Origin of the sequence: Methylophaga thalassica (assembly GCF_030159795.1) — a bacterium.
Lineage (GTDB): Bacteria > Pseudomonadota > Gammaproteobacteria > Nitrosococcales > Methylophagaceae > Methylophaga > Methylophaga thalassica.
This window is the reverse complement of the sequence record NZ_BSND01000005.1, coordinates 1-57671: the sequence shown is the minus strand read 5'-3', so window position 1 is coordinate 57671 and position 57671 is coordinate 1. Positions and strand designations below refer to the sequence as shown.

Here is a 57671-nt window from a genome sequence, read left to right as displayed (position 1 = left end):
TTTAAGTTTGAATTTCTACACTTAAGCTCACTTAGACATCTAAATAATGTATACGATGAAACGCACTCTATTCACATGCTTATCCATTTCAGTGAGCGTTGTGCTTGCAGTATCGCCAGCACAAGCTGATGAAAGTGCCAGTGTGGCCAGACAATTGCTGAAAGAGGGCAAGATTATGCCTCTTCAGGAAATTCTGACGAAGGCAAAAGTAATAAAACCCGGTCAGGTCATTGAAACAGATTTGGAAAAAGACGATGGCCGTTACATATACGAACTCGAGATTCTGGATGAACAAGGTCAGGTCTGGGAGCTTGAGTTAGATGCTCAAACAGGTGAGTTTATTGAGCTGGAAAATGAGGATAATTAATGCGGCTGTTATTGGTTGAAGATGATCCCTTATTAGGACCTAACCTTCAGCAAGCATTGAATAAAGCCGGATTTGCCACAGATTTATCTGCTGATGGTATTGATGGCGAAGCAATGGGCGAAATCGAGCCTTATGATCTGATTGTATTGGATCTAGGGTTACCGGGGAAACCGGGACTAGAAGTCTTAGAAAATTGGCGACGCAATAAAAATGCCGTGCCCGTAATTATTCTGACTGCACGTGATGCCTGGGAAGATAAAGTACTGGGCTTTAAAGCCGGTGCAGATGATTATCTTGCTAAACCTTTTCAAACTGAAGAGCTCATCGTTCGGATTAATGCTGTTTTACGCCGTTGCTCTGGGCAGCATCCTGGAGAGTTGAGTTATGAAGGTTTAGCTCTGGATGAAGCAGAGCAGACCGTGATATTGAAGACGGGTGAGAAGCATAGCCTGACAGGCACAGAATTTAAGCTGTTAAGATACTTTATGTTGCACCCCCAGCAGTTACTTTCTAAAACCACACTTACTGAGCATGTCTATCAACTGGATAGTGACAAAGACAGCAATGTGATGGAAGTCTATGTGAATCGCTTACGTCAGAAAATTGGGGCTGATTGGATAGTAACAAGGCGCGGCCAAGGTTATATTTTTGGTCAGCAAGACTAATGCGATCGGTTCGTAGCCGTTTATCCATTGGCTTAGCAATTTTTTTAGCTGTCTTGTTGATTGGACAATGGCTGTGGCTAACCTTCACCATTGATCGTTTAATTGAAAAGCAAGTTATCACCCGCCTGCAAGAAGAAACACAAACCTTAGTTGCTCATATCCATATTAATGCTGAAGGAGAAATCCTGCTGGATGATCGTCGTTTGAGCAGCAGCTATCAGCGGGCCTTCTCAGGTCTGTACTTTTCTATTCAAACACCACAACAACAACTCTTCTCACGCTCTTTATGGGACTTTGATTTATCTACACCAGCCTTAAATGTCGGTGAAAAAGCCACGCTTTATCTGGAAGGACCAGGACAGCAACCGTTGATGGCTGTGTCGGCGGGGTATCTGAAGCAGGGACAGCAGGTCACGATTACCGTAGCAGAAGATATTGCCTGGATGTTGGAGGATAAAACCCATTTTCAGTGGACATTTACTACCTTATCACTGTTAGGCGTTTTAGCTTTGTTGGGGCTACAGTTTTGGATTGTCAGACGTGCATTGAGACCACTGAATAAAGCTAAGAATGAATTAAAACTATTGGGGCAAGGCGATATTGAAAAAATTGATGAACAGGCGCCTGATGAAATCCGGCCCTTACTGGTTGAACTCAATCGTTTAATGGCCAGTATGGTCACAAAAACACGCCGCTCCAGGCAATCGCTTGGTAATTTAGCGCATCGTCTTAAAACCCAATTGACCCTGTTAAACCAGATCGCCGACAGTGAGGAATTGAAAAATGATGCTGTGACTAAAGCAGCAATCTATCAGCAGACTCAGGAAATCAAGCAAATTATTGATCGTGAATTAAAACGTGCTCGTGTGTCGGGTTTAACATTGCCTGGAAGAGGTGTTGATATTCATGAATTAGTGGTAAGTCTGGCTGATACATTAAAACGTATCTATCAGGATAAACAACTGATTATTACCTGTCAGGTCGATAAACAACTGCGTTTTCATGGTGATCGAGAAGACTTGCTGGAACTGCTGGGAAATATCATGGATAACGCATGCAAATGGTGCCAAAGCCGGGTAGAACTAGAGATCAAGAATGAAAAGGGTATTGCTATTCGGGTGATGGATGATGGACCTGGATGTCATGATGATGACTTGTCAGCTTTGACTCAACGGGGTTTTCGGGCTGATGAATCAACGCCGGGAAGTGGTTTAGGTTTGGCAATTGTATTTGATATTGTTGAAAGTTATGACGGTACTATGCAGTTTGCTCAATCCCAGAAATGGGGAGGCCTGCAGGTGGATATCCACCTGCAGGCCTCAGTAGCTGATTAGAACCAGTCTTTAGTTGTTTTACGAACTTCACCGGTTTTGGCGTCAATTAGGACTTCCCATTCGCCACCATCAGCATCAACAATTTCAAACTCATAATCCCAGCCTTTATCAAAGGCACGGTCTTCCAGATCGGCATCTTCTACAATACCAGGTTTGGCTTCAAGCGCTTTAGCTTGTGCTTGTTCTAATGAAATTAAGCCAAAACCTTCAGAGATTTTTCTGATTTCACGCATGTCATCAGCATCTAAATCCGCATGAGCAACACCCATCTGCATCATCATTGTTGCCGCACCAATTAAGCCAATTGTTTTTACGTTTTTCATTTTGTGCTCCTTTTGTTGAGGTACGGGTCACATACTAGGTGGCGTAGCTTAAACGAAGCTGAATTTATTTAAGATAAAGGTTTACTAAAAATTAGGAAGCTAACTATAATGGGGTATGCTTCAACTTAAAGACTTGCCAGATAAGGCAATATTAGAAAAATTTGCTTCGCGCTACCCAGAAGTCGATATCAATGCAGTGATGCAGTTTCTCCATCTTCTCGGGGTAGCCTCAGAGCTTTCTGTCGGCTTAGATAACTTTTTACGACGCTATGATTTACTCCAGGGACGCTGGTGGGTATTAATTTTATTGATGCGTGAAGATAGCTTTATATCTTCACCCTCAAAGTTGGCAGAACAATCTGGGGTCAGCCGGGCGACAATGACAGGCCTGTTAGATGGTTTAGCGCGAGAGGGACTAATACAGCGTATTGTTGATGAGAAAGATAAACGGCAAACACAAATCAAACTTACCAAGAAGGGTCAGCAAAAATTAGACGAAGTCATGCCTGATTATTATCAGCGTTTGGGACAATTGATGTCCGTGATTGATAAAGAGCAAGGTCAGGTATTAATGGATGTGCTGGCAAAGTTAAAGCGAAATTTAACGATTTTTGATTGAACGTTAAATTAAGCCAAACAATAGATAACACTAAATTTAACCAGGAGTGAGTAATGAAAAAGTTTTTAGTTTTTATGTTCAGTATGTTTTCTGTGCAATTTTCTGTGATGGCTGAAGAGCTATCGGTAAAAAATCAGATAGATTTTGCTAATGCCCAATGGAACAAAGCGTTTAATGCTGGCGATGTCGATAGTTTGAAACAGTTATATAAAAATGATGCGACCTTATCACCGGGTAATGGCGCTATCTTAAAAGGTAAAGATGCTATCGCACAGTTATTTCAAAGTTTTGTTGATAACGGTGTGACCAATCATCAAATTGAAACAGATGCTATTTATTCAACTGACGATCAGATAACCCAAATTGGTTACTGGCACGCAGACGGAAAAAACAGCGACGGTGAGAAGATAAGTTTCGGCGGTGTTTTATCTTTGGTTCTGGTAAAAACTGAAGATGGTTCATGGTTAATTCAGTCACATATCTGGAATATGCAACCTTAAAAAAGCATAGCCACCGACAAAAAAAGCCCTTCACAGTGAAGGGCTTTTTTTTGCGCCGTATTTAAATGGTGCAAGGTTAATCATAATGGTGCATAAATAAGCATCTAAACTACTTATTAAAAAAACTTTTAATAAACTCTTTCTTTTAAATCAATAGTTTACTTTTTTGGCACAGTGTTTGCCAAAGTAAGCAGACAATGATTGACGGAGAGATCCATGAGAGAGAAGTTAGTTTTAATCGGTAATGGCATGGCAGGAGTGCGTACGCTGGAAGAGTTACTTAAACTCGCACCAGAGAAATATGACATTACTGTATTTGGTGAAGAACCCTACGGTAACTATAACCGGATTATGCTCTCACCTGTATTGGCTGGTGAGAAAACCATAGATGAGATCATGATTAATGATTTGCAGTGGTATCAAGATAACAACATCACCTTGTTATCAGGTAAAAAGGTGACCACCATAGATCGTCTAAACCGTGTAGTAATAGCAGACGATGGCACCACCGAAAAATATGACCGTCTTTTACTGGCCACTGGCTCGCGTCCATTCATGTTGCCAATAGCTGGTGCAGATCTCCCCGGTGTCATTAGTTTTCGTGATATCGCTGATGTTGACACCATGCTGGAAACGGCAAAGACACATAAAAAAGCCGTGGTGATTGGTGGTGGATTGTTAGGACTGGAAGCCGCAAATGGTCTGATGATTCAGGGGATGGATGTCAGTGTTGTTCACATCAGTGATGTGTTGATGAATCAACAGTTAGACAAACCCGCGTCCGATCTGATGCTGGACGAACTGCGGGGGAAAGGGCTGAAGTTTTTGATGGAACATCAAACGGAAGCCATTATCGGTCGTGACCGAGTTGAAAAACTTCGCTTTAAAGATGGCTCAGAAATAGAAGCGGATTTGGTAGTGATGGCTGTGGGTATCCGCCCCAATATCGAATTAGCCAGTTCAGCCGGTATCCATTGTGATCGTGGCATTGTGGTGGATGACACCATGCAAACCTTTGACCCACGTATTTATGCAGTCGGTGAGTGTGTGCAGCACCGGAGCCAAACCTTTGGCCTGGTCGCCCCATTATTTGAGCAAGCAAAAGTGTGTTCAAACCATCTGGCTCAAATGGGGATTGCCCGTTATATCAGTTCAGTCACATCAACCAAATTAAAGGTAACAGGCATCGATTTGTTTTCTGCCGGTGACTTTCTCGGTGATGACGATACTGAAGATCTGGTATTTAAGGATGCCGCAAGAAAAGTCTATAAAAAGCTGGTGATTAAAGAAAACCAATTGGTTGGCGCCGTTCTCTATGGGGACACCGTAGACGGTGCCTGGTACTTCCAATTGATGCGCGATGGTACCGATATCTCAGATATTCGTGAAAACATGTTGTTTGGACAGCATCACCTGGGGGATTCAGGACATGGTCCATCCAATTCTGTTGACGGTTTAGCCGATGATGCCGAGATTTGTGGCTGTAATGGTGTTTGTAAGGGCGATATTGTTCAGGCTATTTCGAAGCATGGCCTGTTTACTCTGGATGAAGTCAAAGCACATACCAAGGCATCAGCCTCTTGTGGCTCATGTACAGGCTTAGTTGAACAGATACTTGCTTCAACGCTAGGCAGCGATTTTAATGATACGCCGAGTAAAAAACCGCTTTGTGCCTGTACCGATTTATCGCATGCTGAAGTTAAGGCTGCCATTATTGATAAATCCCTGAAAACCATTCCTGATTTGATGTCAGCACTTGAGTGGAAAACAGCAGATGGCTGCCACTCCTGTCGTCCGGCTCTGAACTATTACATGTTAAGCAGTTGGCCAAATGAGTATCAGGATGATCCTCAGTCACGTTTCATTAACGAACGTGTCCATGCCAATATTCAGAAAGACGGCACTTATTCAGTTGTACCGAGAATTTGGGGCGGGGTCACCAATCCTAGAGAGTTGCGCGCCATTGCGGATATCTCCGAAAAATACAATGTGCCCACCGTTAAAATAACTGGTGGTCAGCGGATAGATTTACTAGGAATCAAAAAAGAAGACTTGCCTAAAATGTGGGCAGATCTGAGTGAGGCAGGCTTTGTCTCTGGTCATGCTTATGGCAAATCGTTAAGAACAGTCAAAACCTGCGTCGGTTCTGAATGGTGTCGGTTCGGCACTCAAGACTCTACTGGCTTAGGTATCAAAGCGGAAAAAATGACCTGGGGAAGCTGGACACCCCATAAATTCAAGATTGCTGTTTCTGGCTGTCCAAGGAACTGTGCTGAAGCGACTATCAAAGATTTTGGCATTGTGTGTGTGGATTCAGGCTACGAACTTCATGTCGGTGGTAATGGTGGTATCAAAGTCAGGGCAACTGACTTTCTCACCAAAGTCGCGACTGAGGAAGAGGCGCTGGAATATTGTGCCGCGTTTATGCAGCTGTATCGCGAAGAAGCTCATTATCTGGAACGTACTGCACCATGGATTGAACGCGTCGGTTTAAAACATGTGACCTCAGCTGTGGTCGACGATGAATTGAATCGTAAACGGTTGGCTGAGCGTTTCCATGATTCACAAAAAAATGCACAGGTAGATCCTTGGGCTGAACAAGCGGCCAAATATAAAGAAAACTATATTCCTATTAAACAAGTGGTGTAGAGGTAGATATGAGTTGGACTGAAGTTGGCCCTCTGGTCGATATTCCAAAAAAAGGATCACGTGTACTCGTGACAGCAGAAGGTGATGTTGCGGTGTTTCGCACCTCAAGTGATCAGGTCTTTGCCTTATTTGATCAATGTCCTCATAAAAAAGGACCGTTATCTCAAGGACTTGTTTACGATAATCGTGTGGCTTGTCCTTTGCATAACTGGGTTATTGATATGAACAGTGGCGAAGCCACTGGACCCGATGAAGGCTGTACCCGTACATTTGAGACAAAAATAGACAACGGTACCGTTTTTATTTCTCTATAACCTGATAAAGAGTCTCTAATTTTGGCTGAACAACATACGACGACTACAAAAACGACTTGTCCATACTGCGGTGTTGGCTGCGGCGTGTTAGCAACCCCACTTCAGAATGGCACTGTACAAATTGAAGGTGATGAAACGCATCCTGCCAATCTGGGACGCCTGTGCTCAAAAGGTTCGGCGCTGGGAGAAACCGTGGATTTGGGGAATCGTTTGCTCCATCCCAAAGTGCATGGAAAACGGGTGTCGTGGGATGAGGCAATCGTGTCAGTGGCTCGTGGATTTAGTGACATCATTGCTAAACATGGTCCTGAATCAGTGGCGTTTTATGTCTCAGGCCAAGTATTGACGGAAGATTACTACACCGCCAATAAATTAATGAAAGGCTTTATTGGCGGTGCCAATATCGATACCAACTCGCGTTTGTGTATGTCATCCGCTGTGGCGGCGTATAAACGGGCATTTGGTAGTGATACGGTGCCGTGTAGTTATGAAGATATTGAACTTGCCGATCTGGTGATCCTGGCAGGCTCGAATCTGGCCTGGTGCCATCCAGTCATTTTTCAGCGGCTGAGACAGGCTAAAGAAGATCGGCCTGAGATGAAAATTGTGGTGATTGATCCACGCAAAACCTCGACCTGTGATATCGCCGATTTACATTTGTCGGTGAAACCCGGCACGGATGCTACTTTATTTAACGGCCTATTACATTATCTGAAAAAAGAAGATTATCTGGATCTCGAATTTCTGGAAGCACACACTGAAGGCTTTGCTGCTGCAATGACTGCAGCCAAAACCTCTGCTGGGTCGATTCCTCAAGTAGCGGCTGTGACCGAGTTGCAAGAGCAGGACATAGTGAAGTTCTATCAGCTATTTGCTTCAACGGAAAAAGTCGTTACGGTTTATTCTCAGGGCATTAACCAATCTACTTCCGGAACAGATAAATGTAACAGCATTATTAACTGCCATCTCGCTACCGGCCGGATTGGTAAACCAGGCATGGGGCCTTTTTCGTTTACCGGCCAGCCTAATGCCATGGGCGGTCGGGAAGTGGGCGGTTTAAGTAACCAGCTCGCTGCGCATATGGAAATCACCAATCCAGAGCATCATGACCGGGTATCACGCTTCTGGAAGGCCGATAATTTAGCCAGAGAAAATGGAGCCAAAGCCATTGATATGTTTAATGAGGTCGCTAGTGGCAAAATCAAAGCCATCTGGATCATGGCGACCAATCCCGTGGTCAGCTTGCCTGATGCCGATAAGGTGAAAGTTGCACTGGAAAAATGTGAGTTGGTGGTGGTGTCTGAATGTGAACAATTTACCGATACCACCGAACTTGCTGATATTTTACTGCCGGCTGCAGCCTGGGGTGAAAAAGACGGTATGGTGACCAACTCTGAGCGTCGTATCAGTCATCAACGAGCATTTTTACCTTTGCCTGGAGAAGCCAGACCAGACTGGTGGATCATTACTCAGGTTGCCAGAAAAATGGGATTTGAGGCCGCATTTCCCTTTGAGAAACCAGCCGATGTCTTTAGAGAGCATGCCCAACTGTCCGCGTTTGAAAATGACGGTGAGCGCGACTTTAATATTGGTGGTCTGGCCGATATCAGTGATGAAGACTATGACAATCTGGTGCCAGTGCAATGGCCTGTCATGGAGAATACCGAGATGGGCACTGCACGTCTGTTTACCGACAAGCGATTTTTTACGCCGTCTGGTAAAGCCAGAATGATCAGTGTTGAACCCAAATTACCCTTTAACCCAACAACAGAGGCATATCCACTGGTATTAAATACTGGCCGTATTCGTGATCAGTGGCACACCATGACACGAACAGGCAGAGCCGTCAGATTGAATGCCCATATTCCTGAACCAATGGTTCAGATTCATCCATTGGATGCAGCGACTTTTGAGCTGGTAGATGGTGCCTTGGCTGAAGTTAGCAGTCAGTGGGGTGAGATGATTGTTCGTGTGGTGGTAACAGATGAACAACGACCAGGCAGTATTTTTGTGCCGATTCACTGGAGCAGCCAATATGCCTCAATGGCGCGAGTCGATGCCTTGGTGGCCTCTGTATATGATCCCGTTTCTGGTCAGCCAGAGTCTAAACATACGCCAGTGACGATTCGGGCATACCAACCTGTCTGGCATGGTTTTATTCTGTCGCGTCATCCCATTACGGTGAAAGATGCCAACTACTGGGTGAAGGTGCGTGGTGCCCAATTCTGGCGCTATGAAATTGCCGGGCAGCAATCATTAGATGACCCAGCCAAATGGGCTCAACAACACTTAGGTGAAGAGGGGGAATGGCTGGATTTCACTGATGCTAAAGCGGGTCGTTATCGCGCTGGTCAAATAAAACGTAATCGACTAGAGGGTGTTGTATTTATTGCCCCTAGTCATGATTTGCCAGCACGTTCCTGGTTATCACAATTATTTAGTTTAAACAGTCTTTCGGATGCTGAGCGATACAGCTTATTGGTCGGTCAGCCCAGTCAGGGGCAAAAAGATGCTGGTCAAATTGTCTGCTCTTGCTTCGGGGTGGGGCAAAACACGCTGAATGAGGCGATTCAATCCGGACATGTCAATTCTGTTGATGAGATTGGTCAGAAATTAAAAGCTGGGACCAATTGTGGTTCCTGTGTCCCCGAGTTGAAAAAATTACTTGCTCATTAAAGGTGAGCAGCGTCGTTACTACTAATAGAGGTCTATCTGCAACGAAGCAGTTTGATTTGAGTATTTGATGTTAAAGCCCATTATTCACGAAGAGCGGCTTATTTGCAGAGGAAAAAAAGAATGCCAAAATTAAAAAAGCTAACCCTTATGTCATTACTTAGCACAGGGCTTGGAAGTGTTTCCCTGTTACCTGGTACGGTAATGGCTGATGACAGCTTTTATGATGCGTTGACTGCTGGAAAGGTGAGTTTTTCTGCCAGACTGCGCTATGAGTCAGTAGAGCAGGATAATGCCCTAAAAGATGCCGATGCCGTAACTTTGCGGACAACCTTAGGCTATAAAACCGGTGACTTTCATGGTTTTGGTGCCTTTTTGGAACTGGAAGATGTGTCGGATTTGGGGGGCGATTATGAAGAGTACCCACAAACAGCAGTCAAGAAGTACTCCGTTATTGCTGATCCGAATGGCACCGAAGTGAATCAGGCTTACTTGAGTTATAACGGCTATGGCACTGAAGTCAAACTGGGCCGTCAGGAATTGACCTACCGTGAGGCACCGTTTCACCGGTTTATCGGTAATGTACTCTGGCGTCAAAATCATCAATCATTTGATGCTGTTAGTCTGAGTAATAGCTCAATTAAAGATCTTAAATTGAGCTATGCCTATATCAATAAAGTGAACACGATTTTTGGTAATGACCTCACCGCAGGCCTGATTGACGATGGCGTGATTGATATGGACAGTCACTTATTTAATGTTCAATACAGCGGCTGGTCTGTGGGAAAATTAGAAGCGTATAGCTATTTACTCGATTATGAGGATGCTGCTGATAACAACGCTAACTCAACAGCGACTTATGGTTTGAGATTATCTGGTGCGAAGCCGGTTAATGAAAATTTATCGGCAGTCTATACCGCCGAGTATGCGACACAAGATGAATATGCTGATGGCAAAATGGATCCACAGGATTATTACTTGCTGGAGTTGGGCGGTAAATATGAAGGTTGGTTGGCAAAGTTATCATATGAAGTACAAGAAGGTGACGGCACCTACAGTTTTAAAACACCGCTGGGCACCAACCATGCTTTCCAGGGCTGGGCTGATGTGTTTCTGACCACACCCAATCAAGGGTTGAAAGATACCTATTTCACAGTAGTTGGCAATGTGGCTGGCGCCAAGCTGATCGCGGTCTATCACGACTTTGAAACGGATAAAGACAGCCTTGATGCCGGAAATGAATTCGATGTGATGCTGCAAAAAACCTTTATGCAACATTACACGCTGGGTATTTCCTATGCTGACTACAATGCAGATAAAGAATTTGGCGGTGCTGATACCGATAAGTTCTGGTTATATGGACAGCTTAACTTCTAAATCATACTCCTCATCTAGCCGGGCACTGCCCGGCTTTTTTTTATCTGTTAAATCTGCACCACAATTGTTCAATAGCCATCCTCATAACACCATTTTGAAGCAGACGAAAAATATCTTAATAGTTTAAGTTTCTGTATTTAAACAAATATTTTTTTGGCATAGCTTATGCAAAATTGAGATTGTCATCCAGTACTGCAAGGAGCATGTCATGGGATATTTCGTTGACTTAATGATGGTAGTAAAAGAATTAGTGAAATTAATTTTTATGGTAATGATTTCGCCTCTAGGGATTATGGCTGGTTATTTAGCGACCTGGGAATGACTCAGTTCTGAGCTAATTTCACTGGAGAACAAAGATGTATCCATTGATCATTGGTGGTGTAGTTGCCACTTGCATGCTTTTGATTATTTACAATCTGATATCTGAGCGTCGTCAGCTCAATCTGAGAATAAAAAAAGGCATATTACTGACCAGCCATTTACGGTCGGTGGTTGACCATTGCCAAAAACATCGTGGCACAAGCAATGCAGTCGTAAGTGGGAATGAAAAGTTATTACCACAAATGATTCAGCTACAGAATGATATCGACAATCTGATTGACAGTGAGATGAGTCAAACACTATCAGATTTTCCTCAATGGCAATCCTTTATAGAGCACTGGCCTCGGCTAAAACAACATGCTCTGGCCAAAGATCTTTCTCCACAAAATATCGTCAGACAACATAGCTTGATGATAGATGGCCAACTAATGCTATTAGATGATGTGATGAGAGCATATGACTTACATCGCTTGATGCTTGATTCCTGCACACGCGTTTCAGAAATTTGTATTGATACGCTTCGTGTTGCAGAAACGCTCGGATATACACGAGCTATAGGTTCGGGCGTTTGTGCCAGAGGGTCGTGTTTGGCCGCTGATAGAATTTTGCTTGAGTTTTTACGTATCTCAGTAAAAACCACCTCAGAGAGATTACTGTCTGAAGTCAAATTAATTAATAACAACGATTTGAATTCTTCGTTGGAAACTTCCTCTAAAGCGGTTCGTCAGCAAATTGATGCCTTATTGAATATGGTTGATAAACGTGTGCTTCAACGGGGTCAGTTGAAGCTTGATAGCCATGAATATTTTAATCTTTCCACACGGGCTATTGATGAAGTGCTGAATATTTTCAGTATCGTTATTCAATATGCCTCCCAAAAACATACACGAATGATATGAGCAATGCTGCTATGAAAACAGTCACTAAAACGATTAACACGGTTGTTATCAGTGAATTTACGGAGTTTATGAATACGCTGCAAAAGGTGTTTGAAAATACCGACTATAACGTCATTTTCGAAGCCACTAATTTACAGCAATTACTTAATCTGAAATGGACCATTGAGCCCGACTTGATTATTGCCATTATGAATACCAGCGATAGTCAGCTGTTAAGTAAATTTAAGATAATTAATGAACGCTTTCCATTACCGATTGTGATTTTCACACATGATGACCGAGATGAGGCCATTGAAGAGGCTATTGAGGCTGGTGTCAGTGCCTATATTGTTGATGGTTTTCATGAGAACCGGATTCACGCGATTCTCCGTACTGCCATAGCCCGGTTTAAACAAGTACAGAGTATGCAAAAACAGCTGAAAGATTTAAAAACGTCTTTGGCTGACAGGAAAATTATTGATAGAGCTAAAGGACTTATTATGGAACAACGGAAGTGCACGGAAAATGAAGCATACAGCCTGATGCGAACATCGGCCATGAATCAGAATATGCGACTCGGCCAACTTGCTCAAAATATTCTGGCTGCAGCTAATTTACTTGAACCGCAAAAAAATATTTAATAATTAACAATATAAACAAAGCATGGAGCCACTTTTATAGAAGTGGCTTCTTATCTTCTATGGAAGATAGTGTCCTGAACATCATCCAGCTCAATCCCAATATTATTGGCTTAAATCCTGCTTGTACTATTTGCCCTGTAGTAGCTGAAGGTGTCTTTGAGATGTTTAATTTTAACTATTGTGGTAATTAATAAACGGACGCATTAAGATTTAAGGTAAATAATGTTAAAACAACATTGCCCACAGATATCAAAGGTACGAGTAGGGATGACTGAACTGTCACTGAATGAACATCATTATGAAACCACATATAAGTCGTTCTGCCTGACATCGGTTTTTCAACCCATTTTCAGTATCGCTCACCGAAAAGCGGTTGGGTATGAAGGTTTATTACGTGCTAATGATATTGATGGGAGAGCGGTATCGCCGGTTGAGATTATGTCCCAGCCAACCAGTCAGCGTGAGCATCTGGAGTTAGACCGGACCTGTCGTTTTCTGCATGCCTCTAACTTTTCTCATCAGCCTGATAATAATGCCTGGTTATTTCTCAACCTCAATTCTCAGTGTCTGGTGGCTGAGCGTCCTGATGCCGGGTTTATGCATGAATTGATGCAGCAAACCAAACTGCCTGCCAGACGTATTGTGATTGAAATTTTAGAGAGTGAAATTGATGACCGTGAGTACCTTTTGGAACTCATTCAACATTTTCGCCGTTTGGGATGTTTGATTGCGATTGATGATTTTGGGGCTGGCCATTCTAATTTTGATCGCATCTGGAATCTACAGCCTGATATTGTGAAGATTGATCGTAGCTTGGTTAAGAAAGCTGGCCAGTCGATGAAGGTGGAAAGAATCCTCACTGGTATCGTGTCACTCATACACGAGGCAGGTAGTTTAGTTGTTATTGAAGGTGTTGAATCCGAAAAAGAAGCGCTAGTCGCTATTTCCAGTAATGCCGATATGATCCAGGGGTTTTATTTTGCTACGCCTGAATCCGATCTGCAGCAGGACGTAGATTTTGGGGAAGCGATGGACCAGCTTTTACAGCAACATCAGAATGTCCGTAGTCAATATAATCGTAAGCTTCAACAACATTTCCGCGCTTTCCAGTTGGTTTTTGAGAAAGAGGTCAGTGCGTTTAAGCATGGGCGTGCTTTCGAAGCATGTGGGAGCGAACTGTTTGACGATGAGCGAGCTGTTCGTTGTTATTTACTTGACGAATCGGGCTATCAGATAGGTCGAAGCCTGTATTCAAACAAATACACGGCAAAACTGGATATCCGTTTTTCGCCATTACTTTCCGGAGATAATGCGAATTGGTCACATAGACACTATCACTTCAGGGCAATACAAAATCCGGATACAACACAAATTAGTCGCCCATATCTGTCTGTTGCCGGCTCTCATATGTGTATTACTGTGTCACAAGCTGTAGAAGTGAATGGAAAGATGTTTGTGTTCTGTTGTGACCTCGACTGGCCTGATGAAGATCTGGCCATAGACTGACTTTAGTGCACTAGTAGCGTGCAAGATGCACCATTTTAGCTTTAATATGTATTTAGTATGCTTATTTAAATATTAAAATAATATATAAATCAAATTGTTATGGATTGGCATGATTCCCGCTATTCGAACATAACCATTCTGGTATGTTTAAAAGAGAGCTGAATTAATGTCTAATAACAAACTCAATTTATTATCTTTTAAAGATAATATCCGTACCCTTCATTTAACCTGGATAGCCTTTTTTATCAGTTTTGTGGTGTGGTTTAATCACGCCCCTTTATTAATGGCTATTCGCGATACCTTAGGTCTCGACAACCAGCAAATAAAAACGTTACTGATACTGAATGTGGCGTTAACCATTCCTGCACGAATTGTTATCGGTATGCTGGTGGATAAATATGGTCCTAAGATCATGTATTCACTGCTGCTCGGTATTTCCAGCATTATCTGTTTTTTCTTCGCAGTGGCCGATAGTTTTGAGCAATTAGCACTTGCTCGCTTTATGTTGGGTTTTGTTGGTGCTGGCTTTGTTATCGGCATTCGTATGATTTCCGAGTGGTTTCCAGCAAAGCAAGTCGGTTTGGCTGAAGGTATTTATGGTGGCTGGGGTAATTTCGGTTCAGCAGCAGCAGCGATGTCATTACCTACGATTGCCTTGATGTTTGGGGGTGAGGATGGCTGGCGTTATGCCATTGGTCTGACTGGTGCTATTGCACTTGTGTATGCCTTCATTTACTACAATAGTGTTTCTGATACGCCACAAGGCTCTACTTACTTTAAACCAAAAAAATCAGGTGCAATGGAAGTGACCAGTAAGGGAGATTTCTTTCTTTATATCGTAATGAATATTCCTATGTATGCAGCACTAGCTTTATTAGCATGGAAGTTATCACCCAGTGGTGTCAGCTTGCTGTCAATGAATGTCAGCTATGCGATTTATGTCGGTCTGGTTGTTTTATTTTTCTATCAGGTTTACCACATTTATCAAGTAAACAAAGAAGTGTTTATAAAAGAAACCCCTGAAATTCACCGTTACAAATTTAAACAAGTCGCTGTGTTGGATTTGGCTTACTTAGCTACGTTTGGATCTGAATTAGCGGTGGTATCCATGTTGCCATTATTTTTCAGTGAAACGTTTGATATCAGTGCTGTACAAGCCGGGTTACTGGCATCAGGATTTGCTTTTATGAATCTGATCTCGAGACCTATTGGTGGTTTATTCAGCGATCGTTTAGGTAGAAAGAGAACACTGACGATTTGCATCAGTGGACTGGCGGTAGGGTATTTTGTGATGGGCATGATCACACCTGAATGGTTCATTGTGTTGGCCGTGTTGGCGACGATGGCTTGCTCATTCTTTGTGCAAGCAGGCGAGGGCGCGGTATTTGCAGTCGTACCACTGGTGCAACGTCGTTTAACTGGGCAGGTGGCAGGTATGGCCGGTGCCTATGGTAATGTCGGTGCTGTGACTTTCTTAACTATCTTATCTTTAGTTTCTGCACAAACCTTCTTTTTTGTTATCTGTGGGACGGCCATTGTTACCCTGATTGCGGTACAGTTTATGGATGAGCCGCGAGGACAAATGGCAGAAGTGCTGCCTGATGGCACAGTACAAATGATAGACGTTCATTAATTGAAGGATCGTTATGGTCGCGAGATTGAAAGTCTCGGTTGGGCAGTATTCCAGCCGAGGCATCAAAGCAGATAATCAGGATGCCGTGGGGTTTTATATCCCTGCCAATCTCGCTCTGTTAGAAACAAAAGGTATCGCGTGTGCCATTGCCGATGGCTTGAGTTCAAGTAACGAAGGCAAACAAGCCAGCCAGGCCTGTGTAACCGGGTTTATGAGTGATTATTTCAGTACGCCTGATTCCTGGTCTGTTAAACAGTCTGGCAGCAAGGTGCTGACAGCGATTAACACTTGGTTACACGGTCAAAGCCATCAGTTTAAGCAGGCTGACCGTGGTATGGCATCTACTTTTAGTGCGGTTGTTGTGAAATCAACGACCGCACATATTTTCCATGTGGGCGATTCGAGAATCTATTTGTTTCGTGATGGCGAACTTGAACCCATCACCACCGATCACCGTATACGTATCGATGTTAATAAAGAATATTTAGGGCGGGCTTTTGGCGTTGATTACTGTTTGGACATTGATTACAAGTCTTTCGCTGTTCAGGAAAACGATGTTTTTTTATTAACCACTGATGGCGTGCATGATGTTTTGCCAGACAAAGTACTGAAACAATTTTTGTTGGCAGGTGCTGGAGCTGAGCCAGAGCAATATGCACAACAAATTTGTGATGAAGCATTATCGGCGGGTAGTAAGGACAATATAAGCTGTCAGATTCTCACTATTGAGCAATTACCAACACAAGATCCTGATGAAGTCTTTGCTCAATTAACCGCTTTGCCATTTCCGCCGGACTTGTATGAAGGCGTGATTATTGATGGTTACCGAATTAGTCGTGAATTACATGCAAGTTCGACCAGCCAACTGTATTTAGCCGTTGATACTGAAAGCGGTGATAAGGTGGTGATCAAGACACCATCGGTAAATTTTGAAGATGATCCCGCCTATCTGGAAAGATTCTTATTAGAAGAGTGGGTGGGGCGAAGAATCAATAACGCTCATGTGGTAAGAACCATTGAACAAAAGCGGCCACGGCGGTTTCTCTATTACATCATGGAGTATGTGGATGGCAAAACGCTTGAACAGTGGCTGAATGATGTCGGTCGCCTGGATTTAAAAACAGTACGGGAAATTGTGTCTCAACTTGTTTCTGCGGTCAGAGCCTTTCATCGGCTGGATATGCTTCATCAGGACTTAAAGCCCGGCAATATTATGATTTCCAGAGATGGCGTAGTTAAACTTATCGATTTCGGTTCGACTAAGATTGCCGGTATCGCTGATATCTCAACACCGGTGGAGCGTAGCGAGTTATTGGGTACAAAACATTACACTGCACCAGAGTATTTATTAGGTCGTGCTGGACAGGCGGCGTCTGATCAGTTTTCTCTCGCTTGTATTGTTTATGAAATGTTAACGGGCCAACTTCCCTATGCGGAAAAACTGGCGAAGGTGCGTGCCAAACAAGATCTTCATCGTATTGAATATCAATCCATCAACACATTAATTCACGATATTCCTAGCTGGGTAGATAAAACTCTTCAGAAAGCATTACAGCTTTATCCTGAGCGACGATACCAGGCATTATCTGAATTTGAGACTGATTTGATCAAGCCGAATCCGGCGTATTTGCGTGATGAAAAATTACCGCTGATGTACCGTTATCCGGTTAAATTCTGGCAAATATGTTCTTTGATTTTACTTCTGCTCAACTGCCTGTGTTTATATTTCTTGCTGAAATAATCTGGCACAGCTGCTTTTCACTATGAGCCAGTCAATATAATAATTCGCTCATCCAAATCATGATCGTTCATATATTTACAGTATAGCCGTACAAAGAGTATGGTTGTTTATGATGATAGTGACTTTAAATCATGATTGAGACAAAAATGGAACTGAACTCGCAGTTAAAAGAAAAGAATCCAACGGATTTACTCAGTCTGGAGCAAATTGATTCTGCGTGGCCCCTGCTGGATGTTTTACCTTTCCCTGTTACCGTTATTGATATTAACTACATGGTGGTGCGTGCGAATCAAGAAGCTGTTCATGAGTACAGTCATATTGATCAGCCTTGCTACAAAATGAGCCATGGTTATGACAGTCCTTGCAATGAAAATGGTGAAACTTGTCCAAAACTTGATGCTCAGACCCTGAAAACAACGATCAGTCATTTACACATTCATCAAACGAACAGCGGACCACAGAAATTTAAAGTGATGGCTATGCCAATGGATAATGGCGGAGCAATGGAAATGCATATTCCGCTAGATGATGTAACCTCACTCGATGGGGTGACCGGGCTGACAAATCGGGCGGAAGGTGAGCAGGGGGCACGTCGTTTAGTCGCCTTGATGCAGCGTTTGGGAACTCCCTATAGCGTCATCATGCTGGATTTAGACTATTTCAAGAAGATTAATGACCAACATGGTCACCACGTCGGAGATATCGTTTTAAGACGTACTGCTGAAGTCATGGCCGAAAGTATTCGTGCTTCGGATATTCTTGTGCGCTGGGGCGGTGAAGAATTTCTTATGATTTTGTCAGGAGCCCAATCAGAGCACGCTGCCAAGTTCACAAAAACATTATTAGACGCGATTCGTCATATCCGTATTGAGTTACGTGACGAGACACTTTCTGTTTCGGCTAGTGCGGGTATTCGTGCCGTCTCATCTGAGGAGCTATCACACACGAATTTCGATTCTGCTTTAAAACATGCCGACCTGATGCTCTATGCCGCTAAAAATGCTGGAAGAGATCAGTTTATGAGCTATGAATCTATGTCCTAACTATCAGAAAATGCTAGTTTCACTCTCAGAATTTCAGGGAGGTGTTCAATTAAGATGGGGGGCAAAGCCGGATCAATGTGTTTGCCACTCTGTTCATTAATGAATTCTATGGCCTCCTCAACTGGCCAGGCTTCCTTATATGGTCTGGCGCTGGTTAGAGCATCAAAAATATCTGCTATGGCAACGATTCGACCTGCGAGGGGAATTTCGTCACCTTTTAATCCATTTGGATAACCCGTACCATCCCATTTCTCGTGATGGGTAAGGGCAACAGTATGAGCTAATTGAATCAATCGCGATTTTGAGTTTGCTAAGATCTCGGCCCCGATTAAAGTATGTGTTTTCATTTCTGAAAATTCTTCTGACGTTAACTTACCTGGTTTTAATAAGATTTTGTCAGCAATACCAATTTTTCCAATGTCATGCATGGGAGCAGCCATCATGAGTTCGTTTGCCGTGCTTTCATCAAACCCGTAACCCAGCGCAATAATTTTTGCATAGCGACTCATTCGCTGAACATGCAGGCCAGTCTCGTTATCTTTGTATTCTGCAGCTCTACCCAGACGTTCAATCAGATCGATATGGGTGGCACGAAGCTCATCTGCTTTGACGAGAGAAATATGTGTTTTCACTCTGGCTAAGACCGTGGAGGGCACGATGGGTTTGATGATGTAATCTACAGCACCAATGTCAAAGCCTCGCGCTTCATCGTCCGGATCTTGTAAAGCTGTTACAAAGATAATCGGTATGTGTGAGGTGTCTGGTCTAGCTTTTAATTGCTGGCAAACTTCTAAGCCTGTTATTTCTGGCATCATGATATCGAGCAAGATCAAATCTGGCATTTCCTTAGCAATCAATGCCAGTGCATCTTTCCCTGAGCGGGCGAACGATAGAGCATAGTCGTGTTGCAGAACCTGACGTAGTACTCTCAAGTTCGTTGGCTCATCATCGACAATAAGAATTCGAGGCTGATATTTCTTTATGGTAGTCATGCGTTCATCTTCGTTATATGTTGCTTGATAGCGGATAAGTGTTTTTGGGCGACCAAAAAGTCAAAGTCGAGCACAGACTTTTTAATGTCTAGAGCAAGTCGATGTAAGTCGGCTTCAACCCCATTTACCAGCTCATCTACTTTATCTTCGTTAAGCTCTCCATGCTCGCTAAGCTCGATAAGTTCGTCGACGAGAGCCAATACACTGTCATGACCAAGGAGGACTGGTGATGTTAATGTTGTATCACTGTCTGAGTCAGCCAGTGAGGCTTTTATCCGTTTTTCCTCTTTTGATAACGTGGAAAACGCCTTGTCGAGCTTAGCAATCTCCGCCGCTATTTCGACTTTATTTTCATTATTTGACTTATTTTCTATCAAAGAAGTTGATTGATGGATTTTCATAAGGCCCAGGTTTCCTGACACACCTTTGAGCTTATGTGCCAGCTTTTTCAGTTCACTGTAATTCGATGTTTCATTCAACTCTGCTAACTGTTTGCTGACATCGCTATATTCTTTTATAAAACGTGCTAATTCAGCTAAATAAACAGAGTAGCTGCCCCATAAGGTTAATGCTTTATCAGTACTAATCTGTGTGAACTTATTTTCATCGATATGATGTTTTTCAGGAGCTATTGAGATGAAGTCTGGCTCAATACCGAGAACTCGTGCCATTTCAGCAGTGAGCAGCTGAATATCAATAGGTTTATGGGAAAAGCCATTCATGCCGGCATTAGCCGCTTGAAGACGATCTTCAGATAATACACTTGCGGTTAAAGCCACTACAGGTATCGGTTGAAGTCGCTGAGCTGACTCATATTCGCGAATTTTTCTGGTAGCTGTAAATCCATCCATCACTGGCATTTGTAAATCCATCAGAATAATGTCAGGTTTATTTGTGATGTATTGATGAAATGCATCTTCACCATTTACAGCAGTAATAACAGTATGATTTTGTCGCTCAAGTAAAAGTGATAGTAAAGTCAAATTTTGAGAGATATCATCAGCAATTAAGACTGTTTTGGGTGGAATCGAGAGCGATTGATTCTCTAATGTCGTATCAATGATGTCATCAGTCTTTTGCAGCGGTAGATCAAAGAAAAATGTACTACCAATACCCGCCTCGCTGCTGGCATTTAATTCTCCTCCCATTAAATCTACTAACTGTTTGGAAATTGTCGTACCGAGTCCGGTTCCACCAAAGCGACGGCTCATTGAAGCATCGGCCTGAGCGAAGGGTTCGAAAATCGTATTCAGTATGGCTTCATCCATCCCAATACCAGTGTCTTCAACGGTAAAACGAAGAGTGGACTCAGCAATAGGGAATACCGAGACAGTGACACCACCATTTTCAGTAAACTTAACGGCATTACCGATAATGTTGTATAGCACTTGCCTAATTCTGTTTTCATCTCCCAAATACGTGGTATGAATATCGTCAGGTATGCTGCAGTTAAGGTATAGGTTCTTATTTTTTGCTTGAAGCCATAATGTTGAAATGACCGAATCAATCAGCCTGGTTAAATCGAATGTGGATTCTTCGAGTTCGAGTTTATTCTTTTCTAGTTTGGCACTGTCGAGAATATCATTTAACAGGTGAAGCAATGATCGGGCTGATTGGCTAATGGTTTGCAGATGTTTTTTATTATTGCCACTGATATCTTTGGCATCAAGAAGCAGATCTGAAAAACCGATGATGGCATTCATCGGTGTTCTTATTTCATGACTCATATTCGCCATGAATCTGGCTTTACTCTCTGCTGAAAGTTCAGCTCTCTCTTTCGCCTGACGAAGATCGTCTTCCATCTCTATGCGGTGTGTAATATCCAGAATCAACCCATCTATCCAAACGGGTTGGTCGTTCTCGTAAATAATAGAGCCTTTTTCAAATACCCAGATATAGTGGCCATCTCTGTGTTTCCAGCGAAACTCAACTGAGTAACTGGTTTTACTTTCAAGTGCTGATTGAACAGCATCATTGGTTAAATCCACATCATCGTGGTGAATCAGTTCTGAGAGATGAATTCGCTTCTTATAAAAGTCTTCAGCAGCCCAGCCTGTCATATCAAAAATGGCATCGCTGACAAAAATGACCGACCAGTGTTCATCCAGCAAACAACGAAAACTGGCGCCAGGAATATTTCTAATTAATGAGCTATATTGCTCTTCGCTCTTACGTAGCTTTTCTTCAATTTCCCATCGTTGAGAGATATCGGTAGCAAAACCAACAAACATAGAGCCAACATCTTTAACTTCAACACGACCAACGCCTAGTCGGATTGGAAATGTATGACCATCCTTATGTCTAGCAAAGACTTCTCTCGCTTGGCCAGTAAGTTGAGTTTTCCCCGTGTTATGAAAATTGAATAAATACTCCTGGTATTCATGTTTAGCATCATCAGGTACTAGAACAAAGAAAGGTCTGCCGATAATTTCTGTATTTTTCCAGCCAAAGATAGCTGACGCTGAAGGATTAAAGTCTTGGATGGTACCTTTTTCATCTATAGTGATGATGCCGTCAACTGCTGTTTCAAGTGTTGTTTTCAGGCGTAGCTCACTGATGGTTTTTTCTGTAAGTAACTGACGGTATCTGAGCTGAGAGGCAATAGTGATTGCTAAAGCGATAAGCAATAATGTGATAGAGGTAATCACATAAGACAGTTGAACATGATCTTCGGTGATACGATGCGGCATCAGAGTATCATCGCTCATAATAAATCGTGCTGCTGCCATGCCTGTGTAGTGCATTCCTGAAATGGCAAGGCCCATAACCAGGGCACTTATTATGTTGATAAGATGAACAGAGTGCTGTTTCCAAAATTTTGTAAGATAATGACGAGCAGATAGCGCGATAAAAGCTAAGACAACAGCAACAATAATTGATGCAAAGAACCAACTTGGCACATAACGTAGATCAGCATCCATTTCCATTGCTTCCATTCCGACGTAATGCATCATTCCGATACCTGCACCTACTGACAAACTACTGATAATCAGTTGCCACAAGGTCATTGCAGGATTGACTAGCATTCTCAGAGTGATATATGAGGCAATCAAACTTGGTAGAATTGAGATAAGTGTCAGAGGAATATTGTATGTCGCTTGTTCAGACATCTCATAAGCTAACATACCAACAAAGTGCATACTCCAGACGCCCCCAGCGAAAATGCTGGCACCAGCGATAATGGCAATATGACGGTGGTGATTGTTTTGTATCACTTTTGTCATTGAAGCAAAATGTAAGGCTACGAAAGACGCTGTTGTTGCCAAAATGATTGAAAGTATGACGAGAAATAAGTCATATGAACCAACAATGAGTGATTGCTGTGGCGCTGATGTAACAAAGAAATTATCAAGGCTGTACATTAAGAACCTATTCAAGTCTGTTTTTTATAAATATTTAAGTTAGCTGCATCCAGATAACACATTTATTTAGCGGTACTTGAAATGGTTAATTTAGAAAAACTTTGAGATCGAGTTCACCATATGAAAAATAGTGGGGGATATCGGGGGGCTTAAAATACGACGGGAGCGCTTTATAGTTATTCTAGGCAAAAAAAAGCCTCGCTAAGATAGCGAGGCTTTTTTTTATTCTGGAGCCGGAGATAGGACTTGAACCTACGACCCGCTGATTACAAATCAGCTGCTCTACCAACTGAGCTACACCGGCAATGAAAAAGCGCATTATACGGAGGCATTTCCGAGCTTGCAAGCCAAAATCGAGATTAATTTTGAGTTTTCATGCAAGTCATTGTTTCAAAATGATGAAAATTTTTTAATAAAAAGTTGGATGCTGTGAGAAGCGCGACATAGATAAACGTTACGTTATTTATCGGCTATTTATTTGGAGTTTGGGGGGAAGGTGGGGTGAGTGATGGGGCTCGAACCCACGACAACCGGAATCACAATCCGGGACTCTACCAACTGAGCTACACTCACCATTATTCTTGTTTGAGGTGTGGATGACTTAGGATGCCGACCTCAAGAAAGACGATAATTCTACTGTGATTATTTTTCTGGTCAAGGAAAATCTCTGTTTAGATGCAAAATAACACGATGTCTTACTCGTCTGATATCGAAACAAATGGCTGTTATTGTTTCTCATAACAGCCATTTATATTATTTCGTCTCAACTAATTCCAAATCAATTTTTTTCTCATCAAGATCGACGCGAACCACTTTAACTTTTAATGTATCTCCTAATCGATACACTTTGCGCGTTCGCTCACCGGTAAGGCGGTGACCGGTCGGGTCAAACTGGTAATAATCATTTTTCAGCGAGGTGACATGGACCAAACCTTCTATATAAATATCACTCAGCTCGACAAATAAGCCAAAGCCGGTGACGCCACTTATAACGCCGTCATGAACTTCACCAACACGATCACGCATGTATTCGCATTTAAGCCAGTCACTGACATCTCTGGTGGCTTCATCAGCACGACGACTGGTCATTGAGCAATGTTCACCGAGTTGAGCCATTTCCTCATAGGAATAACGCCATTTTTTATCTTTTCTCTGGCTGAGAACGTGGCGAATTGCCCGATGCACTAAGAGATCAGGGTAACGACGAATAGGTGAAGTGAAGTGGGCGTAAGCCTCAAGCGCTAAGCCAAAGTGTCCCACATTATCCGGGCTATAAACGGCTTGCTTCATGCTTCGCAGCATCACGGTCTGTAACAAGTGACCGTCAGGGCGTTTACTCGCGGTAGCTAATAAGGAGGCATAGTGACGCGGTTCGGGTTCTTCACCACCCCCTAAAAATAAACCGAGTTCACCTAAAAAGTCTCTCAGACCAGAGAGTTTTTCTTCTGAAGGTGTTTCGTGAATGCGATACAAAACAGGCAGTTTACTTTCCAGCAGGAATAATGCCGCACTGACATTGGCTGCAATCATAAACTCTTCAATAAGACGGTGAGCATCATTACGCTCGCGTGGTTCTATTGACTTGATCTTTCTGTTTTCATCAAAAATGAATTGGGTTTCTGTCATCTCAAAGTCAATAGCACCACGTTCGTGACGGGCTTCTAGCATGACTTTATATAAGTCATACATCGTTTCGATGGCAGGTAATACATGTTGGTATTGTTCGCGTAATGCTGTGTCATTATCAACCAGCATCGCCGCCACTTTGTCATACGTTAACCGGGCTTTGGAGTGCATCACGGCTTCATGGAAATGGTAAGAGACAGTTTTCCCTGCCTGATCAATTTCCATTTCACAGACCATACAAAGTCTATCGACTTCTGGATTCAGTGAGCACAAACCATTAGATAGTGCTTCAGGCAGCATGGGGATAACTTGACTTGGGAAATAGACGGAAGTGCCTCTTTCCTGTGCGTCCTGATCCAGCGGGCTGTTCGGCAGAACGTAATGTGAGACATCGGCGATAGCCACCCATAAACGCCAGTTGCCTGACTCGAGTTTTTCAGCGTACACAGCATCGTCAAAATCTCTGGCATCCGCGCCATCAATAGTGACAAGTGGCATATCACGAAGGTCAAGTCTGCCATCGATGGCAGCTTCAGGAATTGTTTCGCCTAGATTGTCCGCTTGTTCCTCAGCCTGAGGTGACCATTCATGTGGTAATTCAAAGGCACGGAGGGCAATATCAATTTCCATGCCCGGTGCCATATGGTCACCCAGTACATTAACTATCTTTCCTAATGGAGAACGGTGCTTGTTGGGCTGTTCAGTAATTTCAGCCTCAACAATTTGATTGACTTGTGCATTCATTAAATCGCTGGGTGGAATCAGAATGTCTTGGCTGATTCTGCGATTATTGGGGATAAGATAAAAAATGCCGGCATCCTGCACCAGGCGGCCGACAATGCGCTCGTTACTGCGTTTTACTACCTCAACAATAGCGCCTTCTTTACGGCCTTTTCTATCGGTTCCGGTGATACGGGCCAAAGCTCGGTCACCATGAAGCACCATTCGCATTTCACGTTCGGTCAGGAAGAGGTCATCGCCGCCTTCATCAGGAATAAGAAAGCCATAGCCTTCAGGATGGCCCATAACGCGACCACTGATAAGGTTCATCTTGGACACGACGCCATAGGCGCCTTTTCTGTTGCGAAGAAGTTGGCCGTCACGTTCCATTGCGCGCAGACGACGACGCAGGGCTTCGTTTGCATCTTCACCTTTAACATCAATCAGTTTAGCGATGTTTTTGCGCGATAATGGGGTGTTGTTTTGTTTGAGAATGTCTAAGATAAATTCACGACTGGGGATGGGGTTGTCGTATTTTTCGGCTTCTCTATCGAAAAAGGGATCGTTTTCGTTATTATTGGTCATTGACAGTTTTTGTTTCACTCTGTATCTTTGCGCGTCTGTTGCCCAGGTGGCGGAATTGGTAGACGCGCTAGCTTCAGGTGCTAGTGTACTTATGTACGTGGGAGTTCGAGTCTCCCCCTGGGCACCATTCCGACAGCATTCTTTTGCTGTATATATCTCGATTTTCAATTGTATTCTATTTCTAAAGTCATTATTGAACAATCTTTAAACGACTTTAGTGTCCTACTCTAACAATCATCTAATTTTACTGCCAGTCAATTCTGTTCGTGCATCCTATATCTGCAGCTCCGTGTATTGCTTCCAGCAAAAACGTCTTCTTGATAGATGAATAATTTTTCTCTGGTAGCTAACATAACTTCATGATTTAATTGCTGCTTGTTAGCACACCCGATAAATTTTCAGATAATGTGGCTAACTCTGCTCAAGCTTTCGTGCTAATGTCCGCTATTATTTTTAGACATATTCACGTTAATTTATCTGAAGTTTTGCGAGAATTCATATGGCCACATTTATTGACTCCATCGACGAGCGCACCAAACTAGCTGGTACAAATCACCTTGAGGTTTTGTTGTTCAGTTTAGGTACAAGTGATGAAACAGGAAGAAATGAACTGTTTGGAATCAATGTTTTTAAAGTCAGGGAAGTATTGAATATTCCTGAGATAACAACAGCGCCGGAAATGCCCGATGGAGTTGAGGGCTTTGTCAGTCTTCGTGGTGATATGGTACCTATCATCAACCTGCAAAAGTTTTGCAAACTAAGATCTAAAGATAAGCCACGAATTTTAATGATCACTGAATATAACACGCATGTTCAGGGATTCTTGGTCAGCTCTGTAGATACGATTCAACGCCTTAATTGGGAACAAGTTAAAGAACCACCACAACTTATTTCTCAACGCATGGGTGGTTTAGTCACAGCTGTTGCAGAATTGAACGATAAGCGACTGGTCATGATTATGGACGTCGAAAAAGTGCTGGCTGATGCCGGTGACTTCTACGACGAAACGGTGTTTGATGGTATTCGACAAGTCGACAAAAAAGGTCATTATCGATTGCTTTTTGCTGATGATTCAAACATTGCACGCAAGCAGATTACTAAAACTCTAGATGTTATGGGTGTAGAACATATTGGTACAGTAAATGGTGCTGAAGCATGGAAAATGCTGAATAAGATTGCTGCACAATGTGAACAGGAAGGGCGGGATATTACATCTGAAATCCAAATGGTCCTGACAGATGTTGAAATGCCTGAAATGGATGGTTATGTGCTAACACAAAAAATAAAATCAGACCCTAGAATGTCAAATTTACCTGTAATAATGCACTCTTCCCTGACGGCAAAAGCAAACAAAGCAATGGGGGTTGGTGCTGGTGCTGATGACTATGTCTCGAAATTCCAGCCACGTGACTTAGCGGATACACTCTTTAGGTATCTAGAGAGATAAACCAAGGCCCAAGTCGCCAAAATCAAGCTCTAAGCATTGATTTAAATACGGAAAAAGTATATTTTGTCCGATTGAGTATGGATATTTCATACTGGACATTAAGTGAGCGTGCTCAACGTTACCTTAATCTGTGAGCATACAAGGCATGTGGCAATGAATCATAACAGTATAAGGATCATAGATAATCTTGCAGAAATTACCAGCTATCATGACCGGCATGTACTTGAAAAAAGCCTCCTAAAAACGCTCAATGAACTTTTCCCATCTCAGGACCTGAGATTATTTCGTGTTAGAGAAAACAGTGGTGCTCATGAGTTAAGCTTGTTAGCTTTCTGTGTGAATGGTGTTATTGTTTCAAGCGATGAAAACCCGAGATTAATGACTGAGCAATCTGACCTCAGTGAGACTATTTTCAAAGCCATCAAAAATGCGGATGTGGAACTGACCTCCACAGAAAATGGTAAGTGGAATGTGGTCTATCCTGCTTTCGATGCAAATGGTGTTATTTTCGCTGTGCTACTCATCTCAACTGATCTCGTTCCTTCAAATGGTGATCAGAGATTAATTTACGGAATACTCAGAGTCTATTCTAATTATCTAGCATTGATTGAAAAAACACAGAAAGACAAACTTACTGGTTTGTTCAACCGTGAAACTCTTGATAATGAAATTACCAAAATACTGGTACGACAAGGCTCACACTTCAGTGAGCAGCTGACATCTCCAAACGATTCACGTCGTCGAACTTTTTCTGTGAAGTATTGGCTGGGTGTTATTGATATCGATAATTTTAAAACCATCAATGATAATTTCGGTCATCTATATGGTGATGAAGTCATTATTCTGGTAGCGCGGTTGATGAAATCTGGTGTTATCAGAGACGATGACCTTGTGTATCGCTATGGTGGTGAAGAGTTTGTAGTCGTTCTAAAAGCGCCAGATGAAGAAGATGCTATGCGAACATTTGAGCGTATCAGGGAAATGGTAGCAGCCCATGACTTTCCTCAAATAAATCAAGTGACCATTAGTATTGGTTTTGTTGAGGTTTTTGCTCAACCTTCACCGTCAGACGTCATTGGTGAAGCTGATGAAGCTCTCTACTATGCTAAAGGCAATGGCAGAAACCAGGTTCACAGCTACAGCCGCTTACTGAGAGAAGGTAAAGTCAAACCAGTATCACAAGTCGTGCACGGTGATATCGAGCTATTTTAATATCAGGTAGAGTTATGTTGAATTTGAGACAGTTGAGTATTGTTGACCGTGTCATTATCGAAGTAGATAAAGCTATCACAACAGTATTCGGTCAACCAGAGACTACTCAGCGTGATGTGCCCGGCAGCCATCTCAATGAAACTACCTCGCTGAGGTCTTCAGAAAAAAAACATTCAGCGGGATTGATGAGAGTAAATCATTCTGGTGAAGTATCTGCACAAGCTCTATATCAAGGCCAAGCTTTAACAGCTAAATTACCTGAAATACGTCAGGCAATGGAACAGGCTGCATTAGAAGAGAATGACCATCTGGTTTGGTGTGAACAACGCTTAATCACTCTTTCTTCACATCGTAGTGTTCTAAACCCGATATGGTACGCAGGCTCTTTCGCTATTGGAGCTGTTGCAGGAAAGATTGGCGATAAATGGAGCTTGGGTTTTGTTGCTGAAACTGAAAAACAAGTGGTTAAGCATCTTGATGAACATCTACAACAACTCAGCCCAAGTGATATTAAAAGTCGCGCTGTTTTGGAACAAATGCGAGAGGATGAAGGCCATCACAGAAGCATGGCATTGGATGCCGGCGGTGCCGAATTGCCGATTCCAGTGAAAATTCTCATGTCAATTACCTCAAAAGTGATGACCAAAACAAGCTATTGGATATGAGTTTACTGACTCTGTTCTATTGAAATTGATATCAAATATTGCTCTGCGGCCTCAATATCTGCTTCTACTCTCAACACACGCCCCTGAATAATGAATGGTGAAAATCGGTCATTACCTGTATCCATTACAACCTCTATTTTATCATTTTGAGTAGGTGCAAACTCTGACTGGATAAGTAAACCGCTCGCACTAAGATTTTTACTGATGGCTTGATGTGTTACTTGTGCTTGGCCATTAAGGGAAAATGTAATTGGCGTATCCACTTTCATTCGATGATATGCACGTTTTTCATCATAATCATTTGGTGACATGTGATTCTCCCTTCCTATATTGTCTGTATTATTCTGTCGACCTAAGCTTAAAGTAACTTATTCAAATTGAGAAAACTATGCCTGAGAGCACAAAATTACAAGTCAGTGATTTATATCATCATTGTACGCCAGAGCAATGGACTTTTTCTTCAACTGCAGACCTCAAGGCGACAAATGAAGTCATTGGTCAGCAGCGCGCATTAAACGCTATTGAGTTTGGCAGTCACATTGATGCTGATGGTTATAATTTGTTTGTTATGGGTCCGGCAGGAGTAGGGAAATATACGTTAACTCGGCGCTATCTGGAACAGCATGTTGAACATCTTCCAACCGCGAAAGATTGGGCTTATCTTAATAATTTTAGTGATTCACAAAGACCTTATGCAGTGAGTTTACCAGCAGGACAAGGCAAACAATTACGTCAGGATATTGAAGATGTGATTGATGATTTGAAAGATGAGCTGCCGCAAGCGTTTGATGATGAATATTACCGGGGGCGATTAAGAAGCCTTGATGAGGCAACTCGAAAGCACCGAGTTAGATTGTTTGGTGTGCTACAAAAAGAGGCTGATCGTAAAGGTGTTGTTTTACTGAGGTTACAAGATGGTCATTATGTCTTTGCCGCTCAACATAATGGCGAGGCCATGACCTCAGAAGAGTTTGAGCAGTTACCTGCAGCTCAACAGGAAGAGACAGAGAATGCGATTGCAGACTTGCACGAAGAATTGCAACACACTCTATTAGAGCTGAGAGAGTGGGAAAGAAACAATGCTAAACAGCTTCAGGCGCTGAATGATGAGGTCGCTCTTGAAGTTATCAGTAAGCAAGTCAATAAACTGAAGCACGCTTACCCCAATTCAAGCAAATTACAGCATTATTTTGATGACATGCTAAAAGACATCTGCAGTAATCTGGATGCGTTTTTGAAAGATGAACAATCAGCAGAAGAAGGCACCACAGACATCAATATCCATAAACGCTACCAAATCAACTTAGTCGTTGATAATAGCCAGAATCATGGTGCCCCTATTGTTTATGAAAATTTGCCTAACCATCAAAGTTTGCTTGGATGTATTGAAAACATGGCAATGATGGGAGCACTGGTAACCGACTTTACTCTGATTAAGGCTGGCGCCCTTCACAAAGCCAATGGTGGTTTTTTGATCATAGATGCAGAACAACTCCTTATGCAGCCTTATGGCTGGGAAGGGCTGAAACGAGCATTAAAATCGCGTGAGGTCAGATTTGATGCCTTAGAGCAAATTTATAGTCTTGTGGCGACAGTGTCATTGGATCCAGAGCCTATCCCTTTAGAACTGAAAGTCGTTTTACTGGGGGATAGAGAACTGTATTACCTCTTATACGATATGGACCCGGAATTTGCTGGTTTGTTTAAAGTCGTGGCCGATTTTGAAGATGAAATGCCACGAAGTATTGAGAATGACATCTTATTTGCCCAAATGATGGCAAGCACAATTGAAAAGTACAAATTAATTGATTTTGATAAACATGCTGTTGCCAGGGTGATAGAGCATAGTGCCAGAACTATTGAGGATAGCCAGAAAATATCTTTACATATGGGGAGTATGGCTGATTTATTACGGGAAGCTTCATTTATGGCGAAGCAGGAAAAGAGCCAACTCGTTAGCAGAGATAATGTCCAAAGTGCCATCAAGTTAAGAGAGCAAAGGCTGGATCGCTTACGGAGCCAGATTTATCAGCAAATAGAACGAAATATTATCGATATCTCAACATCCGGAGCAGTGATTGGGCAGATAAACGCATTATCTGTGTTGGGGATCGGTGGGTTCAGCTTTGGCCAACCTTCTCGAGTGACTGTTTCAGCACGTTATGGTGATGACAATATCATTGATATTGAACGAGAAGTCGATTTAGGCGGAGATATTCACTCTAAAGGTGTATTGATTCTTAGTGGTTACCTCGGACGGACCTATGCTTCTGATAATCCATTGTCCATGTCAGCGAGTATTGTGTTTGAACAAAATTATGGTGAAGTAGATGGTGACAGTGCTACTGTGGCAGAGCTCTGTGCTTTGTTATCCTCTATAGCCAATATTCCTATGAAGCAGTCTATTGCTATCACCGGCTCCATGAATCAAATGGGACAAGTGCAAGCCATTGGTGGTGTGAACGAAAAAATTGAAGGTTTCTATGATATTTGTCGTCTGACTGAATTAACAGGAGAACAGGGCGTTATTATTCCGGCTACAAATGTGCAGCATTTAATGCTGCGTGATGATGTTATCCAAGCAGTTGAGGATGGCAAGTTTCATATTTACGGTATAAGCCATGTCAATCAAGCATTAGCCTTATTATCGGGAATAGACGCAGGGGAATATGATGAAGAATCTGGATTTCCTGAAAAAACATTCAATGCTCAGGTGATGGCTCAAATCCAGAAGTGGGGGGATCATAACCGTAATGAAAAAGACGCATCTGCAGAATAAATTGTTATTGAAGACTTTGTCATCGATGACGATAACCCGAACATGAACTAGATTTTTACGGAGTAGGTACATGCAAAGGTTGAGTATTTTTTTATGTCTTGTCTTAATATTTTCATCGAAAACTAATGCCTTGACACTACCTCCTGTACCCTCAGAACCGATTTATTTCAAGCCGCCAGTTGTGACGGCTGATCAGAAAATGCAGGACATGAGTTGTTATCAGGTAGATAAAGCCATCAATCAGTTGCATCCATACCGATATACGTACAAACCGACTTTTTATAAGGATGATGCCAATAAAGCGGCGACCGCTTTGGTTATGATTGATACCATACCGATTGTACAAGGCTGGTTGGGATTGGGGTATTTAGGGTATTCTGCGCTTGTAGAAGAGAAAGAAGATAGACGACAGTTACAAGTAGAGCAACAGATTTCAGCTTTGCAACGCATAAAAGCTGAAAAACATTGTTATGAATAAAACTGATCTTAATCAAATATCATACTGATTTTGTTGTGAACTTGAGTAAAAGTCATGTACTATCAAATTACTTAAATGCCCAGCAGAGGTAAGAAATATGACTAGCACGTTTGAAATCAAAGCAAAGTGGTACGAAGCTAATCTTAAGACAGCGAGAGAGTCCAGAAGCAAATGGTATGAGGCTAACCTGAAACCTTCTATCAATATTGCAAAACCTTGGTATAACGCCAATAAACGTCCAGCAAAGGATGTTGAGATTCCTTGGTATAAAGCGAATCTGGTTGAGCATATTGAAACAAAAAATAAATGGTATGCCGCTAATCTCCAACAGGCGGTTCAATCTGTACGTGCCACACGTAAATGGTACGAAGCAAACAAAAGCCAATCTGAGGTTGAAAAACGTTGGCAACATTTCAGTGAAGAAATGTACAGTGATGTAAAAAAAGCTTGGATGCGCGTAAACTTGGATCAGGCTCGTCAAAAACGTATCAAGTGGTACGAAGCCAATCTCGATAACACACCAACTGAAAAACATTGGTATGAGTTTAGTGATGAAAAATATTCAGACACTAAAAAGAAATGGTATGAAGCCAATCTACAAACAGCTCGTGTTAATCATAGTAAGTGGTATGAGGCGAATATTCATCCTGATCCACATGCTGAAATTAAACAACGCTGGTATGAGTCAAATCTGAGTTTAATTCGTACTCGTCAAATTAAATCAAAATGGTTTGCAGACAATGCAGCTATCGCAAGAGAAAACCAGAAGTGGTATGAAGCAAATCAGCGACCAGCAAAAGTAACTGATACTCCCTGGTATGAAGCGAATATCGCCGCCCACATTCATACTAAAAATAAATGGTATGAAGCTAATCTGAAATCAGCAGTGGCTGCTGTCCGTGCTGAGCGCAGTAAATGGTATGAAGCTAATGATAATCAACCCACACAGGCTCATTGGTATGACTTTAAAGAAGCCAACGATACTGAGTGGAAGTTAGCATTCCGTGAAGCAAACCTAAAACAAGCTCGCGAGAAACGTATCAAATGGTACGAAGCAAATCTTGATAACACACCAACTGAAAAACATTGGTATGAAATTAGTGATGACTTAACGACTGAAACACACAAGAAATGGTATGAGGCTAATCTGGAGAAAGCGCGGATCAGCCATAACAAGTGGTATGAAGCGAATATGTATCCGGATCCACATGCGGATATTAAGAAAAAATGGTACGAGGCTAACCTCGACTTGGCGAGAACTCAGAAAGTGAAAAGTGATTGGTTCAAGCAGAATATGATTACTGCTCGTGAATCAAGCAAAAAGTGGGACAAATAATACGTAGAGACAACTCTAACGTAAGGCGTCAACGGTGATGGATTTTAGATGTTAAAAATCGAATGTATCACCGTTGGCGCCTTTTTTGTGAATACCTATTTGATCATTGATGAAGCAACAAATGAAGCTGCGATCATTGATACCGGTGAGACAAATGAGCTTGCCGAGTATCTTGAGGAAAAGCGTGGGCAGTTTAAGCTAACAAAAATTTTACTCACTCATGGGCATCTCGACCACGCCGGTTCTTTAGTCCAAATTCAGAATCGTTTTGATGCTGAAACATATCTCCCCAGACTAGAAAAAATCCTGTTTGATACCTTACCGCAACAAGGTGACTGGTTTGGCGCCCCTCATATGAATCGTCCATGCGGTAGAATAGACCATTTAGTTGATGATGGTGATGTTATAAACTTAGGTGAAACACAGTTAAGATTTATATCTACTCCAGGGCATACACCAGGACAAGGTTGTTACTATACGAGCAGTGATATTTTTGTGGGTGATACCTTGTTTGCTGGGAGTGTTGGGAGAACAGATCTACCAATGGGCAATGCAGCATTGATGCAACAGAGCTTGAGAAAACTGCTTGCTTTACCAGATGACTTAGTTGTGCATTCAGGCCACGGACCAACCACCACCTTAGCTGATGAAAAACGCCACAACCCATTTTTACAATTTTGAGATAACAAAAATAAGATGCCTACTACGTATAAATTATTAGAGGGTTTTTCTCGATTCAAGAAAACGTATTTTGGTGATGATAAAGCGCTCTATGACAGCATGAAAACAGGGCAGCCAACTAAAATACTTATGATTGCATGTTGTGATTCACGTGTAGATCCGGCTATTTTGACTGACTGTGATCCCGGCGATATTTTTACAGTGAGAAACGTTGCAAACTTAGTACCACCATGTGAAACAGACAATAATCATCATGGTACCAGTTCGGCTTTGGAGTTTGCCGTTAATGCGCTGAAAGTCGAAAGCATTGTGGTGATGGGGCATGGGAATTGTGGCGGGATCCGCGCTTTGTGGCAAAGTGAAGGTGTGGAAGATTCAAAATTTATTCACCGTTGGGTATCGATTGCACAAAATGCGAAAGATTGGGTAAAAGTGAATCATAAACAAGAACATGAGAGTGTTCAGCTAAAATTGTGTGAACAGCGAGCTGTACTTGTTTCTTTGCAAAACCTGATGACATTTGAGTGCATCAAAGAACGGGTTGAAGCAGGTACGCTCAGATTACACGGGTGGTATTTCGATCTCGATAAAGGTGAGCTAATGTGCTACAACCCCACGACTGATGAGTTTGAAAAACCAGTATAAACAAAGGCGCCAAAGGCGCCTTTTTTTATTGAATATCTGTATCGGGAACCTGTTGTTGATCAATTTCTGGCTTCGCAGGATTTGTACCTTCGATAACTTCTACATCTTCATCATCGTCGCCCAGACCTACCAAGCTTTTCATTTTAGAGAAAAGTCCTGATTTTTTCTCAGTGAGAGGAACAATAACATTTTTATCCTGACGTTCTACTTGAGGTAAATCGGCTTTCGCCACAGTCCGAGTATCACCATCAATACGTATCAGCTTATCTGCCTCATCAAAGTGAAGTGTAATTCTGCGCTGCTCACGATCTTCACCGCCAGGTTGGTAGCTGTAGAGGTAGTCCCAACGATTAGGATGAAAAGTGTCAATTAGTAGTGGTGTTCCCATGACATAAGCAACTTGATTTTTGGTCATACCAGGTTCAAGTTGATTGAGCATTTCTTGAGTAACATCATTACCTTGCTGAATGTCGATGCGGTAAACACCGGGGATTTTATCAGTGCTACAAGCTGACAACGATAAAAGAACTGCCAAGGAAAGGCTGTAAACAACGGAGCTTTTCATTTAGTATTAATTTCTGTAGTTAATTACCAATCTGCGATGATACTCTATTCGCAGCATTTCTACGAGGCAACAATAATAATGGAAAGACAAGATTTACGAAAAGCTGGATTAAAAGTGACGCTGCCAAGACTAAAAGTTTTGGAGATTCTGGAAACCTCTGAATTACGTCACATGAGTGCGGAAGATGTCTATAAGGCATTACTGGATATGGGAGAAGAAATTGGTTTAGCAACGGTTTATCGTGTGCTGACACAATTTGAAGGTGCAGGCTTAGTTTCAAGACTGAGCATTGAAGGCGGACATGCTGTATTTGAATTACAAGATGGCAGTCATCATGACCATCTTTTATGCGTTCGCTGTAATCGCATTGAAGAATTTGTTGATGAAGTGATTGAGCAACGTCAACGTGCTATTGCTAAAGAAAAAGGGTTTGAGATGACTGACCATAGCTTGTATATCTATGGCATTTGTCGTCTGTGTCAAAAAGAACAATAGCTTTGGGTTATTTTTATTGTTGAGCCTGATCCAACATTTCTTCTGCGTGAGAGCGTGTTTTTTGGGTCAGGTTCACGCCACCTAACATTCTGGCAATTTCTTCAATTCGTTGTTGTCTGTCGAGCTTATCAACAACAATGTGCGTGCTGTCATCTAAATGTTTCTTGTTCACTTGTAGCTGATGATGCGCTTGCGCAGCGACTTGAGGTAAATGAGTAATACAGATGACTTGCTGCGTAGTTGCCAGTTTTCTTAGGTGTTGCCCAACGACTTCCGCAACGCTTCCACCTATGCCTACATCAACTTCATCAAAAATTAAGGTTGGAACAGTGCGTTTTCCTGCTGTGACAACTTGAATTGCCAGACTAATCCGTGCCAGCTCACCACCGGAAGCTACTTTTGCTAGCTCACCTGATGGTTGTCCTGGGTTCGTTCTAACTAGGATACGAACGCTGTCCATACCATGTTCTGAGAATTTTTCATCACTATTAGCAACGACTTCGATGTCTATTTCGCCTGAAGGAATGGCCAGCTGTTTGATTGATGCTGAAATCTGTTTAGCTAGTGGTTTGGCCGTTTTGACTCTTTTTTCGTGTATTTCACGGCTTAATGCAAGGCAATTTGCCTCTTTGTTTGATAAGGCTTTCTGCAGTTCGGCAAGGTGGACTTCACTATTCGAAAGCCTTTCCAGCTCTGTACTTAATTCTTCATATAGTGCGGGGAGTTGTTCAACCTCGACATGATGCTTACGCGCAATATCGTGAAGTTGTGACAATTCATCTTCGATCGCGTTCAAACGAGCCGGATCAAGATCGATATGATCCAGATAATGCCGCAAGTCATTTGCTGTTTCATCGAGGTTAATAATGGCGGCGTTAAGCGTTTCAACGGCGCTGGCAAAGCGTGGTTCAAGATCTTGTAGTTTCTCGAGCTCACTTAATGTGTGATTGATAATATCGTAGGCCGCTGCTTGTTCTTCATCAAAAATGCGATGTAAACCGGCTTCGGCCACACTAATGAGCTGGGAGGCATTGGCAAGTTGACTCTGTTGCTGAAGAAGGTCTTGAATATGCGTTTCTGTTAACTGAAAGCTTTCCAGCTCTGATACCTGATACTGCAGTAATTCTTGTTTTGCCTTCTGCTCTTCAGCCTGGCTTTGCAGTAGCTCAAGTTCTTGCTGAGAGGCTGACCAGTCGCGATAGGCTGTTTTTAAGTTATTCAGTAAGGCTTTATTGTCTGCGACAATGTCTAAAATTTCTCGTTGTGTTTGTGGCCGAATTAGTGATTGATGTGCATGTTGACCATGAATATCAATACTGCGTTCACTGACTTCTTTCAACAAGGCTAGCGGGACCGCACGACCGTTAATATACCCCTTAGAGCGGCCGTCACGGCTTATCGTACGGCGTAAATGACATTGTTCATCTTCGTCTAACTCATTTTCTTGTAACCATTTAGCCAAGGTCGTGTTGTTGTCTAAATTAAAATCAGCTTCAATTTCAGCACGTTCGGCACCATGGCGAATCATGTTTGAATCTGCGCGGTCACCAAGTACCAGACTAAGTGCATCAACCAGCATTGATTTACCCGCACCAGTCTCACCGGTTAGCGATGTCATACCAGGTTCAAATGTCAGAGCGAGATCTTCTACAACGGCTAAATTCCTAACAGTCAGACTGATTAGCATGTTAACTTTCTTCCCCATTCCAGTTTGGCGCGGAGAATAGAATAATGGTCGTGATCTTCAAGATGCAATAGTCTGATTCGACTTTCGTGTTTTTCTATGCGAACAGTCTGGCCTGGTTGTAAAACCAGCCCAGGACGTCCGTCACACGTCACCATGGCTGTAGTGATGTTGTTTTCACTTAATGTAATTTCAATCACATTATTGGCAGAAATGACTAAAGGACGGTTACTTAATGTGTGGGGACAGACTGAAGCTAAAACGACAACATCCAGATCAACATCAAGAATAGGCCCACCTGCTGACATGGCGTAGGCTGTTGAGCCTGTTGGGGTAGAGACAACAATCCCATCGGCACGCTGACTATTCAGAAAACGGCCGTTGATATGAGTTTCAAACTCAATCATATGTAAATTCTGATGAGAATGAATGACGACATCATTCATGGCAATGCTGGGTGTTTTTGTCGAATTTTTTATGGTTGCGTTGAGTAAAAAACGTCTATCATCACGGTAGTGGCCACAAAGAATAGCATCAAGTTGGTGTGCTAAATTCGTTAATGTGACATCAGCCAGAAAACCGAGTCTACCCACATTGATACCTACCACTGGCATATTTGTGCCAGCCAGTGCCCGTGATGCAGAAAGCAGGGTACCATCACCACCAATCGCAATTGTCAGGTCACAATGGGTTTTGAATTCTTTAATTGAAATAACATCCAGTGACGGTAAAAATGACAGTGGCTCATTACACACCACGGTTAAATCCCGTGTTGCCAGAAATTCGTTTACCTGCTCAACCGCATTTTCCATAACAGGGTCGTCTTTACGAATAAAAAGTCCGATGCGCTTAAATGCAGATTGGGTAGTCAAAATGGCTTCCTATGGTTACTAAATAGTCATCTGATAGTAATGCTTTTGCCATAAAATCCAAAGTAAAAACAGATTTAACGTGATTTGTTTCACAACATTGATATTAGATGGCTGAGAAATGCTAGAATATCAGGATTTTCTTGACTCAAATTAAATATAGAGGAATAACATGGCGATTGAACGCACTCTTTCTATCATCAAACCTGATGCTGTTGCAAAAAATGTCATTGGTGAAATTTACACGCGCTTTGAAAAAGCAGGCTTAAAAATTGTGGCTGCAAAAATGATGCACCTGTCACAAGAAAAAGCGGAAGGCTTTTACGCGGAACACAAAGAACGTCCTTTCTTTAAAGACCTTGTCAGCTTTATGACTTCTGGACCCGTTATCGTTCAAGTACTGGAAGGTGAAAATGCGGTTTTAACTCACCGTGATCTGATGGGTGCAACAAACCCAGCTGAAGCCGCTGCAGGTACAATTCGTGCTGATTTCGCTCAAAGCATTGATGAAAATGCGGTACATGGTTCTGACTCAGTTGAAAGTGCTGCACGTGAAGTGTCTTACTTCTTCGCTGATGATGAAGTTTGCGCCCGTACACGCTAAGAGTAATTTATGACTGAACGCACGAATCTTCTGGGATTAGACCTGCATGGTCTGGAAGCGTTTTTCGTCGAATTAGACGAAAAACCTTTCCGTGCTCGTCAGCTTTTACAGTGGATCCATAAATATCGGATCACTGACTTTGCTGAGATGAGTAATCTGAGCAAAGCACTAAGAGAAAAATTGCAGGCGGTTGCTGAAATTAAATTGCCTGAAGTGATGCACGAACATATCTCTCAGGATGGCACACGTAAATGGATTATTAAACTCTCCTGTGGCAATGCTATCGAGACGGTTTTTATTCCCGAAAGTGGGAGAGGAACCTTATGTGTATCTTCTCAAGTCGGCTGTGCGTTGACCTGTACATTTTGCTCAACAGCCCAACAAGGTTTTAATCGCAATCTGGATGCTGCAGAAATTATTGCGCAGTTATGGATTGCCAATGAAGCTTTAGGTAAAGATCCCAAAGGTAACCGAGTTGTCACCAATGTGGTGATGATGGGAATGGGGGAGCCGTTGGCTAACTATAGTAATGTTGTCACCGCTATGAACTTGATGCGTGATGATTTTGGTTATGGTATTTCATGGCGGCGATTGACATTGAGTACCTCTGGAATAGTACCGATGATTGATAAACTTCGCGAAGATTGTCATGTGAGTCTGGCCATTTCATTACACGCGGCTAATGATGAGTTAAGAAATCAAATTGTTCCGATTAACCAGAAGTACCCGATTGCAGAGTTATTGGCGGCTTGCAAGCGTTATGTTGTCGGTCAGCAGCGACGTCATATTACCGTCGAATATGTGATGTTGGATGGTATTAATGATTCCATCCAGGATGCAAAAGACTTGGTTCGACTTTTAAAAGGTTTACCAAACAAAATTAATTTGATCCCTTTTAATCCGTTTCCTGGAACACATTACAAATGTTCTTCGCGTAATCAGATTGTCAGGTTTCAGCAATATTTGATCGATCAAGGTCTCGTTGCTACGGTTAGAAAAACTCGAGGTGATGATATTGTCGCTGCCTGTGGTCAGCTTGCTGGCGAAGTACAGGATAAGTCACGTCGAAGTGAACGTATGCGAGCTCAGGAGGTTGTGTTTCATCGATGAGTAATCGCGTCAGTTTTGCTTTAATTTTGATAGCGTTTTTTGTTCTCACTGCGTGTAATAGTACCGGTGGTACGAGAAGCGAATATGTTGCAAAGGATGCAAAAGCTGCTGACATTAACATGCGTCTTGGCTTGAATTACATGCAGCGTGGTGATTACAAAATTGCCTTGGAAAAATTAGAAAAAGCGTTAAAGCAAAATCCTAATTTATCCAGTGCGCATAACACGATTGCACTTCTCTATCAGTACTTAGGTGAGAACGATAAAGCAGAAGAACATTTCGAAAGGGCTGTTCAACTAGAACCCGATTATTCAGAAGCACAAAATAACTACGGTGTTTTTTTATGTCAGCAGTCTAGATATGATGAAGCTGAGAAACGCTTTCTTAAGGCATTAGAAAATCCACTGTACTCCAGTGCTGCTCTGGCTTATGAAAATGCCGGGCTTTGTACGGAAAAAGCAGGGGCTACAGATCGAGCGGAAGGTTATTTCCGTAAAGCATTACAGATGGCGCCAAGATTACCTAAGTCCTTATTAAAAATGGCTTCTATCAGTTATCAACAACAAAATTATTTACAGGCCAGAGGCTATATTCAACGCTTTCAGCAAGCGGCTAGTTGGACGTCACAAGCCCTTTTGTTGGGGATCAAAATTGAAACTAAATTAGCTGATAAAAACGCTGTATCCAGCTATAAACTTATTTTGCGTTCTCGTTTTCCTGATTCGGATGAGATGCGTATTGTTAACCAAGGGCTTGTTGAGTGATGAGTGATTTGAATGACGATTTTGTAGTGACTTCGAATACCCCGAGTCTTGGAGCACGTCTTCAGCAGGCACGTGAAAATAAAAAATTATCCGTAGCAGAAGTGGCAACACAGCTCCGTTTAACCAGAGATATTATTATTTATCTCGAAAATCAGCAGTGGGATAAACTGCATGGACGGACATATGCTCGTGGCTATTTTGCCAGCTATGTGAAATTTTTGGGTTTACCTCAGGAAGAAATGCTAGCTGTCTTTAATGACGAGTATTTACTGGTTGATGATGAGCCAAGACTGGTTAAGACTCTCGGCGCTGTAGAACAAAAACCATTCCCCTGGTTGATGATTATTTTTCTACTTGTCGGCACCTTTATTATTTGGTCAGCTTACCAACAGTGGCAAACCAATCAAACGTCAACCTCTAGCGAAGCGGATGAGGTTGGTTCAGTAGTTCCGGATAAAACTGAACTTGATAAACCGGCTGATCAAGAGACTGTTACTAGTCATGAACCGGTAGCGGATTCGCCTGACTTAATGCCAGAAGATGACACTGCTGGTGCAGTCGAACCCGATAACAGTGCGGTTGATTCAGCTGAGGATACGGATATTGCTGATGTGGCCAATACGGCGTCAGAATCAGCATCAGAACCTCAACAAAATATCCTCAAAATGTCTTTTAGTGGCGACTGCTGGGTTGAAGTAACTGATACGGCGATGAATGTCTTATTAAGCCAAGTCATGAAAGCCAAACAATCTGTTGAGTTAAAAAGTGAACTGCCAGTAAAAATTTTATTAGGTAAAGCAGATTTTGCTGATGTTACTTACAACAGTAAACCTGTTGATCTGGCGCCATACACACAGGGCAATGTCGCAAAACTGACGTTAGGAGCTCAGTCATGATGGAAAATACGACAGTCAATATTCAGCGGAGAAAATCCAGACAGATAATGGTCGGTAATGTTGCTGTTGGTGGTGATGCACCTGTTGCAGTTCAAAGTATGACAAATACTGAGACGACTGATGTCGCCGCCACTGTAGCTCAAATTAAGGCATTACAAAATGTAGGCGCTGATATTGTGCGTGTTTCTGTGCCTACCATGGATGCTGCAGAAGCCTTCGGTAAAATTAAACAACAAGTCTCTATTCCGCTGGTAGCTGATATCCATTTTGATTACAAAATTGCGCTACGTGTTGCGGAACTTGGTGTCGATTGTCTGCGAATTAACCCGGGTAATATCGGACGGGAAGAACGTGTCCGTGCTGTTGTCGATAGTGCACGTGATCACGGCATTCCTATTCGTATTGGTGTGAATGCGGGGTCTTTAGAAAAAGAATTACAGAAAAAATATGGTGAGCCTACTCCAGATGCTTTAGTTGAATCGGCGTTGAGACATATTGATATTCTGGATAGGTTGAACTATCCCGATTTTAAAGTCAGTCTAAAAGCATCTGATGTGTTTATGACAGTGCATGCATACAGAAAACTTGCTCAGCAGATTGAACAACCACTGCATTTAGGGATCACGGAAGCCGGTGGTTTGCGTTCTGGTTCAGTCAAGTCAGCGATAGGCCTGGGAATGCTACTATCTGAAGGCATTGGCGATACCATTCGTGTTTCACTTGCTGCAGATCCTGTAGAAGAAATCAAAGTCGGCTTTGATATTTTAAAAAGCTTGCGAATTCGTAGTAAAGGTATCAACTTAATTGCCTGTCCTTCATGCTCTCGTCAGCAATTCGATGTCATTTCTACAGTTAATGCTCTTGAAGCCAGACTTGAAGATATTACAGAGCCGATGGATGTGGCTGTTATTGGCTGTGTTGTAAATGGTCCAGGTGAAGCGAAAGAAGCGGCCATTGGTTTGACAGGCGGTACACCCAATTTGCTCTATGTCGATGGAAAGCCAAACCATAAAGTAGAAAATGAGGCTTTGGTGGACGAGCTGGAGCAGCAAATACGCAAGCGTATTGAAATACAAAAACAACAACAAAGTAATATTAAAACAATACCGATAAAGGATATTAGTTAGACGTGGCAGAGATTATCCGCTCTATCAGGGGGATGAACGATATTCTCCCTGAAGCAACCCCATACTGGCAAGTGATAGAAACTATCTTAAAAGATGTTCTTGCTGGTTATGGATATCAAGAAATTCGTTTCCCAATTGTTGAAAAAACAGAGCTTTTTAAACGTTCCATCGGTGAAGTCACTGATATCGTCGAAAAAGAAATGTATACCTTTGAGGATCGCAATGGCGACAGTTTGACGCTACGTCCGGAAGGTACGGCTGGCTGTGTTCGTGCAGCCATGCAAAACGGTTTACTCAACCAAACACAGCGTCTCTGGTATATGGGGCCCATGTTCCGTCATGAACGTCCGCAAAAAGGCCGTTATCGCCAGTTCCATCAAATAGGTGTTGAAGCCTATGGTTTTAATGGCCCTGATATCGATGCTGAGATGATTATGCTGACGGCGAGGCTATGGAAAGCATTAGGCTTGAAAGGTGTAACGTTACAGATAAACTCGTTAGGCAGCACAGAAGCTCGCTTAGCCTACCGTGAAGTATTAATTGCCTACTTTGAACAACATCAGTCAGAACTTGATGAGGATAGTCAGCGCCGTTTACATTCGAATCCTCTGCGGATTCTGGATAGTAAAAATCCAGAGATGCAAGCGCTCAATGACGCTGCACCCAAATTAATCGATTATCTGGATGAAGAATCTAAGCAACATTTTGAACAGTTATGTCAGATACTCGACAGTGTCGATATTGCCTATGAAATTAATCCAAGACTGGTCAGAGGTTTGGATTATTACGGTAAAACTGTATTCGAATGGGTTACGGATCAGCTTGGCTCACAAGGTACAGTCTGTGCAGGCGGTCGTTATGATGGCTTAGTAGCTCAGCTGGGAGGCAAAGAGGCTACAGCAATTGGCTTTGCTATTGGTTTAGAGCGCCTTGTGGCTCTGCTTGAAGCAACTGACGCTCTACCTGAAATAAAGCAAACTGATGCGTATTTAGTCGCCGTGGGTGAACAAGCCATGGCACAGGCCGCGTTATTAACCGAACGCTTACGCGATGAGCTTCCTGGTATAAGGTTGATAAGCCATTGCGGTGGTGGTAGTTTTAAAAGCCAATTCAAACGCGCTGATCGAAGTGGAGCTCGTTGGACACTTATTCTGGGGGATGAAGAAGTGTCTAACCAAACAATCGGTATTAAAACCATGGCGACAGGGGAGCAGCAGACCATAAAATGGGCTGAACTGCCTTCATTCCTCAGTCAATAATTATAACTAATACAAGAAATCTAAGAACTATGACACCTTTGAATATACCTGAATGGCAGTCTTTGGTCAGACACTATTCTGACCTGAAATTCGTATCCATGCGTGAGCAGTTTGCGCTTGACTCAAACCGGTTTGAACGATTTTCTATCAAAAGTGGTGATTTGTTACTGGACTACTCCAAAAACCGTATTACTCAAGAAACAGTAGATAAGTTAATCCAGTTAGCTGAAGCCGTTGAAATTCAGGACTGGATTGAGCGTATGTTCAAAGGTGAAGCCATTAACCATACGGAAGGTCGGGCTGTATTACACACCGCGCTTCGAAATCGAAGTAATACACCGGTGATGGTGGACGGCAAAGATGTCATACCAATGGTCAACGCTGTGCTTGATAAAATGCGTAATTTTTGTGAGCAGGTACATAGTGGCACGTGGTTAGGGTTCTCAGGTAAAAAGATTACAGACATTGTTAATATCGGCATCGGCGGCTCCGATTTAGGGCCTGCCATGATTTGTGATGCACTTGAGCCTTATGGTATTGATGGGATGGGTGTGCATTTTGTGTCTAATGTTGATGGCACAGATTTAAGCACAACCTTAGAAAAATTAAACCCTGAAACGACCTTATTTGTTGTTGCCTCAAAAACCTTCACCACTCAGGAAACGATTACAAATGCTCACTCAGCACGTAATTGGTTTTTGAAACAAGGTAAACAAGAAGATGTAGCAAAACATTTTGTTGCTGTCTCAACCAATGCTGATGAAGTCGCTAAATTTGGTATTGATACTGCCAATATGTTTGAAATCTGGGACTGGGTCGGTGGCCGCTATTCCTTGTGGAGTGCCATTGGTCTGCCGATAGCTCTCTATACCGGTATGGATAATTTTGAGCGTTTGCTTGATGGTGGTCATCAGATGGATAACCATTTCCGTCAGCAACCATTGAAAGAAAATATCCCAGTGATCATGGGTATGTTGGGTATTTGGTATGTGAATTTCTTTAATTCACAAACCCAGGCGATTGTACCTTATGATCACTCACTCGCTCGTTTCCCTAGCCATATGCAACAGCTGGACATGGAAAGTAACGGTAAATTTATTAACCGTTCTGGCGCACGTATCAACTATAAAACCGGTCCTGTTATTTGGGGTACACCGGGTACTAATGGCCAACATGCCTATTTTCAGTTGATTCATCAAGGTACACAGTTAATCCCAGTCGATTTTGTCTTGCCGGTGAATAGTCATTATCCAGAATGTGATCATCAGTCTATTCTATTAGCAAATGGCCTGGCGCAAGCCGAAGCGCTAATGAAAGGTAAAACAGCTGAAGAAGTGCGTGCTGAGCTGGTTAAAGAAGGTTATGAAGGCAAAGAGCTTGAAGCGCTGCTACCTCATAAAGTTTTCCCTGGAAACCGACCAAGTAACGTCTTGTTATTTCCTAAACTTACCCCAGAAATGTTGGGGCAATTAGTGGCATTGTATGAACATAAAGTGTTTGTACAAGGTGTGGTCTGGAATATTAATTCTTTTGACCAATGGGGTGTTGAACTTGGTAAACAGTTAGCTAAAGCGATTGTTCCTGAACTGAAAGATGATGCAGAGATTTCAGCTCACGACAGCTCAACAACACATCTGATTAAACTCATTCGCGAGTTAAGACAGTAAGTAAATCTCAATAGCTTATTCCCCCTGATAGAGCAGGAGGAATAAGCCTATCTTTTCGTTCAATGTTTCTTTTGCAAAATCAGCCCGGATAATGGCGGTAGATTGAGTTGTATTGAATATGGTCTGTCTGACCACGCTGTTTGTTCAGCACTGATAACAGGCAGATTATGGTAATTGCTACCCGCGTAATACTCAGAGTCTGAATTGATAATGATTTCGTAATCCCCCAGTTCAGGCACGCCGAGACGGTAGTTATCTCGTGGAACGGGTGTAAAGTTGAATACAGCAATAATAAATTCTTCATTATTTTTGCGTAAATAACTCAGAATGGAATGTTCCCTGTCATTACAATCAATCCATTCAAAGCCTTGTGATTCAAATTCGTGTTTATACAATGCTGGCAGACTTTTATAAGTATTGTTGAGATCCGCCACCAGTTTTTTCAGTCCCTGATGTACTGGATAATCAAGTACATACCAATCCAAATCTTTTTCACAGTTCCATTCGCTGCCCTGACCAAATTCACATCCCATAAACAGCAGTTTTTTGCCTGGATAGCTGAACATGAAGGTATAGAGCATGCGTAAGTTAGCAAAGCGTTGCCATTCATCACCAGGCATTTTGTAGATCATCGGACGTTTGCCATGCACAACTTCATCATGAGAGAAAGGTAAAACAAAGTTTTCTGTGAATGCGTAGAGCAGGCCAAAGGTCAGATCATCGTGATGATAGCGACGATGAATGGGATCTTGTTGCATATATTCTAAAATATCGTGCATCCAGCCCATATTCCATTTCATAGAAAAACCGAGACCACCGATATCTGTTGGCCGAGAAATCATTGGGTAGGAGGTAGACTCTTCAGCCGTGATAATACAACCAGGGTGCTCACTGTGTAATACGCTGTTAACGTGTTTGAAAAACTCGATAACTTCGAGGTTTTCACGGCCACCATATTGGTTTGGAAGCCACTCTCCTTCTTTTCTTGAATAATCCAGATACAACATAGAGGCTACTGCATCGACACGAAGCCCATCGATATGGAATTCTTCCAACCAGTAAAAAGCACTCGATAATAAGAAGTTAAATACTTCTTTTCTGCCATAGTTAAAGATAAGTGTGCCCCAATCCTGGTGTTCGCCGCGTCGGGGATCTGCATGTTCATACAATGCTGTCCCATCAAATTTAGCAAGTCCATGCGAGTCTTTAGGAAAGTGGCCCGGAACCCAGTCTAAGATCACGCCAATATCGTGTTGGTGACATTGATCGACAAAATAGCGGAAGTCATCGGGGCTGCCGAAGCGACTGGTTGGCGCAAAGTAGCCGGTAGTTTGATAACCCCATGAGATATCCAAAGGATGTTCGGTAATCGGTAACAATTCAATATGAGTAAACCCCATCTCGTTGACATACGGCACAAGCTCGTCGGCTAACTCACGATAGTTGTAAAAACCTCCATCCTGATGGCGTTTCCATGAACCGAGATGGACTTCGTAGATGGAATGGGGGGTGTGGAGCCAGTTACTTCGTTCTCGGGTTGTAAGCCATTCCTCATCACTCCATTGGTGTTTGCTTGGGTGGGTAATGATGGAGGCGGTGCCGGGTCTTAATTCACATTGTTGTCCATAAGGATCCATTTTCAGGTGCAGTGAGCCACCTTGGCGACTCCTAATTTCAAACTTATAGAGTTCACCCGGCATGAGTTCAGGAATAAAAATTTCCCATACACCGGTTGCTCCTCTTACTCTCATAGGATGGCGTCGACCATCCCATTGGTTGAAATTACCGACAACACTTACACGTTCCGCACCTGGGGCCCATGTGGCGAATAAGGTGCCTTTAATCCCTTCAACTTCGTAGTAGTGCGCACCCAGAATTTTATAGGCATGCCAATGCTTACCTTCAGAAAAAAGGTGAAGGTCATAGTCTGATATTTGCGGCATGATACTGTAGGGATCATGGTAAGCCACTTGCTCACCGTTATGGCAGTGACGATGTATTTTATAAGGCCAAGTAATTTTTTCCTGAGGACCTTTCCAAACAAAAAAATCACTACCTTCAACGCGTTGCATTGGGAGTTTGCCGTCAATAGTAGCGGTTTCTGTATCTGGTAAAAAAGCGCGGATTTCAGCTTGACCGGCATTCTGATGAAGGCCCAGCACGCTAAATGGGTCATGATGACGAGCTTCTATAATTTTAATGATGTCTTCATTCAAATTGTTGTCAAAAATCATCGTCATACTGTCCTGTAAATTTTAATTGCTGTTCAATGCTTGCTTATGGCAGGCTAACAATATTACAGCACAAATAATAGGTTTTTTGCCGGAGAATTCATCTATGAGTGAAAACAATAGTACCCGTTTTGTCAGTCGTCTTACCCGTGATACCTTGGCTTTAATTTTAGCCGGCGGTCGTGGTTCTCGGCTTAAACAACTGACGGATTGGCGTGCTAAACCCGCCGTACCATTTGGTGGTAAGTTCAGAATTATTGATTTTCCTCTGTCTAATTGTGTTAACTCAGGTATTCGGCGTGTGGGAATTCTCACTCAGTACAAGGCTCACTCTTTAATCAGGCATGTTCAGCAGGGGTGGGGCTTTATGCGAGGCGCACTGGGTGAATTTGTCGAATTACTACCAGCATCACAGCGTAATGAGAGAGGCTGGTATGCCGGCACGGCTGATGCGGTCTATCAAAATATCGATATCCTGAGAAACCATGGTCCGGAATATGTTCTGATACTGGCCGGTGATCATATTTATAAAATGGATTATGGTGATATGCTGGCTGAGCATGTTGCTCAAAACGCGGATATGACAATTGGCTGCATTGAAGTACCGATTGAAGAAGCCAAGTCACTGGGAGTGATGTCGGTAGATGCAAACAGACGCATCGTGGCGTTTAATGAAAAACCTGATGAACCAACCCCTATTTTGGGCCGCGAAGATGTGGCGCTGGCTTCGATGGGCATTTATGTTTTTAATGCCGCATTTTTATATGAACAGTTAATCAAGGATGCCGATACCCGCACTTCGACTCATGATTTCGGGCACGATATTATCCCCAATCTGATTAAAAACTATAAAGTCGTTGCTTTTCCTTATAAAGATGTGCAGGGCAATGACCCGGGCTATTGGCGTGATGTAGGGACTATTGATGCTTTTTGGTCTGCCAACCTGGAACTGATTGGTGTGACACCTGAGTTGAACCTGTATGACGATGATTGGCCTATCTGGACACATCAGGCGCAACAGCCACCGGCTAAATTTGTGTTTGATGACGATGACCGAAGAGGGATGGCTGTCGATTCAATGGTATCTGGAGGTTGTATCATTTCTGGCTCGACTGTGCGCCACTCTGTTTTATTTTCGAATGTTGAGGTACACAGTTACTCATTGGTTGAAGACAGCGTCGTTTTACCAGATGTGACAATTGGTCGTCACTCAGTACTTAAACGTGTGGTTATTGATAAAGGCTGCGTTATTCCAGAAGGTACGGTGATTGGTGAAGATCCGGAACAAGATGCAAAACGTTATTACGTCTCTCCAAACGGCGTGGTTTTAGTCACACCTGAAATGTTAGGACAAAATTATCGTTATGTCAGATAAAATAAAAGTGGTACTTTGCTGGCATATGCACCAGCCTCAATACAGTGAGCCTATGGGTGGACTGTATCAGTTGCCATGGACATATCTTCATGCCATTAAGGATTACGTCGATATGGCGTGGCACTTGGAGAGTGTGGCTGGTGCTAAAGCTGTCGTCAATTTTGCGCCGACATTATTGGAGCAACTTGCTGACTATGATGAGCAGTTGCAAGGGCGATTTAAAGGTACTGGTAGGTTAAAAGATCCACTACTGATTGCCCTGGACTCTCCTGTGCAGCCAGTTCACGCCGAAGAGCGTAAAACATTAATTAATGCCTGTTTACGCGCAAATGATGAAAAATTAATCCAGCCATTTCCGCATTTCGCCAAACTTGTCAAAATGGCGCGTTGGCTTCTCAACGACTCTGAGCGCCTCAATTATGTGAATGATCAGTTTATGATCGATATGCTGGTCTGGTATCACTTAGTCTGGATGGCTGAGTCAGTCAGACGCAGCGATGTCCGCATTCAGGCTTTAATGAAAAAAGGCAGACATTACACATTTCATGACAGACGTCAGTTGATGATTGTTATTGGTGAGCTGTTAAAAGATTTGATACCGCGTTATCGCCGCCTTGCTGAAACAGGACGTGTTGAGTTATCAGTGACGCCATATGCACATCCCATCATCCCGTTATTACTTGATATCAATTCAGCTCATGAGGCGATGCCTGATGCTGAACTACCGCTTGAAACCCATTACCCGGGAGGAGAGCAGCGTGCCCACTGGCATATGGAAGAGGGGATAAAAGTCTTTAAATCCTTTTTTGGTTTTACACCTAAAGGCTGTTGGCCTTCAGAAGGTGCTGTTTCAGAAGCGGCATTAAAACTGATTGCTAAACATGGCTTCACATGGGCTGCCACAGGTGAAAATGTGCTCAGAAATAGTTTAAAACTTTCTGGCATGACTGACGCAAGCATTCATAAACCATATAAATTACCTGGCACGTCACCGGTCTGCTATTACAGAGACGACGGTCTCTCGGATATGATTGGTTTTACCTATACAAAATGGGGGGCTGATGATGCTGTCAATGATTTCGTCCATCATATCCTCAATATTAAAGCCAATACCGAGGGGGATGATGACCGGGTCATTTCTGTGATTTTGGATGGAGAAAATGCCTGGGAATATTACTCATACAATGGCTATTATTTTCTACAGAGTTTGTATCGAACCTTGTCTGAGCATCCTGATATCGAACTTACCACATTCACTGAATGTCTTGAGAATGGGGTTCAAGCTGCCGAGTTGCCTAAAATGGTCGGTGGGAGCTGGGTTTATGGTTCTTACTCCACCTGGATAGGCGATAAAGACAAGAACCGAGCCTGGGACTTATTGAGTGATGCGAAAAAAACCTTTGATAAGGTGATGGCAAGCAAAGAGTTTGAGCCAGAAATGCAACTGGCACTTGAAAGGCAACTAGCCATTTGTGAAGGCTCAGACTGGTTCTGGTGGTTTGGCGACTATAACTCAGCTGATAGTGTGAGTGATTTTGAGCGTTTGTATCGTCTGCATTTGTCTAACCTGTATCAAATGTTAGGTGAGGTTGTCCCGCAAAAATTATCTGAAGTAGTTTCTCATGGTGGCGCTGGTGTGGAACAGTCGGGAACAATGAGGCGTGGAAGTTAACTAGTGAATCAAGCAAAAGTATTCAATAAGCGGCGAAGCGGTATCCTTTTACATATAACGAGTTTACCTTCGGGTAATCTCGGAGCAGATGCCTTTAAATTCATTGATTTTCTCTGTGCTTCTGGCGGCACTGTCTGGCAGATGTTACCACTTGGCCCAACGCACGAAGATGGCTCACCATATCAGTGTTTGTCTGCTCATGCGGGTAATAACCGGTTTATTTGCCGTGAGACATTAAAATCGCAAAGCTGGGCGGAACCGACAAAACTAAATGACGCCAAAATGTCGCGCTTAATGGCTACGGCATATCGTCAGTTTCTGAAAAATGCTTCTGAGGAAGATAATCAGCAGTTTATTTCGTTTTGTAGTGAACAGCAGTATTGGCTTGATGATTATGTGCTGTTTCGTGAAATTCGTCATCTCAATCAGGCTCGCGCCTGGTTTGACTGGCCACAGGAACTCCGTGAACGGCATCCTGACGCGTTAAATAAAGTAAGACAGGAACGCGATGAAGCATTGATGATTCGTCGCTTCGAGCAATATGTGTTTTTCACTCAGTGGCAGCAACTACGAGAATATGCGAATAAGAAAGGTGTCAAGTTATTTGGCGATATGCCTATCTTTGTAGCCCATGATAGTGCTGATGTTTGGGCAGAGCCATTATTATTTACCTTGGATGAGCAAGGGGCTTCTACCCGGGTTGCAGGGGTTCCCCCTGATTATTTTTCTGAAACAGGCCAGCGCTGGGGTAATCCATTGTATGAATGGCAACATCACATTCAACAGAATTTTGATTGGTGGAAACGGCGCTTAAAAACACAGCTCGCACTTTTTGACTTAATCAGAATTGATCATTTCCGAGGGTTTGAGGCTTGTTGGGAAATTCCTGCAACATGTGAAACGGCAGTAGATGGTGAATGGAAGCCTGCACCCGGTGAGCAGTTATTTGATGAATTATTAGACTATTTTGGTGAGCTACCTTTAGTCGCGGAAGATTTAGGCATTATTACCGAAGAAGTAACTAAGCTTCGGGAAAAATATGGAATGCCGGGCATGAAAATTCTTCAATTTGCCTTTGGTGGTGATGCTTCAAATCCCTATCTGCCACACCAGCAATGTGAAGACAGTGTGACTTATACTGGCACACATGATAACAATACCACTCTGGGCTGGTATCAGCAGCTTGATGAGCACACTAAAGCTCATATTCAGGCCTACTTCGGGGAAACAACAGAGTCTATGCCATGGCTACTGATTCGCTCTGCCTTACGTTCGGTATCAGAGTTAGCGATCTTACCATTGCAAGATATCCTGTCCCTAGATGGTAAACATAGAATGAATGTACCAGGAACAATGATGGGTAACTGGCTTTGGCAGTTTAATTGGGATATGTTTAGTCCCGAAATTTCACAAAGGTTAAAATCGTTGAACAGTTTGTATGGTCGATGTTAATCAACGCTTTTTCTCATCACAGCATATATGGTTGACTCCACTCGATGGCGGAAATGAACTAAGACTGGGGATTAGTGAGTTTTTGCAGGATCAACTTGGCGATATTACTCATGTACATTTACCGGTAATTGGGCAAAATTACTATATAGGCGATAGCTTATTTGTTATTGAATCAATGAAGTCAGCGACAGAGTTTTATTCTCTGCTGACTGGCGTAGTAACTGCAGTCAATCTGCCATTAACAGATACACCACAATTAATTAACCAAGATCCATTTGATACTGGCTGGTTATGCCAGATGAATGTGAGTGATATAACTCATTTGCCTGAAACACTAATGTCTCTGACAGCTTATGAAGCGATGTTAGATGGGTAGATTGCGCCAAGAAGACTTAACTTTTCTGCACCAGTGACGGCAGGCAAGTTACCTGAAGCATGAGACAGCGTTCGCATGGCTAACCAAGCAAAGGCACATGCTTCAACCCAGTCGGGTGCAAGGCCTAGACTGGATGTCGTATCGACTCTGACACCTGATAGGTTCTTGCGTAAGGCATCCATCAAAACTTGATTATGTGAGCCACCGCCACAGACAAAGACGGCATCCGTATTATCAGCATAATTAATGATGGCATCACTTATTGAACGAGCTGTCATTTCCAATAAGGTCTTTTGAATATCTTTCGCTGGAATAGGTTTATCAATATTAGCCAGAATATTGCTCAGCCATTTTAAATTGAAGTATTCTCGACCTGTACTTTTGGGTATGGACTGTTGAAAAAAACTATCTGCCATGAGCGTTTCCAACAGTTGTTCATCAATGATACCGTCTCGAGCCCAGTCACCATTAGCATCATATAATGCCAAGTGGTGTTGCTGATACCATTCATCCATGAGTACGTTTCCAGGGCCTGTATCAAAGCCAGAAACGGCTTTATTTTTATCTTTTGGCAAAATGGTGATATTACCAATACCCCCGATGTTTGCAATGACTCTGTTTTCATTATCAGAGTGAAAAAGGGCTTGGTGAAATGCTGGAACTAATGGTGCTCCCTGGCCACCAAGAACCATGTCCCTTTGACGGAAGTCTGCGACAGTCGTTATCCCTGTTTTCTCAGCAATAACATTTGCATTGCCTATTTGCATACTAAACGGATATTGAGCTTCTGGTGCATGGAAAATAGTCTGTCCATGACAGCCTATCGCTGCAATACAATTTGCAGCTATTTGTGTTTCATTCAGAAGCTGATTGATTGCCTGGCTATAGGCATGACCTAAGGCAATATCAATTTGCCCTAATTGTTGTAAGTGAGTTCTGGCTGAACTAATTAGCTGATGCAGATCTCTTCTTAACTGATTACTGAATGGGTAAGTCTCAGCAGCAATCAAACGTATCTGCTGATCATTGAAGTCAGTGATAGATACATCAATACCATCAAGACTGGTGCCAGACATCACACCAATATATAGACTCATATATTTTAGTTTTGGTTAAGTGCCAATGTAGGGACTTTTAATGAATCCAGTTGCACAAGCAGTGGTTGAGACTTTTGTTTGAAATCTGCCATGTATTTTGCGTTCAGCGGTTCAGCTTTTGGCAGCGCCACGGTTAATGGATTATGGTGAACACCATTGATACGGAATTCATAATGTAAATGTGGACCTGTAGCCAGACCACTCATACCGACATAACCAATGACTTGTCCTTGTTTAACACGTTGGCCTCGTTTTAAACCTGATTTGAATTTTGACATGTGGCCGTATAGTGTTGTGTATTTACCGCCGTGAGATAAGATAATTACACGACCATAACCACCTTTATTTCCAATAAAGTCGACCTTGCCATCCCCTGTTGCCAAGATAGGGGTGCCTGTCGGTGCAGCATAATCAACACCACGATGCGGTCTGTTTGTTTTTAATACTGGATGTTTTCTATTAGGATTAAAGACAGAACTGATACGGCTAAAGTGCACGGGTGTTCTGGTGAAGGTTTTTCTCATACTTTCACCCTGAGGAGTAAAGTAATGTGTATTACCTTCGCTGTCTGTGTAACGAACAGCTCGAAATGTTTTGCCTCGGTTTGTAAATTCAGCGGCTAAGATATCGCCGTCATCAAATTTTTTCCCATCAAGATAATCTTCTTCGAAAATCACTTTGAAACTATCTCCCTGACGCAAGTCAAGAGCAAAGTCGATATCCCAACCAAAAATATGGGCTAATTCCATCACGAGTTTATCTGATAGACCCGCCTGTAAACCTGAACCGAATAATGACGATTCAATTTCACCAAATACTTGTTTTTGGCGTTTATCGGTTTCTTTTGTAAGTATTTCAGCCTTATAGCCATCTTGAGTGGCCACTAATTCTAATTTTTTGATAGGACTAAAAATCAGATCAAGTTGCTTAAGTTGGGTTTGTCCTTCTTCATCTTTAGTTAGGCCGAAGTGTAATTCCTGACCTGGTTTAAGATTGAGTAATGGTTTAATAGATTTTCCAGTTTGTGCAACGTTATAGACATCGCGTGCTGATAAACCCACTTTAGGAAAAATGAGTGATAGATTGTCACCAGACTTAACGGTCACTTGCTTCCATTCTGCTATGGAAGGATCAACCGCTTCTTCAGTCGAGGCTGCCATATTAACTCTTTCATCTGTAGTAGCTGATACAGACTGTTCTTCCTGTTGAGATTCTTCTAAATTAATGCGTTCAAGCTGTGCAGATTCTGCAACACCAAGATCGCTAGAGTCAGGAATATCAACTAATTCAGTTTGTGGATTATTGACAGTTGGTTGTTCAGGTGTTGCCAGACTTAATTGAACAGACTGTTTTGATGAATCATCAGAGTTTGCCGTATGTTCAGCACCAATCTGGCCTGGAAGGTTAATTGTTTGCGATTTAGTATCAGTGCTGACTGGGGTGCTGGTCGCCAGAACCATGCTGGTGACAAATACACCGATCACGCTTGCAATTGATAAGGCTATGTAATGATGACGTTTGCCATAGAACTTTTTTTCACTTGAGAACAGTTTTGACTTTGCTGGGGAGTTCAAAAGTCTATTACGTTTCATATGCAAACTCTTGGTAAAATTATAAATTCTCCCAATTCTCTCAATAAATGATCAGAATTGGAACCCCTTATTTTATGTCTGTTGTGATAATATTGCCGACCACTTAAAACACAAGAACTTGGAGTGCTGTAAATGATCCCTGTAGATGAGGCGATGCTTGAGATTCGTCGTGGTGCGGAAGAAATTTTAGTTGAAAGCGAGCTTATTGAAAAACTCTCCACAGGAAAACCGTTAAGAATAAAAGCAGGTTTCGATCCCACTGCACCTGATTTGCATCTCGGACACACCGTTCTTCTCAATAAAATGCGTCAATTTCAACAGATGGGGCATACCGTCATCTTTTTGATTGGTGACTTTACCGGGCTTATTGGCGACCCAACGGGGAAAAGTGCCACTCGTCCGCCACTCACAGCCGAAGAAATTGAAGAAAACGCTAAAACTTATAAAGAACAAGTCTTTAAAATTTTAGAGCCGAGTAAAACTGAAATACGTTTTAATTCCGAATGGTTTAAAGAAAAAGGTGCTGACTTCATGATTAAGTTAGCAGGAAAGTTAAGTGTGGCTCGGATGTTAGAACGTGACGATTTCAAAAAACGCTTTAAAGCAAATCAATCAATTTCAATTCACGAATTTCTTTACCCTTTGGTACAGGGCTATGACTCTGTTGCGTTAAAAGCTGATATTGAACTTGGCGGAACCGATCAGAAATTTAACCTATTAATGGGGCGTGAATTACAGAAGGCCGAAGGACAAGATTCACAAGTCGTTATCATGACACCATTATTAGAAGGTTTGGATGGCATCAAGAAAATGTCTAAGTCTCTAGGAAACTATGTGGGCATTACCGAAGCGCCAGGTACCATGTTTCAAAAGATAGTCTCTATCCCTGACTCACTGATGTGGCGCTGGTATGAGCTACTGTCATTTAAATCAATAAAAGAAATCGAAAACCTGAAGGCTAGCGTAGACAACGGAGCTAACCCTCGTGATGTGAAGATTGAGCTGGCAAGAGAAATAGTCGCTCGTTTTCATGGTGAAGAAGCCGCATCCACTGCTCATAAGGGGGCTGGCAATGTTATCACTGACGGTGAAGTGCCTGAGGGGACACCTGAAATCGAAATTTCATTGGACGGACAAACTGAGCTAGCCATCGGTGCTGTTATAAATAAAGCCAACCTGGTTGCCAATTCAGCCCAGGCGAAAGATATGCTTAATAATGGGCGTGTGAAAGTGGAGTGGGATATAGTTGAGCCTAGTTTACAGCTCGGCGCAGGCAAATATCTAATACAAGCCGGTAAGAAAAAAATTGCTTGGGTCATTCTAAAGTAAGTTTGGAATGAGCCGAACTCCAGTATCGAGTTCGCTCAGAAAGTCAGTTTTGATTTGTTTAGTACAATCAAATACGGCGATAACAAGATTTTCTGACCGGAACAAGCAGCATTCAAGCAGCTAGAAAATGAATGTTTTCACAGCTATTTGAATTTAAGAAAATAAAAAAACATATAGATTCAAACAGCTAGGTAATAAAATATCTAAAAGGGAAAATCTTCCTGTTGACGCTGCGTCAATACGCTGTAGAATGCGCCCCTCTTGTTGATGAGGGAGCCCGAAAAGGCTGATTGAATTGGCATTTGACTTAAGGTTTACAGTTTCAAAAAATGTAAAAAATTAAGTTGACAGTCTGGCAGAGAGCTGTATAATTCTCGCTTCTTTGTTGCAGGAAA

The 57671-nt window shown here is 42.5% G+C and carries 47 protein-coding genes and 3 tRNA genes; 37 read left to right on the top strand and 13 right to left on the bottom strand.

Annotation, left to right across the window (positions count from 1 at the left end; all coding sequences use genetic code 11):
- Positions 1-55 precede the first annotated feature (55 nt).
- From QQL60_RS07490 to QQL60_RS07480, 3 genes are read left to right on the top strand one after another with little or no spacing between them, the layout of a single operon-like run.
- Positions 56-367 carry a PepSY domain-containing protein gene (locus tag QQL60_RS07490; protein ID WP_284722929.1) on the top strand — a complete coding sequence of 104 codons (312 nt, stop codon included), beginning with the start codon at positions 56-58 and terminating at the stop codon, positions 365-367.
- Positions 367-1032 (top strand): response regulator transcription factor, encoded by a 666-nt coding sequence (locus QQL60_RS07485; RefSeq protein WP_284722928.1) that lies wholly within the window; start codon positions 367-369, stop codon positions 1030-1032. Before QQL60_RS07490 ends, QQL60_RS07485 begins: the two co-directional genes overlap by 1 nt.
- The gene (locus tag QQL60_RS07480) at positions 1032-2366 is read left to right on the top strand and encodes an ATP-binding protein (RefSeq protein WP_284722927.1); all 1335 of its coding nucleotides are present in this window, start codon (positions 1032-1034) and stop codon (positions 2364-2366) included. The genes QQL60_RS07485 and QQL60_RS07480 overlap by 1 nt, the downstream gene beginning before the upstream one ends.
- On the opposite strand, the gene QQL60_RS07475 is transcribed toward QQL60_RS07480, so the two are convergent.
- Positions 2363-2689, bottom strand: a complete 327-nt coding sequence (locus tag QQL60_RS07475) for a PepSY domain-containing protein (RefSeq protein ID WP_007146303.1) — start codon at positions 2687-2689, stop codon at positions 2363-2365. The genes QQL60_RS07480 and QQL60_RS07475 overlap by 4 nt on opposite strands.
- A 115-nt stretch (positions 2690-2804) precedes the next feature.
- Here QQL60_RS07475 and QQL60_RS07470 point away from each other — a divergent pair, with 115 nt between their 5' ends.
- The 12 genes from QQL60_RS07470 to QQL60_RS07415 all read left to right on the top strand — a co-directional run bounded on the left by QQL60_RS07470 (position 2805) and on the right by QQL60_RS07415 (position 18584).
- On the top strand, positions 2805-3308 hold the full coding sequence (locus tag QQL60_RS07470) for a MarR family winged helix-turn-helix transcriptional regulator (protein ID WP_284722926.1): 504 nt from the start codon (positions 2805-2807) through the stop codon (positions 3306-3308).
- A gap of 53 nt (positions 3309-3361) precedes the next feature.
- Positions 3362-3808, top strand: a complete 447-nt coding sequence (locus QQL60_RS07465; protein ID WP_273181143.1) for a YybH family protein — start codon at positions 3362-3364, stop codon at positions 3806-3808.
- A gap of 216 nt (positions 3809-4024) precedes the next feature.
- On the top strand, positions 4025-6457 hold the full coding sequence (gene nirB, locus QQL60_RS07460) for a nitrite reductase large subunit NirB (protein ID WP_284722925.1): 2433 nt from the start codon (positions 4025-4027) through the stop codon (positions 6455-6457).
- A gap of 8 nt (positions 6458-6465) precedes the next feature.
- Entirely contained in the window at positions 6466-6771 is a 306-nt protein-coding gene (gene nirD / locus QQL60_RS07455; protein WP_007146299.1) for a nitrite reductase small subunit NirD, read from the top strand.
- A gap of 21 nt (positions 6772-6792) precedes the next feature.
- On the top strand, positions 6793-9447 hold the full coding sequence (locus QQL60_RS07450) for a nitrate reductase (protein WP_284722924.1): 2655 nt from the start codon (positions 6793-6795) through the stop codon (positions 9445-9447).
- 120 nt (positions 9448-9567) lie between these two features.
- Entirely contained in the window at positions 9568-10821 is a 1254-nt protein-coding gene (locus QQL60_RS07445; RefSeq protein ID WP_284722923.1) for an alginate export family protein, read from the top strand.
- A gap of 356 nt (positions 10822-11177) precedes the next feature.
- A complete protein-coding gene (locus tag QQL60_RS07440; RefSeq protein WP_284722922.1) occupies positions 11178-12041 on the top strand; it encodes a nitrate- and nitrite sensing domain-containing protein in 864 nt (287 codons plus the stop codon).
- An 11-nt stretch (positions 12042-12052) separates the two neighbouring features.
- Positions 12053-12661, top strand: coding sequence for an ANTAR domain-containing response regulator (locus QQL60_RS07435; protein ID WP_007146293.1), 609 nt, complete (start codon positions 12053-12055; stop codon positions 12659-12661).
- 267 nt (positions 12662-12928) lie between these two features.
- A complete protein-coding gene (locus QQL60_RS07430) occupies positions 12929-14167 on the top strand; it encodes an EAL domain-containing protein (RefSeq protein ID WP_007146291.1) in 1239 nt (412 codons plus the stop codon).
- A 166-nt stretch (positions 14168-14333) separates the two neighbouring features.
- Positions 14334-15800 (top strand): NarK family nitrate/nitrite MFS transporter, encoded by a 1467-nt coding sequence (locus QQL60_RS07425; protein ID WP_284722921.1) that lies wholly within the window; start codon positions 14334-14336, stop codon positions 15798-15800.
- Between the two features lie 13 nt (positions 15801-15813).
- A complete protein-coding gene (locus QQL60_RS07420) occupies positions 15814-17541 on the top strand; it encodes a bifunctional protein-serine/threonine kinase/phosphatase (RefSeq protein WP_284722920.1) in 1728 nt (575 codons plus the stop codon).
- A 131-nt stretch (positions 17542-17672) separates the two neighbouring features.
- Positions 17673-18584: a GGDEF domain-containing protein gene (locus tag QQL60_RS07415; protein ID WP_040576582.1), complete on the top strand. Its 912-nt coding sequence runs from the start codon at positions 17673-17675 to the stop codon at positions 18582-18584.
- Here QQL60_RS07415 and QQL60_RS07410 read toward each other — a convergent pair.
- The 5 genes from QQL60_RS07410 to rnr form a co-directional block, all read right to left on the bottom strand.
- Complete coding sequence (locus QQL60_RS07410; protein ID WP_284722919.1) at positions 18581-19576, bottom strand: response regulator; 996 nt, start codon at positions 19574-19576, stop codon at positions 18581-18583. The two genes, QQL60_RS07415 and QQL60_RS07410, sit on opposite strands and share 4 nt — an antisense overlap.
- Positions 19573-22938: an MHYT domain-containing protein gene (locus QQL60_RS07405; protein ID WP_284722918.1), complete on the bottom strand. Its 3366-nt coding sequence runs from the start codon at positions 22936-22938 to the stop codon at positions 19573-19575. Before QQL60_RS07405 ends, QQL60_RS07410 begins: the two co-directional genes overlap by 4 nt.
- Before the next feature lie 228 nt (positions 22939-23166).
- Positions 23167-23242, bottom strand: a tRNA-Thr gene (locus QQL60_RS07400).
- Between the two features lie 193 nt (positions 23243-23435).
- Positions 23436-23511, bottom strand: a tRNA-His gene (locus QQL60_RS07395).
- A gap of 180 nt (positions 23512-23691) precedes the next feature.
- Entirely contained in the window at positions 23692-25869 is a 2178-nt protein-coding gene (gene rnr / locus QQL60_RS07390; RefSeq protein ID WP_284723320.1) for a ribonuclease R, read from the bottom strand.
- Between the two features lie 40 nt (positions 25870-25909).
- On the opposite strand from rnr, the gene QQL60_RS07385 reads away from it, so the two are divergent.
- From QQL60_RS07385 to coq7, 4 genes are all read left to right on the top strand, one after another.
- Positions 25910-25996 (top strand) — tRNA-Leu (locus tag QQL60_RS07385).
- A 372-nt stretch (positions 25997-26368) separates the two neighbouring features.
- Positions 26369-27316 carry a chemotaxis protein gene (locus QQL60_RS07380; RefSeq protein ID WP_007146284.1) on the top strand — a complete coding sequence of 316 codons (948 nt, stop codon included), beginning with the start codon at positions 26369-26371 and terminating at the stop codon, positions 27314-27316.
- 153 nt (positions 27317-27469) lie between these two features.
- Positions 27470-28528 carry a GGDEF domain-containing protein gene (locus QQL60_RS07375; protein WP_273181119.1) on the top strand — a complete coding sequence of 353 codons (1059 nt, stop codon included), beginning with the start codon at positions 27470-27472 and terminating at the stop codon, positions 28526-28528.
- A gap of 14 nt (positions 28529-28542) precedes the next feature.
- Positions 28543-29193, top strand: a complete 651-nt coding sequence (gene coq7 / locus QQL60_RS07370) for a 2-polyprenyl-3-methyl-6-methoxy-1,4-benzoquinone monooxygenase (protein WP_284722917.1) — start codon at positions 28543-28545, stop codon at positions 29191-29193.
- 2 nt (positions 29194-29195) lie between these two features.
- Here the strand turns inward: coq7 and QQL60_RS07365 are convergent, their stop codons facing one another.
- The gene (locus tag QQL60_RS07365; protein ID WP_284722916.1) at positions 29196-29504 is read right to left on the bottom strand and encodes a PilZ domain-containing protein; all 309 of its coding nucleotides are present in this window, start codon (positions 29502-29504) and stop codon (positions 29196-29198) included.
- A gap of 77 nt (positions 29505-29581) precedes the next feature.
- Between QQL60_RS07365 and QQL60_RS07360 the strand changes: the two genes are divergently transcribed.
- From QQL60_RS07360 to QQL60_RS07340, 5 genes are all read left to right on the top strand, one after another.
- Positions 29582-31972 carry a Lon protease family protein gene (locus QQL60_RS07360; protein WP_284722915.1) on the top strand — a complete coding sequence of 797 codons (2391 nt, stop codon included), beginning with the start codon at positions 29582-29584 and terminating at the stop codon, positions 31970-31972.
- A 70-nt stretch (positions 31973-32042) separates the two neighbouring features.
- Positions 32043-32450 (top strand): hypothetical protein, encoded by a 408-nt coding sequence (locus tag QQL60_RS07355; RefSeq protein WP_284722914.1) that lies wholly within the window; start codon positions 32043-32045, stop codon positions 32448-32450.
- Between the two features lie 97 nt (positions 32451-32547).
- Entirely contained in the window at positions 32548-33786 is a 1239-nt protein-coding gene (locus tag QQL60_RS07350) for a hypothetical protein (RefSeq protein ID WP_284722913.1), read from the top strand.
- 48 nt (positions 33787-33834) lie between these two features.
- The gene (locus QQL60_RS07345) at positions 33835-34467 is read left to right on the top strand and encodes an MBL fold metallo-hydrolase (RefSeq protein WP_007146277.1); all 633 of its coding nucleotides are present in this window, start codon (positions 33835-33837) and stop codon (positions 34465-34467) included.
- 15 nt (positions 34468-34482) lie between these two features.
- Positions 34483-35112, top strand: coding sequence for a carbonic anhydrase (locus QQL60_RS07340; RefSeq protein ID WP_007146276.1), 630 nt, complete (start codon positions 34483-34485; stop codon positions 35110-35112).
- Between the two features lie 25 nt (positions 35113-35137).
- On the opposite strand, the gene QQL60_RS07335 is transcribed toward QQL60_RS07340, so the two are convergent.
- The gene (locus QQL60_RS07335; protein WP_284450607.1) at positions 35138-35677 is read right to left on the bottom strand and encodes an outer membrane protein assembly factor BamE; all 540 of its coding nucleotides are present in this window, start codon (positions 35675-35677) and stop codon (positions 35138-35140) included.
- A gap of 78 nt (positions 35678-35755) precedes the next feature.
- Here QQL60_RS07335 and fur point away from each other — a divergent pair, with 78 nt between their 5' ends.
- The gene (fur, locus tag QQL60_RS07330) at positions 35756-36172 is read left to right on the top strand and encodes a ferric iron uptake transcriptional regulator (protein ID WP_007146274.1); all 417 of its coding nucleotides are present in this window, start codon (positions 35756-35758) and stop codon (positions 36170-36172) included.
- A 13-nt stretch (positions 36173-36185) separates the two neighbouring features.
- Here fur and recN read toward each other — a convergent pair whose 3' ends face one another.
- Both recN and QQL60_RS07320 read right to left on the bottom strand, forming a co-directional pair.
- Positions 36186-37859, bottom strand: coding sequence for a DNA repair protein RecN (gene recN / locus QQL60_RS07325; RefSeq protein ID WP_284722912.1), 1674 nt, complete (start codon positions 37857-37859; stop codon positions 36186-36188).
- Positions 37853-38728, bottom strand: a complete 876-nt coding sequence (locus QQL60_RS07320) for an NAD(+) kinase (RefSeq protein WP_007146272.1) — start codon at positions 38726-38728, stop codon at positions 37853-37855. The genes recN and QQL60_RS07320 overlap by 7 nt, the downstream gene beginning before the upstream one ends.
- A 169-nt stretch (positions 38729-38897) precedes the next feature.
- Between QQL60_RS07320 and ndk the strand changes: the two genes are divergently transcribed.
- From ndk to pgi, 7 genes are read left to right on the top strand one after another with little or no spacing between them, the layout of a single operon-like run.
- The gene (gene ndk, locus QQL60_RS07315) at positions 38898-39329 is read left to right on the top strand and encodes a nucleoside-diphosphate kinase (protein ID WP_273181108.1); all 432 of its coding nucleotides are present in this window, start codon (positions 38898-38900) and stop codon (positions 39327-39329) included.
- 9 nt (positions 39330-39338) lie between these two features.
- Positions 39339-40439 (top strand): dual-specificity RNA methyltransferase RlmN, encoded by a 1101-nt coding sequence (gene rlmN, locus QQL60_RS07310; RefSeq protein WP_273181106.1) that lies wholly within the window; start codon positions 39339-39341, stop codon positions 40437-40439.
- Positions 40436-41203, top strand: a complete 768-nt coding sequence (gene pilW / locus QQL60_RS07305; RefSeq protein ID WP_284722911.1) for a type IV pilus biogenesis/stability protein PilW — start codon at positions 40436-40438, stop codon at positions 41201-41203. The genes rlmN and pilW overlap by 4 nt, the downstream gene beginning before the upstream one ends.
- Positions 41203-42099: a RodZ domain-containing protein gene (locus tag QQL60_RS07300; RefSeq protein WP_007146268.1), complete on the top strand. Its 897-nt coding sequence runs from the start codon at positions 41203-41205 to the stop codon at positions 42097-42099. Before pilW ends, QQL60_RS07300 begins: the two co-directional genes overlap by 1 nt.
- Positions 42096-43226: a flavodoxin-dependent (E)-4-hydroxy-3-methylbut-2-enyl-diphosphate synthase gene (gene ispG, locus QQL60_RS07295; RefSeq protein ID WP_007146267.1), complete on the top strand. Its 1131-nt coding sequence runs from the start codon at positions 42096-42098 to the stop codon at positions 43224-43226. The genes QQL60_RS07300 and ispG overlap by 4 nt, the downstream gene beginning before the upstream one ends.
- A 2-nt stretch (positions 43227-43228) precedes the next feature.
- The gene (hisS, locus tag QQL60_RS07290; protein ID WP_284722910.1) at positions 43229-44485 is read left to right on the top strand and encodes a histidine--tRNA ligase; all 1257 of its coding nucleotides are present in this window, start codon (positions 43229-43231) and stop codon (positions 44483-44485) included.
- A 29-nt stretch (positions 44486-44514) separates the two neighbouring features.
- On the top strand, positions 44515-46152 hold the full coding sequence (pgi, locus tag QQL60_RS07285) for a glucose-6-phosphate isomerase (protein WP_284722909.1): 1638 nt from the start codon (positions 44515-44517) through the stop codon (positions 46150-46152).
- A gap of 59 nt (positions 46153-46211) precedes the next feature.
- Here the strand turns inward: pgi and glgB are convergent, their stop codons facing one another.
- Positions 46212-48386 carry a 1,4-alpha-glucan branching protein GlgB gene (glgB, locus tag QQL60_RS07280; RefSeq protein WP_413661952.1) on the bottom strand — a complete coding sequence of 725 codons (2175 nt, stop codon included), beginning with the start codon at positions 48384-48386 and terminating at the stop codon, positions 46212-46214.
- A 103-nt stretch (positions 48387-48489) separates the two neighbouring features.
- Here glgB and glgC point away from each other — a divergent pair, with 103 nt between their 5' ends.
- The 4 genes from glgC to QQL60_RS07260 are packed head-to-tail and all read left to right on the top strand — an operon-like array spanning position 48490 to position 53258.
- Positions 48490-49758: a glucose-1-phosphate adenylyltransferase gene (glgC, locus tag QQL60_RS07275; RefSeq protein WP_007146263.1), complete on the top strand. Its 1269-nt coding sequence runs from the start codon at positions 48490-48492 to the stop codon at positions 49756-49758.
- Positions 49748-51430, top strand: coding sequence for a glycoside hydrolase family 57 protein (locus QQL60_RS07270; RefSeq protein WP_284722908.1), 1683 nt, complete (start codon positions 49748-49750; stop codon positions 51428-51430). Before glgC ends, QQL60_RS07270 begins: the two co-directional genes overlap by 11 nt.
- A gap of 3 nt (positions 51431-51433) precedes the next feature.
- On the top strand, positions 51434-52882 hold the full coding sequence (malQ, locus tag QQL60_RS07265; RefSeq protein WP_284722907.1) for a 4-alpha-glucanotransferase: 1449 nt from the start codon (positions 51434-51436) through the stop codon (positions 52880-52882).
- Positions 52869-53258: a glycine cleavage system protein H gene (locus tag QQL60_RS07260; RefSeq protein WP_284450600.1), complete on the top strand. Its 390-nt coding sequence runs from the start codon at positions 52869-52871 to the stop codon at positions 53256-53258. Before malQ ends, QQL60_RS07260 begins: the two co-directional genes overlap by 14 nt.
- Here QQL60_RS07260 and QQL60_RS07255 read toward each other — a convergent pair.
- Both QQL60_RS07255 and QQL60_RS07250 read right to left on the bottom strand, forming a co-directional pair.
- Positions 53234-54355, bottom strand: coding sequence for an anhydro-N-acetylmuramic acid kinase (locus tag QQL60_RS07255; RefSeq protein WP_284722906.1), 1122 nt, complete (start codon positions 54353-54355; stop codon positions 53234-53236). The two genes, QQL60_RS07260 and QQL60_RS07255, sit on opposite strands and share 25 nt — an antisense overlap.
- Positions 54356-54360: 5 nt before the next feature.
- Positions 54361-55947, bottom strand: a complete 1587-nt coding sequence (locus tag QQL60_RS07250) for an OapA family protein (RefSeq protein ID WP_284722905.1) — start codon at positions 55945-55947, stop codon at positions 54361-54363.
- Between the two features lie 132 nt (positions 55948-56079).
- Between QQL60_RS07250 and tyrS the strand changes: the two genes are divergently transcribed.
- Positions 56080-57276, top strand: coding sequence for a tyrosine--tRNA ligase (gene tyrS, locus QQL60_RS07245; RefSeq protein WP_284722904.1), 1197 nt, complete (start codon positions 56080-56082; stop codon positions 57274-57276).
- The last annotated feature ends 395 nt before the right edge of the window (positions 57277-57671 follow it).

What these genes read in the sequence shown, in the direction of transcription:
- QQL60_RS07490 (WP_284722929.1), top strand. Translation starts at nt 56, where the DNA reads ATGAAACGCACTCTATTCACATGCTTATCCATTTCAGTGAGCGTTGTG.
- QQL60_RS07485 (WP_284722928.1), top strand. Translation starts at nt 367, where the DNA reads ATGCGGCTGTTATTGGTTGAAGATGATCCCTTATTAGGACCTAACCTT.
- QQL60_RS07480 (WP_284722927.1), top strand. Translation starts at nt 1,032, where the DNA reads ATGCGATCGGTTCGTAGCCGTTTATCCATTGGCTTAGCAATTTTTTTA.
- QQL60_RS07475 (WP_007146303.1), bottom strand. Translation starts at nt 2,689, where the DNA reads ATGAAAAACGTAAAAACAATTGGCTTAATTGGTGCGGCAACAATGATG.
- QQL60_RS07470 (WP_284722926.1), top strand. Translation starts at nt 2,805, where the DNA reads ATGCTTCAACTTAAAGACTTGCCAGATAAGGCAATATTAGAAAAATTT.
- QQL60_RS07465 (WP_273181143.1), top strand. Translation starts at nt 3,362, where the DNA reads ATGAAAAAGTTTTTAGTTTTTATGTTCAGTATGTTTTCTGTGCAATTT.
- nirB (WP_284722925.1), top strand. Translation starts at nt 4,025, where the DNA reads ATGAGAGAGAAGTTAGTTTTAATCGGTAATGGCATGGCAGGAGTGCGT.
- nirD (WP_007146299.1), top strand. Translation starts at nt 6,466, where the DNA reads ATGAGTTGGACTGAAGTTGGCCCTCTGGTCGATATTCCAAAAAAAGGA.
- QQL60_RS07445 (WP_284722923.1), top strand. Translation starts at nt 9,568, where the DNA reads ATGCCAAAATTAAAAAAGCTAACCCTTATGTCATTACTTAGCACAGGG.
- QQL60_RS07440 (WP_284722922.1), top strand. Translation starts at nt 11,178, where the DNA reads ATGTATCCATTGATCATTGGTGGTGTAGTTGCCACTTGCATGCTTTTG.
- QQL60_RS07435 (WP_007146293.1), top strand. Translation starts at nt 12,053, where the DNA reads ATGAAAACAGTCACTAAAACGATTAACACGGTTGTTATCAGTGAATTT.
- QQL60_RS07430 (WP_007146291.1), top strand. Translation starts at nt 12,929, where the DNA reads ATGACTGAACTGTCACTGAATGAACATCATTATGAAACCACATATAAG.
- QQL60_RS07425 (WP_284722921.1), top strand. Translation starts at nt 14,334, where the DNA reads ATGTCTAATAACAAACTCAATTTATTATCTTTTAAAGATAATATCCGT.
- QQL60_RS07420 (WP_284722920.1), top strand. Translation starts at nt 15,814, where the DNA reads ATGGTCGCGAGATTGAAAGTCTCGGTTGGGCAGTATTCCAGCCGAGGC.
- QQL60_RS07415 (WP_040576582.1), top strand. Translation starts at nt 17,673, where the DNA reads ATGATTGAGACAAAAATGGAACTGAACTCGCAGTTAAAAGAAAAGAAT.
- QQL60_RS07410 (WP_284722919.1), bottom strand. Translation starts at nt 19,576, where the DNA reads ATGACTACCATAAAGAAATATCAGCCTCGAATTCTTATTGTCGATGAT.
- QQL60_RS07405 (WP_284722918.1), bottom strand. Translation starts at nt 22,938, where the DNA reads ATGTACAGCCTTGATAATTTCTTTGTTACATCAGCGCCACAGCAATCA.
- rnr (WP_284723320.1), bottom strand. Translation starts at nt 25,869, where the DNA reads ATGACCAATAATAACGAAAACGATCCCTTTTTCGATAGAGAAGCCGAA.
- QQL60_RS07380 (WP_007146284.1), top strand. Translation starts at nt 26,369, where the DNA reads ATGGCCACATTTATTGACTCCATCGACGAGCGCACCAAACTAGCTGGT.
- QQL60_RS07375 (WP_273181119.1), top strand. Translation starts at nt 27,470, where the DNA reads ATGAATCATAACAGTATAAGGATCATAGATAATCTTGCAGAAATTACC.
- coq7 (WP_284722917.1), top strand. Translation starts at nt 28,543, where the DNA reads ATGTTGAATTTGAGACAGTTGAGTATTGTTGACCGTGTCATTATCGAA.
- QQL60_RS07365 (WP_284722916.1), bottom strand. Translation starts at nt 29,504, where the DNA reads ATGTCACCAAATGATTATGATGAAAAACGTGCATATCATCGAATGAAA.
- QQL60_RS07360 (WP_284722915.1), top strand. Translation starts at nt 29,582, where the DNA reads ATGCCTGAGAGCACAAAATTACAAGTCAGTGATTTATATCATCATTGT.
- QQL60_RS07355 (WP_284722914.1), top strand. Translation starts at nt 32,043, where the DNA reads ATGCAAAGGTTGAGTATTTTTTTATGTCTTGTCTTAATATTTTCATCG.
- QQL60_RS07350 (WP_284722913.1), top strand. Translation starts at nt 32,548, where the DNA reads ATGACTAGCACGTTTGAAATCAAAGCAAAGTGGTACGAAGCTAATCTT.
- QQL60_RS07345 (WP_007146277.1), top strand. Translation starts at nt 33,835, where the DNA reads ATGTTAAAAATCGAATGTATCACCGTTGGCGCCTTTTTTGTGAATACC.
- QQL60_RS07340 (WP_007146276.1), top strand. Translation starts at nt 34,483, where the DNA reads ATGCCTACTACGTATAAATTATTAGAGGGTTTTTCTCGATTCAAGAAA.
- QQL60_RS07335 (WP_284450607.1), bottom strand. Translation starts at nt 35,677, where the DNA reads ATGAAAAGCTCCGTTGTTTACAGCCTTTCCTTGGCAGTTCTTTTATCG.
- fur (WP_007146274.1), top strand. Translation starts at nt 35,756, where the DNA reads ATGGAAAGACAAGATTTACGAAAAGCTGGATTAAAAGTGACGCTGCCA.
- recN (WP_284722912.1), bottom strand. Translation starts at nt 37,859, where the DNA reads ATGCTAATCAGTCTGACTGTTAGGAATTTAGCCGTTGTAGAAGATCTC.
- ndk (WP_273181108.1), top strand. Translation starts at nt 38,898, where the DNA reads ATGGCGATTGAACGCACTCTTTCTATCATCAAACCTGATGCTGTTGCA.
- rlmN (WP_273181106.1), top strand. Translation starts at nt 39,339, where the DNA reads ATGACTGAACGCACGAATCTTCTGGGATTAGACCTGCATGGTCTGGAA.
- pilW (WP_284722911.1), top strand. Translation starts at nt 40,436, where the DNA reads ATGAGTAATCGCGTCAGTTTTGCTTTAATTTTGATAGCGTTTTTTGTT.
- QQL60_RS07300 (WP_007146268.1), top strand. Translation starts at nt 41,203, where the DNA reads ATGAGTGATTTGAATGACGATTTTGTAGTGACTTCGAATACCCCGAGT.
- ispG (WP_007146267.1), top strand. Translation starts at nt 42,096, where the DNA reads ATGATGGAAAATACGACAGTCAATATTCAGCGGAGAAAATCCAGACAG.
- pgi (WP_284722909.1), top strand. Translation starts at nt 44,515, where the DNA reads ATGACACCTTTGAATATACCTGAATGGCAGTCTTTGGTCAGACACTAT.
- glgB (WP_413661952.1), bottom strand. Translation starts at nt 48,386, where the DNA reads ATGATTTTTGACAACAATTTGAATGAAGACATCATTAAAATTATAGAA.
- glgC (WP_007146263.1), top strand. Translation starts at nt 48,490, where the DNA reads ATGAGTGAAAACAATAGTACCCGTTTTGTCAGTCGTCTTACCCGTGAT.
- QQL60_RS07270 (WP_284722908.1), top strand. Translation starts at nt 49,748, where the DNA reads ATGTCAGATAAAATAAAAGTGGTACTTTGCTGGCATATGCACCAGCCT.
- QQL60_RS07260 (WP_284450600.1), top strand. Translation starts at nt 52,869, where the DNA reads ATGGTCGATGTTAATCAACGCTTTTTCTCATCACAGCATATATGGTTG.
- QQL60_RS07255 (WP_284722906.1), bottom strand. Translation starts at nt 54,355, where the DNA reads ATGAGTCTATATATTGGTGTGATGTCTGGCACCAGTCTTGATGGTATT.
- QQL60_RS07250 (WP_284722905.1), bottom strand. Translation starts at nt 55,947, where the DNA reads ATGAAACGTAATAGACTTTTGAACTCCCCAGCAAAGTCAAAACTGTTC.
- tyrS (WP_284722904.1), top strand. Translation starts at nt 56,080, where the DNA reads ATGATCCCTGTAGATGAGGCGATGCTTGAGATTCGTCGTGGTGCGGAA.